The sequence below is a fragment of the Neobacillus novalis NBRC 102450 genome, from assembly GCF_001591805.1.
In the GTDB taxonomy this organism is placed as follows: Bacteria; Bacillota; Bacilli; order Bacillales; family Cytobacillaceae; genus Neobacillus; species Neobacillus novalis.
This window is the reverse complement of the sequence record NZ_BCVP01000004.1, coordinates 57,672-115,342: the sequence shown is the minus strand read 5'-3', so window position 1 is coordinate 115,342 and position 57,671 is coordinate 57,672. Positions and strand designations below refer to the sequence as shown.

The window sequence follows — 57,671 nt, the reverse complement described above, 5'->3', positions numbered from 1 at the left end:
GTTTCTTCACTAAGTGAATATTTACATGACCAGCCGGTTACACCTCCCAAGATTGAGGTTTATTTTGAAGATAAGAATGACTTAAAAGATGCAAAAAGTGCTCTAGGCAACATGTTTACTGAGATTGAAATCATCGAGCTTGATTCCTTACGTTTGGATATTGTCACTGCCGGTGTTTCAAAGTTAACTGGATTAACTTACCTCGGGAAGCAGCTTGGGATTCGTAGGAGTGAAATGGTTTATATTGGTGATGGTCTCGATGATATTCCCTTAATTGAAGCAGCAGGTCTTGGTGTTTCGATGTGGAACGCAAATTACGATGTGAAAAGAGCCTCGGATTGGGTAACCAGATCCAAAAATGAACATGGTGTCGCCTATATGGTAAAGGAACATTTCCGTAAACAACAGCCAATTGAGTTTTTAAGAAAGATGAATATCATAAAAAAATAAATTTTGAAGATATCAACGGCAGCTGCAGCCGTTGATATTTTAATGTAAAAATATACCATACCATTGACCTTGTTTTTACGATTCGGTACACTTAAGGAAGTTTACTATTGAAAGGTGATATCATTGCGAATTTCGATAATAGGGTTAGAGGATGAAAGATTTAATCGTCCGCTCCAGCTGATTGCTAATTTGTTTTTTGAAGAATCAAAGATTATAACCGGAAATGCGGAAGAAGCGGACATCCGGATAGAATTCCATTTACAAGTTCAGGAAAACATTTCTGTTTCAGCTGAATTAAAGGAAAACTTCGATAAAATATTTGCCGCTGAATATCAAAGGGAAATGCTCCCGACCGGTTCAGAAAAGGAAAGATTCAAACAAATAAAAAATGCTGTTGCCCACGTCTATTTAACCGTCCTGCAGGATTTGACAGGCATTACGCAAAAGTGGGGCATTCTTACTGGGGTCAGACCAACGAAATTGCTTCACCGGAAAGTCCAGGAAGGTATTCCAATAGATGCTGCCCATCAGCAATTAAAGGCTGATTATTTAATCACAGATGAAAAGATTGAGTTGATGCAGCAAATTGTCAACCGCCAGCTCAGCGTTATCCCTGATCTATATTCCCTGCAAAAAGAAGTCAGTATTTATATTGGGATACCCTTTTGTCCGACGAAATGTGCGTATTGTACTTTTCCTGCTTACGCAATTAACGGGCGCCAAGGCTCGGTGGATTCCTTCCTTGGAGGCCTTCATTATGAAATGAAGAAAATCGGTGCCTGGCTGAAGGAAAAAGGTGTCCGGATTACAACGGTCTATTATGGTGGTGGAACCCCGACCAGCATAACGGCTGAAGAGATGGATATGCTTTATGAAGAAATGTACATGTCTTTTCCTGATGTTGAAAACATCCGTGAAATTACCGTTGAAGCAGGGCGTCCTGATACGATAACCCCTGAGAAATTAGAAGTTTTGAAAAAGTGGAATATCGACCGGATCAGTATTAATCCACAATCGTATACGCAAGAAACGTTAAAAGCGATTGGCAGGCATCATACGGTTACCGAAACGATTGAAAAGTATCACTTGGCCCGCGCAAGCGGCATGAACAATATCAATATGGACTTAATTATTGGCTTGCCTGGTGAGGGTGTCCCTGAATTTACACATTCCTTAGCTGAAACGGAAAAGCTGATGCCTGAATCCTTGACGGTTCATACTTTATCGTTCAAGCGGGCATCGGAAATGACCAAGAACAAGGAAAAATACAAAGTGGCCGACCGGGATGAAGTTGAAAAAATGATGGAGCTTGCTGAGGTCTGGACGGCGGATCATGGCTATGTGCCATATTACCTTTACCGGCAAAAGAACATTCTTGGTAATCTTGAGAATGTCGGCTACTCGCTGCCGAATCAAGAAAGTATCTATAATATTATGATTATGGAAGAACAGCAGACAATTATCGGTCTCGGCTGCGGGGCAGCAAGCAAGTTTATTGATCCGGTTACCGGAAAAATTACTCACTTTGCTAATCCAAAGGACCCGAAAACCTATAATGACAGCTTTGAAGCTTATACCGAAGAAAAAATGCAAATATTAAACGAGTTATTCTCGGAAAAAAATTCTCCTGCCTGAATTATGGCAGGATTTTTTCATATAATTCGTTCTTAATAAAGGGCTTTTCCGGATGGGTGTCGAATTATTATATGGATTGTCTCATTTGGGGCAATAAATGCTTTCATTAATGGAGGGGAATATAGCTATGATGCAAACGCCTTTAACGATGACGCAAATGATTGAAAGAGCTGAAAAGTATTTTCCAAAGAAACAGGTAGTATCAAGAACGGCAAGCGGCATTCAGCGATTCACCTACAAACAAATTGCCGAAAGAACGAGAAGACTGGCGGACAGTCTGACAAAATTAGGGGTTACAAAAAGCGATAGGGTAGGAACATTAGCGTGGAATCATCACCGTCACTTAGAAGCCTATTTTGCTATCCCTTGTATGGGTGCCGTACTGCACACAGTTAACATCCGACTATCACCTCAGCATATTTCCTACATTATCAATCACGCAGAAGACAAGGTGCTCCTTGTTGACCCTGACATCGTGCCACTCCTTGAAAGCTGTGCAGCTGAATTAAAAACAGTTAAGGCATATATCATTATGACCGATGAAAAAGATCTCCCGGAAACAACACTCTCCCCAGTCTATCATTATGAAAAACTATTAGCTGAAGCAAATCCGGACTATCACTATCTGGAAAATCTGAATGAAAATGATCCGGCAGGTATGTGCTATACATCGGCAACCACTGGAAATCCAAAGGGCGTTGTTTATTCCCACCGCGGGATTGTTCTCCACAGTATGGCACTTGGCCTTGCGGATAGTGCCGCATTAAGCGAAAAAGATATTGCGCTTCCAGTTGTGCCGATGTTCCATGCCAATGCATGGGGAATGCCATTTTCCGCCGTCTGGTTTGGAACCTCTCTAGTCCTGCCGGGGCCCTATTTTACACCAAAGTTGCTTGCAGAGCTGATTGAGCAGGAAAGCGTTACCGTAACGGCTGGAGTCCCGACCATCTGGCTCGGCTTGTTAAAGGAACTTGATGAAGGCTCCTATGACCTGAGTAGCTTAAGAGGGGTATTATGCGGCGGCTCTGCAGCACCGAAAGGGATGATTAAGGCATTTGAACAACGTCATAACATTCCATTCATGCATGCGTATGGCATGACGGAGACCAGTCCGCTCGTAGTCATTTCCACTCTAAAAAGCTACCAAGAAGAATTGGATTACGAGGAAAGATTAGAATTAAGGGCAAAGCAAGGAACCCTTGTCCCGGGATTAGAAATCAAAATCCTCGGAAAAGACGGTGAGGTTGCCTGGGATGGCAAAGAAATGGGCGAATTGTGCATTCGCGGCCCGTGGATTGCCTCTGAATATTATAAAGATGAACGGACCCAAGACGCCTTCCACGATGGCTGGCTCCACACCGGCGATGTTGTCACGATTGACGATGAAGGGTTTGTGAAAATAGTTGACCGGACAAAAGATTTAATTAAGAGCGGCGGCGAATGGATTTCTTCGGTTGATTTAGAAAATGCATTAATGGCACATGAAGCCGTTTTTGAAGCGGCGGTTGTGGCTGTTCCTCATGAACAATGGCAGGAGCGTCCAGTTGCCTGTGTGGTATTAAAAGAAGCGTATAAAGGAAAAACAATGAAGGAAGAGCTAATAGAATTCTTAAAACCACAGTTCGCTAAATGGTGGATACCAGATGATATCTTGTTCCTGGATGAAATTCCGAAGACTTCCGTAGGGAAATTTCTGAAGATGAAATTAAGGGATCAAGTGCAAAAAGAAGCACTAAGAAAAGGTTAGGAAATGGGGGCAAAGGGCTTTAAGTCTTTGGCCCTATTTCAATGGGAGGTAAAATTCATTATATTTGGAAAAATGTTTTTATTCCATTCAATCCCATTATATAATGGAATTGAATGAAGAAAATGGGGGGAGATTGTCGTGTCAATCAATTTTGTAACCGATAAGGTGAATTTGAAAGTAGATGGCCGTGTTGCAACAGTAGAGATGAACAGGCCGGAAGCTTTAAACGCAATGGATACAGATGTGATAAGGGGTCTTGTCTGTAAGCTAAAAGAAATTGGTGATTCTGACGATTTTGATATTGTTGTGTTGACTGGTAAAGGAAATGCCTTTTCGGCAGGCGGGGATATTAAAACGATGCTTTCAAACATGAATGAGAGCGATTTCTTTCCAGTGATGGACTGTATTAGTGAATTGATTATTACACTTTACAGCATTCCGAAACTAACAATCAGCGCCATCTCAGGTGCCGCGGCAGGATTGGGATTCAGTTTAGCATTAGCAACAGACTATATCATTGCTGACAAAACAAGCAAACTGGCAATGAATTTTATCGGCATCGGTCTGATTCCTGATGGTGGAGCCCATTTCTTTTTGGAAAAAAGAGTTGGTGAAACAAAAGCAAAGCAAATTATCTGGGATGGAAAAATGATGGGTGCCGAAGAAGCACTAAAGCTGGGGCTTATTCAGGAAGTAGCTGAAGATGTTATTCAAGAGTCGTTAGATGCAAGATTAACGGATTGGTTAAGCCGCCCTGTGCAGGCAATGATTAAAACGAAAAAAATAATGGCAGAAAAAAACCGCCCACAATTGCTGAAAATATTAGAATTAGAAAAATACGGTCAGCAAAAAATGCGGGAAACCCTTGATCATCAAGAAGGCATCAAGGCATTCATCGAAAAAAGAAAACCGAAATTCATCGGAAAATAAAACAACGAAGCCAATCGGCTTCGCTGTTTTTATGAATGAAAAAGCAGCAGTTTCCCGCTTGGTGAGGTGCAGCGGTGTGTATGCTCAAATAAGTTTTTCTCTGATAATAGTTTTTCCCCTAGCTTCTTCGCGGAATCATCATTTTCAGCTTGGAAGCTTTCGTCTAAAATCTTTTCACCATTCGCTTCAAAGGCAGTTAATTTATATGTTTTCATTTCAATATCCCCTTTATCAAAAGCATATTACTGCTATTTTCACATAATTCGTCCAATTGCGCAAAAGAAATTGAAACCATTATACGTTATACTCGTATTAATGTAAGAGAGGAGTGTGTGAAATGGTTCTTAAACTTGAACATGTCACAAAACGGTTTGGGAAATTTACCGCCGTAGATGATTTATCGTTAGAGATTCCTGAAAAAGAAATGTTTGGCTTTTTAGGGGCAAATGGTGCCGGGAAAACAACAACATTTCGAATGATTTTAGGCTTGCTTGATTCGAGTGGAGGACAGATTACCTGGGACGGAAAGCCAATCAATTATTCCACCAGCCATTTGGTCGGCTATCTTCCCGAGGAAAGAGGCTTGTACCCGAAGCTAAAAGTTCGTGATCAAATCGTCTATTTAGCGAGATTAAGAGGGATGACGAAAAGCAAGGCACTGATTGAATTGAAATCTTGGCTTGAGCGCTTTAAGATCCCAGAGTATGAGAATAAAAAGGTGGAAGAGCTTTCAAAGGGAAACCAACAGAAAATCCAATTCATTGCCGCGGTTGTACATAAGCCCAAATTATTAATCCTTGATGAGCCATTTAGCGGGCTAGACCCGATAAACGTTGAAATGCTAAAGGAAGCCGTATTAGCTTTGAAAGAAGATGGAGCGACCATCGTGTTTTCGAGTCACCAAATGCACCATGTGGAAGAAATGTGTGAACATCTTTGCATCATGCATAAAGGAAGTCCGGTTGTGCACGGCGGATTAAAGGAAATCAAGCGCTCATTTGGTAAAAAGAATCTCGTCATCCATGCAGATTTTCCATTAGAATCATTGGAGAATTATCCTGGTGTAGTCAAGGCGAAAACGACAATGGAAGGAATTCAACTTCAGATTGAAGGAGAATATATTGCCGAAAAGATCCTGAAAGAGATTGTCGGTAAAGGATTTATCAGAAAATTCTCCCTTGAAGAGCCTTCTTTAAATGATATTTTTATCGAGAAAGTAGGTAATTCTTATGAATAGTTTCTGGATTATCTTGTTTCATACTTATTTAAATAAACTGAAAAGTAAATCGTTTATTATCACAACCATTATTACGGTGGTAATTGTATTAGCCCTGACAAACATTAATAATATAATCGATATGTTTGATAAAAATGGCGGGAAAGACAAGGTGGCCGTACTAGATGAATCAGGCCAGCTTTATGAGCCTTTTAAGAAGCAGGTTAACACCATTAACAAAGATATTAACCTTACACTTTACCAAGGCAGTGAAAAAGAGGCGGAAAAAGCAGTAGAAAAAGGCGATTTTAAAGGGGTCATTCAATTACGGTATAATAACGAGAAATTACCGGAGGCAACCTTTAAAGCCATGGGTATCGCAGATTCCGCCCTGTTTACAGACCTGCAAACAGGGTTGCAGCAATTGAAAACGATGCTGGCCGCTTCGCAAATCAATTTAGCGCCTGCACAGCTGCAAAAGCTTTATGAACCGGTTTCGTTTGAAAAATTTGCCCTTGAGAAAAATGCAAAGACGGAAGAAGAACTTAATCAAGCTAGAGGTCTTGTCTATGTCTTGCTGTTTATCATTTATTTTTCCGTCATAATGTACGCTACGATGATTGCAATGGAAGTGGCGACGGAAAAGTCTTCACGGGTAATGGAAATATTAATCTCGAGTGTCTCACCGATTAAGCAAATGTTTGCCAAAATAATTGGGATAGGACTTTTAAGTCTAACCCAATTAGCTGCGTTTCTAATCGTAGGTTACATCTCGTTAACAAACAATTTAGAGTCAGTAAAAGAAGGCTTTTTTGGCGTATATGGATTCAGCGATATTCCGATCGGAACAATTGTCTATGCGGTGATTTTCTTTATTCTAGGCTATTTTCTTTATGCAACGCTTGCTGCCTTTTTGGGCTCGCTTGTCAGTCGGATTGAAGATGTGCAGCAAATGATTACCCCGATGACGTTCCTTGTGGTTGGCGGATTTATGATTGCCATGTTTGGTCTTGGGAAACCAGATGCAGCCTTTATTACCATCACCTCGTATATTCCTTTCTTCACACCGATGATTATGTTTTTGCGTGTGGGCATGTTGACACTCCCTGCTTGGGAAGCAATTTTAGGGATTGCCATCCTTTTAGCAACGATTATAGCTTTAGCCATATTCGGTGCTCGTGTCTACCGAGGCGGTGTTTTAATGTACGGGAAGTCCAACTCCTTTAAAGATATTAAAAAAGCGTTGCAATTAACTAAGAACGAGTAATACTTTATTGGGCTTCACTATTTTTAGTGGGGCTCTTTATTATTTTAAAAAGAGAACGTGCATTCGTTTTTCGGAAGTGCTACAATGGAGAAAAGACGATGAAAGGAATTTTTTATGAAAAAAATTTCGTTTATACATGCAGCGGACCTGCATTTGGACAGTCCAATGGTCGGATTAAGTCATTTGCCATCAAGCATCTTTACAAGAGTGAAAGAAAGCACCTTTACCGCATTTAGAAAACTTACGGAGGAAGCAATTGACCAACAAGTTGACTTTGTTATTTTAGCAGGTGATTTATTTGATGGAGAGGACCGCAGCTTACGCGCGCAATCACGCTTTCGGACGGAAATGCTGAAGCTGGCAGAAAAGGAAATCCCCGTTTATATCATCTTTGGTAATCACGATCATTTAAACGGTTCATGGGTCCATCTTGAAATGCCCCCGAATGTTCATGTTTTTCAAAGTGAGGTAGAAGCAAAGGTTCTGCAGACGAAGAGCGGCGAAATCGTTCATCTTTACGGCTTCAGCTATCCGACTCGGCATGTATTTGCTAGAAAAATAGATGATTATATGAAGAATTCAGGGGCTGATTTTCATATTGGCATCCTTCACGGCAATGAAAGTTCGGGGACGGAGCATGATAACTATGCCCCCTTTTCTGTTAGCGATCTACAGGAAAAAGATTATGATTATTGGGCCTTAGGCCATATCCATAAACGAGTAGTCTTGTCTGAAACCCCTCCAATTATTTATCCAGGCAATATTCAAGGTCGAAATAAGAAGGAAACTGGCAGTAAAGGGTTTTATCATGTCACGTTAACTGAACTTGAAGCAAAAAAAGACTTTGTAGAAACGTCAGATATCGTTTGGGAAAAAGTTGATGTTGATGCCGCTTCAGCTAGTAGTTTTCACGATGTTCTTCAATTATGTCAATCTACCATTGCACATTTTAGAAGGGACAAAACAGGAACACTATTAACACTTTTATTGAAAAATATACAATTGGAAGATGACCAAGAAAAAAGAAGCTTGAATAGTGAGCTTTTAGATCTCTTGTTAGAAGAGGAAAAAGAGGAAGAGTCATTTGTATGGGTAGTGGATTTAACCATCACGGAAAGTCAGCAAATTGACAAAGAGAAATTGAAAATGGAGGCAAATTTTTATGCGGAGCTTTTTGAAACCATAGATCATTTTGATGATGTAGATAACAGCTTGGCTCCTTTGTATGAGCACCAACTTGGGAGAAAATATTTATCTCATTTACTTGTGACAGAGCAGGAAGAGCTAATTGAAAAAGCGGAGAAATTGCTAATTGAATTACTTTATCAATCTTAAAAGAAAGGAGCAGAGGCCAATTGAAAATTCTTGAGATGCACATATACGGCTACGGCCAATTAGAGAATATAAAAATTACGAACCTTGCCGATTTTCAAGTGTTCTTTGGCGAAAACGAGGCTGGCAAGTCCACAATTATGGCCTTTATCCATGGCATATTATTCGGTTTTCCAACTAGACTGCAATCTGAGCTCCGCTATGAGCCAAAACATGGCAGCAAATATGGCGGAAAAATCAGAATTCATCATGAAGAGCGCGGTTACGCTGTTATCGAGCGTGTTAAAGGGAAAGCGGCAGGCGATGTTAAGGTAGTTATGGACAATGGAATTATTGGCGGCGAGGAACTGCTTAAGGAATTAGTAGCGAACTTTGATAAAAGCTTATTCCAGGCGATTTTTTCCTTTAATTTAAATGGACTACAAAACATCCATCAAATGAAAGGCGAAGATATTGGTAAATTCCTGTTTTCTGCGGGAACATTAGGAACAGAACGGTTGTCAAAAACCGAAACGGTCCTCCAGAAAGAGCTGGATTCCCGCTTCAAGCCTTCAGGAAAGAAACCACTATTGAATGAAAAATTACAAGCCCTTCATGAACTAAATGGAGAATTGAAAAAAGCAGCAGCAAAAAATAATGAATATGAAAACCTGATTGAAAAAGGAGAAAGCCTCCAGCAGGAAATGATAGCGATAAACAGGCTGCTTGAAGAAATTGGGGAAAAGGTCGAAAAACTAAATGAATGGAAAAGAATAGAATCGTTCGTAAGAGAAGAAAAATGGACAAGGAAAGAGCTTGACGAGCTGGGAGATTTCGAGTTCCCTGCACGCGGGATTGAAAGACTCGAAAAAATAAATCAGCTCATTCATCCGTATAATGCCGAGATCATCAGCATCTCCACAAGGATTGAAAACTTGAAAAAAGAATTAGCTGCGCTTCAGCCGGAGGAAGATTTCCTTGAAAACGAGCCCGCAATCGTAACACTACTTGATCAAGTTCCACTTTATGAACAAATGAAGCTTGAGAAGCAGCAATGCGAAACAAAACTAGTAGAGTTTGAAGAAAAGCTGTCCGTTACAAAAGAGAAGCTTCATCTACCACTAAATGAAGAAGATATCTTTGAAATTAATACAAATATTTATATGAAAAGTCAGGTAGAAATGGCTGCTAGGAAAAGACAAAAACTAGTTGAAGTAAAGGAAGAGTTAGAGGAGCGTTATCTTGAAGAAAAAAACCTGTTAGAAGAAGTGGAAAAGGGGGTTCGGGCGGCAGAGAGCCGAATTCTTGCTAAGCAGGATCGGTTACTGCTTGAGGAAGAAGTAAGTTACGGAAATGATAAGAAGGGCTTAGAAGGGGAATTAAAGGCCTTACAAGACAAAATTGAATTCTATCAACGGGCAAATGAACGGGACAAAGCCTCAAGGGCAAGCATTAATAAGCAAAAGAAGGTTCAGTTTTTTCTCTTTGAGTTGATATTAGTTGGGCTGACATTGTACGGCATACTAACAAAGCATTGGGCTGTGTTATTTTTAGGAGCTTTGGGCTTTATCGTCATTGCCATTTTTATGACGAAAAGCACGAAGCAGCCGATAGAAGAGGAAATGAATCAAACGCTTGCTGATCTGAGGGAACAAGAAAAGCAGTTAATCCAAAAACTCCAAGCAGCTGAATATAAGGATATCACAAAGCTTGAGGAACAATTAAAGCTCGATAATTACCGGAGGGAAGAGCTGAAAATCTTAAAAATCAAGCTTAAACAGCAGCAATCCCAATATGAAAAGGTCATTGCAAAATTTGAAGAATGGGAATTGGAGTCGGTTCAAAATAAAGAAAAGCTGTTATCCATAAGCAGTGAATTAAAGATACCTGAATATTTCGCTACAACCTTTTTGCTAGAGGCATTTGAACTGATTGAACAATATAAATCCGCTTGCAGGGAGAAAAAGCAATTACTTTCAAGGCTGGCGCAAATTAACCAGCAGCAAAACAAATTAGTGGAAGATCTTAATCACTATGAGAATCGCTTTTTACCAGAAAGAGGCTTAGATTTACAAAATTCCGCTTATTTATTGCGAAACAAGCTTAAAGAAGAGCATGAAAAGCAAATAAAGTGTCAAGAGAGACGGACAAAGCTTACCGACCTCGAAGCAGATTTAAAGCAAAAGTCACAAGAGCTAGATCATCTACAGTCAGAATATAACAAGCTATTAAATTCTGCAAAGGTGGAAACTGAGCAGCAATTCTATGAACTTGGTGTAATAGCTGAAAAGCGAGGTAAGCTTCTCGAAAGACTTGAAAACATCGAAAGTCAGCTTGCGTATTCGATACTTACCAAACAGGTTAGGGAAACATTTTTGCCCATTCATAATAGCGATCAATTAATAACTGAATGCCATCACGAAGCCCAATATTTACAATCAAAATTAAAAAAGCTCCAGGAGGAACAAGCATCAATTAAGTATGAAATTCAACTACTTGAAGATGGCGGTATTTATTCAGATATCCTTCATCACTACAAGCAGAAAAAATTTGAATTAGAAAAAGCAGCGAAAGAGTGGTCTGTTTATTGCTTAGCTCAGGAGATCTTGTCGAGTACGATTGAAAAATATAAAAGTGTCCATTTACCTAGGATGCTTGCAAAAGCGGAAGAATACATGTCATTTCTTACAAATGGCAGCTATCAAAGAATTCACCTTCAAAAGACTGGCCCTGGTTTCTTGATTGAACGCGAGGACCATACCCTATTTGAAGCGAATGAGCTAAGCCAAGCAACGACAGAACAGTTATATGTATCAATCCGTCTGGCCTTGGCGGCCACGCTTTATGAAAACTATCAGTTTCCAATTATTATCGATGATAGCTTTGTCAATTTTGATGCGAAAAGAACGCAAAAAGTGATTGAACTACTTAAAAAGATGAAGCGGAATCAAATCTTATTTTTCACTTGTCATGCACACTTACTTCAGCTTTTCCAGAGGGAAAATATTTTTTCATTAGAAAAGGGTGAGGTTCAGATAATTTCATAGAGTGTTAGTAGGATATGTTATACTCTTACTATGGGAAGGAGCGTGAATAGGTTGGGCAAAGGAATTTTAACTTATGATATAGGAGCACAGGTTGAATTATTTCTTCTAATAAAAAGTTCAACAAAAGGGACTGCGAGTAACGGAAAGCCGTTTTTGACGTTAATTCTGCAAGATCAAAGTGGTGAAATTGAGGCAAAACTCTGGGATGCGGGTGAAGAAGACGAAAAGAATTATGCAGCCCAGAATATTGTCAAAATAGTTGGGGATGTGCAAAGTTATCGCGGGAAAAGTCAGTTGAAAATTCGCCAAATACGGAGAACTGGACCTGCCGATGGTGTGAAGCTCGACGATTTCCTTGAGACTGCACCAATAAGCCAGGAAGAAATGGTCAGTAAGCTAACCCAGTATATTTTTGAAATGAAGAATCCTAACATCCAAAGGATTACCCGCCATTTAATTAAGAAACATCAAAAGGCCTTTTTGGAATATCCGGCAGCAACTAAAAATCATCATGAATTTGTTTCTGGGCTTGCTTATCACGTTGTGAGCATGCTTGATTTGGCCAAGGCGATTGCTTCCTTATATCCTAGCCTTGATAAGGACTTGCTATATGCCGGAGTTATTTTGCATGATATGGGTAAGGTAACGGAGTTATCGGGACCGATTTCAACGGTATATACGATTGAAGGGAATTTGCTCGGACATATTACCATTATGATTAATGAAATCGGCAAAGCTGCTGAAGAACTTGGCATTTCTGGGGAAGAGGTACTTATTCTCCAGCATCTTGTCCTTAGTCACCATGGAAAGGCTGAATGGGGAAGTCCGAAACCGCCACTGATAAAAGAGGCAGAAATTCTTCATTATATCGATAATCTAGATGCGAAAATGAACATGCTCGACCGTGCATTAGAAAGAGTGAAACCTGGTGAGTTTTCCGAGCGGATTTTTGCATTGGATAACCGTTCATTTTATAAGCCTGTTTTTTAAAGAAAACTCGCCGTTAGGCGAAGACAGAGGCGTAGTTGCACTTATGCCTAATAGGAAAGTTATACTTTCCTATCGGCAATAAATAACCCTAAATGGGTTATTTTTTTTATCAGAAAAGAATATTTTTGTGATAGCCGAATAAGTTGTAATAAAAAGTGGACAACCACTGTTGAAGGGAGCAAGAGAAATTGACTATACCAATTTGGATTTATGCAGTTGTGGTTGGAATTGCTGTAAGTGCACTAATGGCAATCAAAACAGGCAGAGAAGAGCGGCAGTTAGAGCTTGAAAACATTGAACAAGAAGGGGAAATCTATATTAAACGCTTGGAGCAAGAAAAGGAAATGCGCCGGGAAGGAGAAGAATAAAAAAAGGAGGGACTCTTTAGCGCAGAGTCTCTCCTTTTACATTATTGTTGTGCTGATGGTTGTGGCTTAAGTGCGTCTTTTAAGTCTTTGTCGCTTACTTTTACGTTTGCGTCTTTAAGTTCACGCTGCATTGCTTTATTAATGTCTTCGTTTGTTAATTTCTTTGATTTAACTTCCTTTTCAAGGTCTTTCTTCATTTCTGCAAATGGCTTTTTCTCTTTCTTTTCTGTTACTTGGATAATATGATATCCATGTTCTGACTTAACTGGTGCACTAATTTCATTAACCTTAAGAGCATATGCTGCCTTCTCAAATTCAGGAACCATTGCTTTAGGGCCAAACCAGCCTAAGTCACCGCCATTTTGTGCGGAACCTGTATCTGTTGAATATTCCTTTGCTACTTCGTCAAATTTAGCGCCGCCATCTAGCTTTTTCTTTACTTCATTTGCTGTAGCTTCATCCTTAACAAGTATATGGCGAGCTTTTATATCAGGATATGTATCGTAATAATCCTGTAATTCTTTTTCAGTTACCTTAACGTCTTTGAGTGCCGCCTGTTCTTGCATCATGCCAAGCTTCATCGTTTTCTTTAAATCATCTTCGCTCTTATAGCCATATTGGGCAAGGGTAGCTTCAAAATTTGCACCTAGGTCAGCTTTTAATTGGTCAATTTTTTCATTTAATTCTTTATCCGTTACTTTGTATTTCTTGGAAAGAACTTTTTCAAATACAAGCTGTTGTAGGGCTTGGTCTCCGTACTTCTCCTTCATCGTCTTGTATAACTCATCTTGTGTAACATTTCCCGCCTTACTTTCTGCAACTGTAGTAGAACCGCTTTGACCACATGCACCTAATGTAAGAACGCCGCCAGCTAATGTGAGGGCTAATATCCATTTCTTCATGATGAATCTCTCCTAAATAGTTAATTTCTTGTGAGTTAATTTGTCCACAATGTTAACTATAACATAAATGGGAACCACTGCAAAAATATTAGCAGTGTTAGTTTATTAAATTTTCGCAACAGTTGTAATACAAACTAAAAGCGATGAGGTATACCTCATCGCTTTGGTTTTTTAATCATCGTATGCTAAAGGCACAAAACCAACTATTTAGTCTTACCTTAATAATTGGATTATGTATATAAAATTTCCAGGTAGGAAGAGATCAGTAAAATCGTGATTAGAACATTAATCGTACGAAACACTTTATGCTGGTTTTCTTCCGGAATTTCCTTTTGAATACAAAGGGAATTGGTCAATTTATTTACATAAAACAAGATAAAAATGGCAAAGACAATAAAAACGGAGATCATCGATGATTCCCTCCCTGTTGTTCATATTATTCTTTATACAATATCAAATATTACGAAAAAAAGATAGTTATAAAGAATGGAAGAATATAGAGATTATTTAAATGAAAATTTGGATATTCAAAAAAAGGTTTACCTAAGCCTTTAAAAGGTTAATAATGAACATAGCGTATTGTATCGGTTTGAAAAGAGGGCTATTGTATGAATGAACATGAATTGCTATTGGGAAGAATTAATCTTCTTGAATATCATCAGAAACTGTTAATAAAGCTGCTAAAAAACCCTGAGCTTAAATTTTATCAATTAATAATTGAAAACGGGATAACCAAGCAGGAAAAAGAAAAGTTTTATTATTTATGTGACGAATTGAGCATGAAATTTGAAGAACAAAAAGCGGAAGGGTATGTCTACTTTCAACCGCTTTTCGATGAATTATCAGCATCTTTACCAGCAAAATTATCTATGAAAGAAGTAATAAATGCCTGCCTCGTTCAGAATCTCTATGAGCCCCTGTTTCAGGAGTTAGGAAAATACTTATAAATATTTCTTATGCAAGTTCTTGTTCAGTTTTTACTGCTTTTTTAAGTTTCCCGTTTTCTTCAATCAACTCATTTTCAATATTATGGAAGGATCTCTCGAAAATCCCCATAAAGTCGTCACCATAAATGTTGCGGACAATCGCCATCATTTCAATAATATCCGGAAATTTACCATACAAATCCCGCAGCGGCAAAGCGCCGGAAAAGACTGCATTTCCATCCGGTTCATAGGTTTCCAATAGTTGCAGTAAAATTTCTTCCCCCTGGTCAGTGAGCTTAATGTACGTATTCCGTTTGTCATTCTCTTTCTTCGAAAATTTCAATAAGCCTCTTTCTTCCAACTTTTTTGAAAAATTAAAAGCTGTTGAGACATGCATAACGCCGAACTTGGCAACATCTGATATGGAAGCGCCATTTAAATGGTAGGCAATCCAAAGGATATGATGTTCATTAATATTTAAGTCAAAGGGTTTAATCCATTGCTGCCAGTCTTTCTCAATCGATTTCCATAAGGCTTTACTTAATTGCGCAATTCTTTGACTAAAGAGAAGCGCTTCCTTCATTGAATATTGTTTCTCCGTCATCCCTATTTTCACCTACTTTTATATTTCTCTATTATCATTATGCCAATAAAATAAAAATTAATAAAGATATAAATTCACAAAATCTTTAGAAATTGAGAAAAATTATGTTGAAATTTAAATTTTCGGAAACTTTATCTGTTAAATTGTCCAATTCTCCTTATTTTTAGGAGATACCTTGTTCATAGGAATGGACGGAGAAACATATAAATAGGTACAACAGTTGTTCGAAATTTCTAATCTAGTAGGGGGATAAAAAATGAAGAGTATCACTGTGATGTTTTTTATCTTAAGTGTTGTTCTGTTTTTGGGAACATGCAAATATATTTTGGACTTAAAAAGACCTGGTGTTTATCCACCTAAACAAGTCTTAAAGAAACGCGCAGCAGCATTAGCGGGTGGCGGCGGAATCTTCTTGCTGGCTGCTTTCATGCTGTCATATTTTTTATAGAGATTTGAATTTAAGAAAAGAACCCAAGGGGGTTCTTTTCTTAAAAAGGATTCGTTGCATTATTTTTGAATGACGGAAGCTGTAGTTAATTTCGATCTTTTAAAGATAGATTGTGCGATTGGATACAAAATAACCATTATTACGGTATTGAGTGCGATAGCTGGTAACACACCGGCTGCAAATAGTACGGCGAAAGTTTTTGGCAATTCTGCAATGAAATAGGCAGATGTTAAGAATACTGTACCTGAAACTAATGTTCCCAATGCTGATAAGACACCAACACTAACAATTGAGTTACGGTATTTTTTTAAAGCTAAAAACAACCCGAAAAATACTAACGCAGTAATGGGCTTATCAATGATATTAGGAATTTGTCCGCCAGGGAACCCGGTCGTTAAGGCAGATAATACTCCGGTCACAATGGACAGAAGCAGGACGCTTTTAATCTCTGGAACAAGAATAATCCCTAAAAACATCATCGCCAGCATCATGTCCGGCTTAATACCAAAAAAGTTTGGTGTCACAGTGTGCAAGACTACCCCAATCCCGGCTAAAAGTGCTAAAATAACAAGGTTTTTCGTATTCATTTCTCATCTCTCCTCTGCTCTTCTAAGCAATTTTGTTCTTCCCGCAGTGCGCTCATTGCCTGCGGCGAAAAACTTACCACTATTATAACATATTAATATTATATTAATAAAGATATAGTTTTCAGATAATTACTTTTCTCCCCGAGAATTATAGTTGCTTATTAATAGTTGCAGCCATTTCCTGTAACATTTGGGTTGAATAATCACTTTGGTTATTCTTCCAAACTGCCCCGAAACCATCTCCTTTTCCATAGCGCGGTATCAAATGCATATGGTAATGAAAGACGGATTGCCCCGCATGTTCTCCGTTATTATTGATGGTGTTTAAGCCAATCGGTTCGAATTCTCTTTTTAATGCGTTAGCAATGGCAGGGACCACTTCAAATACATTTCTCGCCATTTCAGGAGTTAATTCAAATAAATTCTCTTTATGTACCTTCGGAATGATAAGAGTATGTCCTTTTGTCACCTGACTAATATCTAAAAAAGCCAAGACATGCTCGTTCTCAAATACCTTTGCTGCCGGAATATCCCCGTTAACAATTTTACAAAAAATACAATCGCTCATTAATAACACAGCCTTTCTGTAGGGTTTGTATTATTTTACCATAGTGGTTGAAGATAAAAAAGAAAAAAGCAGGATCCGCATGGAATCCTGCCCTCTCGAAGGGGAATTGCTTCAAAAAGTACGTTCATTTAGGAGTGTTCTTTGATAAACACCTCATTTTTCATAGAGTGTTTTTTATAAAGAGACATCATTGTTCAAGCTGACCATCCCCTATTAAAGTTTTTATATGTTTTCCCAACTTATAAAAACGGGTAGCGATCTGCGGTAAACACCTCATTTTTTGTTTACTTTTTTAGCCGATAGGAAAGTAAACTTTCCAATCAGGCATAAGTGCAACTACGCCTCTGTCTGCGCCCTTACGGGCTTGCCAATCGGCGAGTTTACTTTAAGATAAACAGTTGGTGTTATTTGAACTCAAAATGGTTACCATGCACATTGTACAATACAACCATCCCCTTATCTGAAACGATTGGAAGCTCACTTGTTTGAAATGTTATTGTCTTTAACAGACACCTCATTTCAAGTTTTGATGAATTTCTTCATCTTCGTCAGTTGTTTCCCCTTCGAATATTATGATGTCCGATAGCAAAAGAAATATACAAAAAAATAACGAAAAAGTGAATTCCTATTTTTATTAGTTGTATTTTGGTAAAATAAACAATAATCATGCTACGGAAGGACGTTGCCAATGTCTTTATTATCAATCGAAAATCTTGTTGGTGGATATACAAGAAACCCTGTATTAAAGGATGTTTCCTTTGAAGTTCAGGAGGGGGAGCTGGTCGGACTTATAGGCTTGAATGGGGCCGGGAAAAGTACAACTATCAAACATATCATCGGCTTAATGGAGCCGCACCAAGGCGCAATAAAAATAAAGGGACAAACTTTTACGGAAGACAAGGAAGCCTATCGACGATTGTTTACCTTTGTTCCGGAAACACCAGTTTTATATGAAGAACTAACACTGGACGAGCATTTGCGGCTTACCGCCATGGCTTACGGTTTAGATGAGCCCGCTTATAAGGAACGCGTTCCTAAGCTGTTATCAGAATTTCGAATGGAAAAACGATTAAAATGGTTTCCGGCCCATTTCTCCAAAGGGATGAAACAAAAGGTGATGATCATGTGTGCCTTCCTCGTTCAGCCATCACTTTATATTGTTGATGAACCATTTGTCGGTCTCGATCCGCTTGGAATTCAATCACTGCTAGATTTGATGAAAAAAATGAAAGATAACGGAGCCGGTATCTTAATGTCGACGCATATTCTGGCAACAGCGGAAAAGTATTGTGATCGTTTTATCATCCTGCATGAAGGGAAGATTCGTGCCAAAGGGACTTTGGTAGAGCTAAGGGAGCAATTCGCCATGCCTTCAGCTTCTCTAGATGATTTGTATATTCAATTGACGAAGGAAGAAAATTATGTTTGATGATAAAAAGCTTTGGAAGGAGCGGGCTGGCGGCCGCGTTAAAGATTTAGGAAGATATTTACGATACATATTTAATGGCCATCTTGTGATTGTGTTGTTGTTTCTGATTGGAGCAGGAGCCTTTTATTATCAAAAATGGATTGTAACACTCCCAGCCGGATTCCCTGCCGAACTCATTATCGCTATTCTAATCGGGTTATTGTTGACCTACAGTCCTGTTTATAATTTTCTCCTTGAAGCGGATCAGGTATTTTTAATCCCGCTGGAAAATAAATTAAAGGGATACTTCCTGCGTTCCGGGGTAATAAGTCTGGCATTTCAAGGGTATATTCTCTTAATGGTTCTAGCAGTACTTATGCCGATGTATGCCCATATTAACAGCACAGGCTTTCGTTTATTTGTCCCATTCCTGGCTGCATTGTTAATTGTCAAAGCCTGGAATATGGCAGTTGATTGGAGAATCCACTATTTCGTCCAGCCTTCTGTAAAGAGATGGGACATGGTTGTCCGTTATTTTTTAAATGCAGCTTTTACGTATTTGTTATTAAAACAAGCAAACCTGCTATTCCTGTTGCTGATGGTTGTGGTAATGGCGTTTTATTACCGTTCATTTTTTGTTCGAACAAGAAATATGGGGCTCAAATGGGATATCTTAATTGACGGAGAAGAGAAGCGAATGGCTTCCTTTTACCGCCTCGCCAATATGTTTACCGATGTGCCGCAGTTAAAAGCTACTGTCAAAAGGCGAAAATGGCTCGACATTTTGATTAATCGAATTGCTTTTGCAGAGGACAAGACCTATCTTTATTTGTTTTCACGGGCATTTTTGCGCGCATCGGATTATTTGGGGCTTTTTATCCGCTTAACGGTCATTGGCGCACTTGGTATCTATTTTATATCCTTTGGCTTGGGGCAACTGCTGCTTAGCGTGTTATTTTTATATTTAACGGGGTTTCAACTGCTGCCCCTTTGGAATCATCATCAAAACAAGCTTTGGGTTGACTTATATCCAGTTGCCCCAAAAAGCAAACTCGCAGCTTTCCATAAGCTAATGATGGTCATTTTATTCGTTCAAACGGCAATTTTTGCTTTATTTATCCTAATTAAAGGTGAAATATTGATTGCACTGCTAGTATTATTGGCAGGTGCTGTGTTTAGTCTTTTATTCGTTTATCTATACAGTAAAAAGCGGTTAAAAGTATAGTGAGAAATCTCCTTTCGCATCGAAGGGAGATTTTTTTTGAAACTTTTGTGCTGATGCCGTCGTAATGAAGGTTAAGTTAGCGGAGAAGGGTGTGGAATAACATGAACGAATATGAATTAAAGGTTTACGAAGAAGTAGAAGAATGGAAACGGAAATTATCGAGACGCTCAGGAATGATGAATCGCTTATCGAAAAAAGCCCAAGGGAAAATAAATGGCTGGATTCCCGAGAAGGTTCATGAGGTAATGACGGAGAGCATAAAGGCAATGGTAAAAGCCACCTTATTTGGTTCGCAGGCAACGACAGTGAAAGATCAGGCACACGGCTTAACACTTGCTGAAAGAGACGAATTGGCACTCAGGAAAATTGCTGCCTACCAGAAGACAGCAGTGGTAGAGGGAGCGGGAACCGGCGCGGGAGGAATCCTACTTGGTCTCGCAGACTTTCCCTTATTACTTACAATAAAGATGAAATTTCTGTTTGAAGCAGCTTCCGTTTACGGTTTTAATACAAAGGATTATGAAGAACGGTTATGTATTCTCCATGTTTTTCAGCTTGCGTTTTCAAGTAATGAAATTCGCAGAAAGACATTATCCGATATTGAAAATTGGGAAAGCCGCAAGCATGACCTGGTTGAAATGGATTGGCGAAAGTTTCAGCAGGAATATCGGGATTATATTGACCTTGCGAAGTTATTCCAGCTTGTTCCGGGTATTGGTGCGATTGTTGGTGCTTATGCCAATAACAATCTTTTAAAGCAGTTAGGTGAAACCGCAATGAACGCCTATCGCCTGAGGTTACTGCAAAAATCCCCTGAACTATGAGTGTTCAGGGGATTTACTATTATCCAGCTCCGTGAATTTTAATTGCTGCTGTTCCCAATGTTTTTGCAGCAATTAACATCGCGTTTTCATCGATATCAAATTTGGGATGGTGATGTGGATACCCTCCGGCGTTACCAAGCGGTTTGGCACCAGTGAAAAAGAATGTTCCCGGAACTTTTTCTAAATAATAGGCAAAATCCTCGCCGCCCATTTGCGGCTCAGTTTCCTCGATTGTTTTCACCTCAGCAACATCTTCTGTGCAGGCGATTAAAAACTCAGTTTCCTTTGCATGATTAACAACTGCTGGGTATCCTCTCACAAAATCATAGCTATAGGTGCAGTTGGACGTATAACATGTACCATGAATCATACGTTCAATTTCCTCCTCAATGAATGTTCGAACCTCTTCATTAAAGGTCCGGACGGTTCCAACAAGCTTGGCCTTGTCGGCAATCACATTGAAGGCATTTTGCGCCGTAAAGGAGGCGACCGTAACGACGGCAGATTCTACGGGATTGACTCTGCGGCTAACAATTTGCTGGAGATTTACTACAAGCTGTGAGGCGGTTACAATCGCATCTTTCGTTTTATGAGGCTGGGCCCCATGTCCGCCTTGGCCTTGAATTTCAATTTCAAAGCGATCAGCCGCCGCCATAATTGGGCCTGTTCGATATTGGATTGTCCCAGTCGGTTCTCCGGCCCATAAATGGGTGCCGAAAATGACATTGACACCATCTAAACAGCCGTCCTCAATCATTGGTTTCGCCCCGCCTGGTGCATATTCTTCCGCGTGTTGATGTATAAAGACGTAAGTTCCTTCAAGCTCGTCTTTAAGTTCATTTAATGCTTTAGCGAGCAGAAGAAGGGTTGCAGTATGTCCGTCATGCCCACAGGCATGCATAACGCCGGGCACTAATGATTTGTAGGGAACATCCTTTTCATCTTGGATGGGCAATGCATCAAAGTCTGCCCGCAATGCAACTGTTTTACCCGGCTTGCAGCCATACACCCGTGCAACTACGCCATTGCCGCCCACGTTCCCTTTTACTTCTATATTTAGCTTTTCGTAAAAGGATTGGATATATTTCGCCGTTTCATCTTCTTGAAAGGATAATTCCGGATGCTGGTGCAGGTATCTGCGGATAGCGACCATATCTTCATAGGAAGCTTCTAATTTAGAAAACAACTTGTCTAGCATTAATAATCCCCCCAACTGTTTAATAGTATATTCAAACTATTTTAACATTTTTCTTCAATTAAGACATTAGAAAACTCGCCGATTGGCGAGCCGTTATGCGGTTCATGAGGCGTAGTTGCACTTATGCCTGATGGGAAAGTTATACGTTCCTATCGTCTAAAAAAGGCTGACAAAGTCAGCCGCATTAAAAATTAGATTAAAACCATCGCTGCTATTGTGGTTACAATGAGGCCAATCATAACTGGCACAAGGTTTCGTCTTGCGAGTTCGAATGGGTCGACGTTACAGATTGCGGCTGCTGGGATTAACGCCCACGGGACGAGTGTACCGCCGCCTACCCAAATAGCGGCTATTTGCCCAAGCGCTGTCAGAGTGGCAGCACCTTTGCCAATCGCGACTGCAAATAAACTGGCAACCGATCCGGCAAGGGAAATTCCCGAAAATCCGGAACCATCTAGTCCGGTAATAGCACCAACCGTTGTCAAAGTAACAGCTCCAACAGCTTTGCTTAAAGGAACAACGCCTGCAAGGGCAACACCTAAATCATTGACGATTCCTTGCGAAGCTTTTGGTAAATACTCGCCAATAATTTTTCCGAATCCGGAATCACCTAAATAGAAAAAAGCGGCGATTGGAATGACGGGACCAAATACCTTAAATCCGAAGGTGAACCCTTCAATTAAATACTGAGTTGTTTTTTCAAGTCCTTTGTTTTTGTGACTTGTTAATGTGATCAATAAAAGAATCAGAATCGAGGTGCCGCCGATTAATGCAGTTGCATCCCCGCCTGCTAAATCGAGGATTGACATGGCAGCCACATCAGCAGCAAATAATAAGGGAACGAGGATAGCGAAGAATCGTCTTTGGATGGTGGATAAAAGTTCCGGCAGGTTGGAAACCTCTGTCGGTGACTTCGATTCAACTGCCGCTGTCGTTTTTAGAACACCGCGCTTCATATCCCTTTTTAAAAAGTAAAAGGCAGCAACGGTTGTCACAAGGCCCATAATAAATACTAATGGGATGCTGGCATTAATAACGTCTTGGATAGGAAGTCCAGCCGCATCAGCCGTCAGTTTTGGTGCCGCTTGGATTACAAAGTCTCCCGATAAGGCAATCCCGTGTCCGAACAAGTTCATCGCCATCGCTACACCAAGTGCTGGAAGTCCTGCCCTAATCGCAACCGGAAGAAGGACAGCTCCCAGTAACGCTACTGCGGGTGAAGGCCAGAAGAACCAGGAAATGACCATCATCAGAATCCCAATTGTCCAATAAGCAAGTGTAGGGTTACGGATTAATTTTCGAAAAGGGGAAATCATGACATCATTGATCCCGGTTGTTGTCAACGTGTTGCTCATGGCGACAATGATGGAAATCACGAGAATAGTAGATAATAACTCAGTAATGGCGTAGCTGAAACTATTGAAGATACTGCTAATGGCATGACTTAAACTCCCGGTGGCCGTAATGGCAATTAAGAATATCCCAGCAATACAAACAATCGTTGTGTCGCGTCGCATAATCATAACCCCGATAATAAGCGCAATAAAGACTACATATATCCAATGAAGAGCAGTAAGCTCGACAATCATGCATTTTCCTCCTCTCTACTATCCAAGGAACATGGGCATTCGCCCTGTTTGGATGTAATACAGAATATGAAAATTACAACAAGTGGTGAGGAGGGAGAAAGAAATATTTTTAGAAAAATATTAAAAAAATGGAGTAATTTACTCCATTCAGTGATAACAAAGCCTATTCGGTTATCGTATATTTGCTTACGTATGAGCCGCTTTCGAAAATCTTTGGCTGCAGGTTATTCACGAAAGCTTTAGTTTGGTGGGCTCCAAAAAAGGACTCAGAGCTTTGCCACTTTTGAAGAAAAAGTTCATTTTCCCAGACCGAAATGATGATATATGTATTGGAAGATAACGGGCGGAGCACTCGAAAAGAAATAAACCCTAACTGATTCTCCACTTTTCCGGCACTATTTTTCATTTGATGTTCAAATACTGGGCGTCCTTCTTCTGTTACAGGAATATGGTTCATGACCGCAAAGCCCTCTTTTTTTAATTCACCGCTTGCTTCCAGCACTTCATAGCGGCGCGGTTCTTTAAATAAGGTTTTCCCGTTTGTTTCATGAAGTAATAAGGCTCCATTCTGATTGATCATTGTCACCATTACTTCTTCTGGATATTTGTTTTCCATCTTTTTTAAAAAATCGAACGTTCCTGCGGTCAAAAAGATGTTCATTTGCATGTTCCCCCCTCTAAATTGATATTTTTATATTATACTCCCCATTGTGTTAAAAGTTGAAACTCTTGAAAGTTTTTTGACAGTTATTATCGTTAGCTATACACAAATAGGATTAATCGATATAGTGGAGAGAGTTTGTAACTAGCGAAAGTTTTTAAATTTACGCTTTATATATTAAAATGGTAAACAGACATGTCTTTGAAAGGTGGATTTTATTCATGACTAGAACAATTAATGAAACATTTTTAAAAGCAGCCAGAGGAGAGAAAACAGACCATGTACCTGTCTGGTATATGCGCCAAGCTGGGCGGTCACAGCCGGAGTATCGGGAAATTAAAGAAAAGTATTCATTATTTGAAATTACACATCAGCCTGAGCTATGTGCGTACGTAACACGCTTACCTGTTGAGCAGTATAACGTGGATGCAGCGATTCTTTACAAAGATATCATGACTCCACTGCCAGCGATGGGGATGAATGTGGAAATAAAGGGTGGAATTGGACCGGTAATTGACAATCCAATTCAATCACTAGCCGATGTTGAAAAGTTAACAGAACTACATCCGGAAGAAGATGTTCTGTATGTATTAGACACAATCAAGTTATTGACGAAAGAGCAATTGAATGTACCATTAATCGGTTTTTCAGGGGCGCCGTTTACCCTTGCCAGCTATATGATTGAAGGCGGCCCTTCAAAAAACTACAATAAGACAAAAGCCTTCATGTACACAGAGCCGAAAGCATGGTTTGCCTTAATGGATAAACTAGGCGACATGGTTATTACATACGTGAAGTCGCAAATAAAGGCTGGCGCAAAAGCAATCCAGATTTTTGATTCATGGGTTGGTGCCTTAAATGTCGAGGATTACCGTTATTTCATTAAGCCTATTATGAATCGAATCTTTGCGTCATTAAAAGAAGAAAATGTTCCTTTAATAATGTTCGGCGTTGGCGCAAGCCACTTGGCATTAGAATGGAATGACCTTCCTATCGATGTCGTCGGGTTAGATTGGCGCCTGCCAATTCACCAGGCAAGAGCACTTGGCATTCATAAAACTGTTCAAGGCAACCTTGATCCTGCTATTCTCTTAGCTCCTTGGGAGGTCATTGAGGAAAGAACAAAAGCAATCTTAGACCAAGGCATGGCACAAGACGGTTATATCTTTAATTTAGGTCACGGGGTATTCCCATCTGTTAAACCAGAAACGTTGAAAAGATTAGCTTCATTCATTCATGAGTATTCTGCCTCCAAATTAAGCCGCTAGGTGCTCGTCTGCAAGTGTTAAAATTGGTAAGCGGTCCAGTTTTTTGGCACAATAGAATGAGCTGCTTTTGAAGGGTCATTAGCATGGATAAGGAAAATGGCCCTTTTTTACCTAAAAAAGCAAACGCGAAGAGACTTAAAAATGAGGTGCAAGATAGATGACAAAAAAGAAAATAGGCCTGCTGGTAATGGCTTACGGAACTCCATATAAATTAGAGGATTTAGAGAGATATTATACGCATATTCGTCATGGTCGGAAACCAACTCCAGAGATGATTGACGAGCTTCGCAGTCGTTACGAAGCAATCGGCGGGATTTCTCCTCTTGCAAAAATCACCCTGGACCAGGCGGAGAAGCTTGAAGAGCACTTAAATAAAATTCAAGATCAAATCGAATTTAAAATGTATTTAGGGTTAAAACACATCGAACCATTCATTGAAGATGCTGTTAAACAAATGCACGAGGACGGGATTGAAGAGGCTGTAAGTATCGTCCTTGCGCCGCATTTTTCAACCTTTAGTGTAAAATCGTACAACGGCAGAGCTTTGGAAGAAGCAGAAAAATTGGGCGGCAGCTTAAAAATAAGAACAATTGAAAGCTGGTATCAGGAACCAAAATTTATTAGCTATTGGGCAGAAAAAGTGAAACATATCTTTGAACAGATGCCGGTAGAAGAAAAGGATGAAGCATTCCTTATTGTATCTGCACACAGCCTGCCCGAAAAGATCTTACAATTCCAAGACCCTTACCCAAAACAGCTTCAGGAAACGGCTGATTTAATTGCTGAACAGGCGGGGATAAAGAATTACCAAATTGGCTGGCAAAGTGCCGGAAATACTCCTGAGCCTTGGATCGGCCCAGACGTTCAGGATTTAACAAGGGATTTATTTAGAGAGCATCATTATAAGGCATTCGTTTATGCGCCTGTCGGGTTTGTCTGTGACCACCTTGAAGTGCTCTATGATAATGATTTTGAATGTAAAAATGTGACGGACGAAATAGGAGCAAGCTACTACCGTCCAGAAATGCCGAATGCAAAGGAAGAATTTATTGATTGCTTGGCAGCTGTCGTTCTTAAAATGGCAGTGGAATGAACTTTGTAGGAAATACATGAAAGAAGGTGACGTCCGTGACGGAAGAAAAACAAAAGGTTGTCATTATTGGAGGAGGAATAACAGGGCTCGCGTCGGCTTTCTATCTTCAAAAAACAATCCGGGAACATAAATTACCGATCGAAATTCAACTCATAGAAGCATCACACCGTCTCGGAGGAAAGATGCAGACCGTCGTTCGCGACGGATACACGATAGAAAGAGGCCCGGATTCATTTTTGGCGCGAAAAACAAGTATCATACGACTAGCAAAGGAAGTTGGGATGGATGACCAATTAATTCCTAATTCCACGGGTAAATCGTATGTTCTTGTTAATGAGAAACTGCATTCTATGCCCGGTGGTTCGATTATGGGCATTCCAACGGAAATAGGGCCATTTATCACCACAGGTCTTTTTTCCGTTCCCGGTAAACTAAGAGCTGCGGCTGATTTTATTCTACCCCGGTCAGAAAGTGGAAAAGACCAATCATTAGGCGAATTCTTTAGAAGAAGATTGGGCGATGAGGTGGTTGAAAATTTAATTGAACCGTTATTATCAGGTATTTATGCCGGTGATATTGACCAATTGAGCCTAATGTCCACGTTCCCGCAATTTTACGAGGTGGAACAGAAATACCGAAGCCTGATCATGGGAATGAAAAGATCCACCCCAACACAACCTAAAAAGCCTGAGACTAAGGAAAAAACAAAAGGTGCTTTTTTAACCTTTAAAAGCGGTCTTCAATCGTTCGCGGAAGCGATAGAAGCAAAGCTGGATGCTAAATCGATTTTAAAAGGGCACCGTGTTGACAAGATTACCAAGGTACAGCAAAAATATGAAATTTACCTTAATAATGGGGAAACGGTAAAGGCAGATTGTATAATTGCCGCCACCCCTCACAAGGTAACGCAAATGATGTTCTCTGAATATAGCCTTTTTGATCCATTTAAATCCGTTCCATCAACATCCGTTGCTACAGTAGCTTTAGCCTTTCCGAAGGAGGCAATAAAGAAAGATATTGACGGCACAGGATTTGTTGTTTCAAGAAACAGCGATTATTCCATCACTGCCTGTACTTGGACACATAAAAAGTGGGTTCATTCCACTCCAGAAGGGAAAGTATTACTCCGCTGTTATGTGGGGAGAGCAGGTGATGAAACGATTGTCGACCTTTCAGATGATCAAATCATTAAAATTGTGCTCGATGACTTAAAGAAAACCATGGATATCACGATGAATCCTGAATTTTCGCTTGTTTCTCGTTGGAATAATTCGATGCCGCAATATACCGTTGGACATAAACAACGGCTGACATCCATTTTAGGGCAAGTAAAAGCAGAGTTACCAGGGGTTTTCTTAGCTGGTTCTTCTTATGGAGGCGTCGGCATTCCCGATTGTATTGATCAAGGAGAGGCAGCCGTCCAGAACATACTCGATTACTTAAAAGTGAAGAATATTTCAAAAGAAGCTGTTCACTGATTACAGCTTCTTTTTTTCTTGCCAACTTATAAAAATGGATGTATACTCTTAAAGTATTAACTGACTGAAATGTCCATATGGTCATTTAAGGATGTTTTATGTCAAGCTAACTGCGTATGTTTTAAGGATTATCACTCAAGATAATCCCTATTTTTAGGGGAAGAATGACCGATTGAACAAAATAGTCAATAATATATGAGGAGGTATTTAGGGATGAAAAACATTTTATTAAAGGAAGAGCTATTGACGATTTTCAAAAATAAAAAAGTGCTTATTCCCATTATTGCCGTAATGTTTGTCCCAGTTATGTATGCCGGGATGTTTTTATGGGCATTTTGGGATCCGTATGACAAACTTGACGAACTGCCAGTTGCGATTGTGAATCAAGACACAGGTGCAACACTTGATGGCAATCACCTTAAATTGGGGGATGACTTAGTTGCAAAGCTAAAGAAAAGCAAGGACTTTGGTTTTGAATTTGTTAATAAAGAAGAAGGCTATAATAAGCTAAAAGACCAAAAATATTATATGGTCATTGAAATTCCAAAGGATTTTTCCAAGAACGCCACCACCTTATTGGATGAAAAGCCGAAAAAACTAGAACTGATTTATACGCCAAACGAGAGCTATAACTTCCTTTCAGCGCAAATTGGCGGGACAGCAGCAGAAAAGATTAAAACAGCTGTTGCTGAAAAGGTAACCGAGACATATGCTGAAACGATGTTTGATAAAATTACCGAGCTTGCTGACGGCGTTGTAAAAGCAAGCGATGGTGCAGGTCAATTAAGTGACGGCTCAGTTGATTTAAATAGAGGCTCCAAGGATTTAAATGAAGGTCTTACGACGCTGGCTAAGAAATCGATTGAATTTAACAATGGGATGAAAACAGCGGATGCAGGTTCAACTAAACTTGCTGCAGGCTCTAAGGAACTGCAAAACGGGTTAGCAATAGCAGATGCTAATCTGCCAGTGCTTATTGCTGGTACGAAAGAGGCATACTCGGGTGCCGAACAATTAAAACGTGACCTTCCAGCAGGGATTGCCGCTGGAATTGAAAAAGAATTAACCGGAAGTGTTGGGGAACTAAACATTGGCATTGATCAGTTTAAGTCACAAATATCCGGGATGTTAGCTGCACAAATTGCAGAACAAACGATAACAGAAGAAACAGAAAAAATGCAGAAATTAGCTCAAACCTTAATTGATAACAAGGTTGACCCGGCACTAGTAAAAGGAATAATGGCTAATGAGCAAAAAAATGCACCAACGAAAGAACAGTTGCAGCAACAAATTTTATCAGAATTAAGCCCTAAACTTGATGCAGGCTTTAATCAATTCAAAACAGGGGTTGATGAAAAATTAGCTGAATCATCGAATGGCTTGAAAGATAAAATTACAGCACAAACAAACCCTTATTTTGATCAATTGATTGACGGTATTGGTAAAATCAATGGTGGTCAGCAGGAACTACAAAAAGGTATCCATGATCTATATATAGGGTCAACCAAATTAAATAACGGTGTGGGCGATCTTTCATCCGGGATGAACCAATTAACAGCAGGTGCCTCAGCTATTACATCTGGAGCAGGGCAATTGGCTGATGGTTCGGACCAATTAAAAGACGGAACGACAAAACTTTCAGATGGTGCCAAAGAGTTGGCTGATAAGCTATCAGATGGGGCAAAAGAGGCTTCAAAGGTTCATTCTGATGATAAAACCTATAATATGATGGCAGATCCTGTAAAACTTGCTAACGAAAAAATAAATCATGTGCCAAACTATGGTACCGGATTTGCACCATACTTCCTTTCACTTGGCTTGTTTGTTGGTGCACTGCTGTTATCGATTGTCTTTCCGCTTCGTGATACGGCGGTCTTGCCTTCAAATGGATTTAACTGGTTTATTAGCAAGTTTTCGATAATGGCCGGTGTTGGGATTATCCAAGCGATCGTTGCCGACATTATTCTTCTTGCAGGGTTAGGTCTTGAGGTTCAAAGTATACCGAACTTTATTTTGTTCTCAATCATTACAAGTTTAACTTTTGTCGCGTTAATTCAACTTCTTGTATCGGTATTTGCTGATGCTGGGCGTTTTCTTGCCATTGTTATTCTAATTTTTCAATTAACAACAAGTGCAGGAACATTCCCGCTTGAATTAATTCCAAACTTCTTACAGCATTTTAACGCATTCCTGCCAATGACCTATTCTGTTCAGGGCTTTAAGGCGGTAATTTCAAGCGGCGATTTTAGCTTCATGTGGCAAAATTTTATGATTCTATCGAGCTTCCTGGTTGCATTCGCCATTGTTACCATCACGTATTTTACAATTAGATATAGACATCAAAATAACCATTTAGTAAGTGAATAAGTTTCTGAACCAGCCGTCATGATTCGGCTGGTTTTTACTGTTTTTTGATTAACCATGAAATGTAAACCATTTTTGAGTATATTAAAGAGAGCGTCTTTTGAGATGGAGGAGTATACATGGAACTTACAATAATTGGTTTTTGGGGTGGATACCCGAAACAGAATGCAGCAAGCTCTGGCTATTTACTAGAACATGAGGGCTTTCAATTACTAATTGATTGCGGCAGCGGAGTTCTCTCTAAATTGCAAAATATAACTCGGCCAGAAGAACTGGATGCCGTCATCATTTCCCACTACCATCCTGATCACATCGCAGATATCGGTGTTCTGCAGCATGCTAGACTGATTCAAGGCTTTTTAGGCAAGGAACTCCCAACATTACCGCTATATGGCCATGAATTTGACCAACATGAATTTGCCAAATTAACTTATAAAAATATCACAAAAGGGGTTGCCTATGATCCCACTAGTACACTTGCGATAGGCCCATTCCAAGTTTCGTTTTTAAAAACAAATCATCCTGTCCCATGTTATGCGATGAGAATTGAAGCAGGCGGGAAAGCGATTGTGTACACGGCCGATAGTTCCTTTAAAGAGGAGTTTATTGAATTCTGCCGGAACTCCGATGTTTTACTTTGTGAATGCAATTTCTACGGTTATCAAAACGGCAAGTCAGCTGGACATATGAACAGTGTAGAGGCAGGTCAATTGGCAGAAACAGCAGCTGTTAAACAGGTAATTCTCACCCATCTTCCCCATTACGGGAATTTATCTGATTTAATTAGTGAGGCCTCGGGCGAATATACTGGTATAATTAAACTTGCAGAAGAGTTTCTATCAATTTCACTATAAGAAGGGGCAGAATACAATGTTATTTATCGATAATAAAGGCATCACCGACCCACGTATTAATCTGGCAATTGAAGAATATGCGTTGAAAAATCTTGATATCAATGAAACGTATTTATTATTTTACATAAATGAACCATCGATCATCATTGGAAAAAATCAAAACACAATTGAAGAAATTAATACTGAGTATGTAGAGAGTAATGGGATTCACGTTGTTCGCAGGTTATCTGGCGGTGGAGCGGTATACCATGATCTTGGCAATTTGAATTTTAGTTTTATTACGAAGGATGATGGGGAAAGCTTTCATAATTTCCGTAAATTTACGGAGCCGGTGATTGCAGCACTGAATAAATTAGGCGTAAATGCAGAGCTCAGCGGCAGAAATGATATTGAGGTTGAAGGAAGAAAGATTTCTGGAAATGCGCAATTTTCAACAAAGGGAAGAATGTTCAGTCATGGCACCCTAATGCTCAATTCAGAAATAGAGAATGTTGTATCAGCGTTAAAAGTGAAAAAAGATAAGATTGAATCGAAAGGAATTAAATCAGTTCGCAGCCGAGTGGCTAACATTTCCGAGTTCCTAACTGAAAAAATCGAAATAGAAGAGTTCCGCACGCTGCTGCTAACATACATTTTCGATGGGCAAGAGCAAATATCAGAATACGTGCTGTCGGAAGAGGATTGGGAACAGATTCATCAGCTCTCTAAAGAACGCTACCGCAACTGGGAATGGAATTATGGGAAATCACCCAATTTCAATCTCCAGCACTCCCATCGTTTCCCAGTAGGCTCCATCGATGTTCGTCTAGAAGTAAATAAAGGAATTTTAGAGAATTGTAAAATTTACGGCGACTTTTTTGGTGTCGGCGATGTCAGTGAAATTGAAAACCGGTTAAAGGACATTCGCTATGAAAAAAGCGAAATCGAAAAGGCACTGTCAGAAATTGATACAAGCCATTATTTTGGGAAAATCACTAAGGAAGAATTTATTAACTTAATTTACTAAGTGACAAAAACACGGTGCATACACCGTGTTTTTTGCTGTAAATTTATTTATCATACTTGAAAACTTAAGATTCTAGCAATATAATATATTTAGAAAATTTTTACGAATTTATGAATGAGTATTCATTCACTAGGGGAGGGAGACCATGAATCTATCATCACAGCTTCATGAAACAGCTAAGAAATTTGCTGATAAACCGGCGTATTATTTTATGGGTCAAGCGAGTACGTATGCAGAATTAGATGGGGCGATTACAAAATTCGCTTCAGGCCTTGAAAAACTAGGGGTCAAAAAAGGGGATCATATTGCCTTATTATTGGGGAACTCACCGCATTTTGTGATTAGCTTATATGGGGCGCTGCGGCTAGGGGTAACCGTCATTCCCGTAAATCCCATTTACACACCAGATGAAATTGGCTATATTCTAAATAACGGCGATGTGAAAACGGTAGTAGCACTCGACTTAGCGATTCCATTGGCGGAAAAAGTGCATACGCTCCTGCCTAAAGTAGAGCATTATGTATTTTGTGAAACAACGCCAACCAGTATGGTCCAATTAGAAATTGAAAATCTTACAGTCTATCCAAAAATGAAATCGTTTTCAGAGGTTATTGCAGCAGGGGAATTATCTTTCCAAGGCCCAGATCTAAAGGAAGATGATACCGCGATTATTCTTTATACCTCCGGAACAACCGGAAAACCAAAGGGTGCGATGTTAACCCATAAGAATTTATTTAGCAATGCCAAGGATGTCAGCGAATATTTAAAAATGAATAATGGAGATAGGGTTGTTACGGCGCTGCCGATGTTCCACGTCTTTTGCTTAACGGTATCCCTAAATGCACCGTTATTAAGCGGTGCAACGATGTTAATTGTGCCGAAATTTAGTCCTAAGGAAATTTTTACGCTTATCAAAGACTATGAAGCTACAGTCTTTGCCGGCGTCCCGACGATGTATAATTTCCTTTATCAATATCCTGAAGGCGATCCTGATGACCTAAAATCTCTGCGTTTGTGCATTTCAGGAGGGGCTTCGATGCCTGTCGCTTTATTAAAGAATTTTGAACAGAAATTTAATGTGTTGGTTTCTGAAGGGTATGGGCTATCCGAGGCATCTCCTGTCACAAGCTTTAACCCGCTTGACCGTCCGCGCAAGCCTGGCTCAATTGGCACATCGATACTAAGAGTGGAGAATAAAGTGGTCGATGAATTAGGGGAAGAGGTTCCTGTCGGCGCAGTTGGTGAACTAATTGTCCGCGGTCCAAATGTGATGAAGGGTTATTATAAAATGCCGGAGGAAACTGCCGCAGCTATTCGCAATGGCTGGCTTCATACCGGTGATATGGCAAGAATGGATGAAGAAGGATATTTCTATATTGTCGATCGTAAAAAGGATTTAATTCTTGTTGGCGGCTATAATGTTTATCCACGTGAAGTTGAAGAAGTCATCTACAATCATCCAGATGTGGTTGAAGTCGCTGTTGTTGGTGTTCCAGACCCTAACCAAGGTGAAGCAGTAAATGCCTATGTTGTCAGAAAAAATCCGGAACTTAACAAGGAGCAAGTCCTCGAATATTGTAAGGAGCACCTTGCTAAGTATAAAGTTCCCACCACGATTGAGTTTTTAGAGGAACTTCCTAAGAACACGACAGGGAAAATCTTAAGACGTGCCCTTAAAGCACAGGTTACCCAAGCTGTAGGAAAATAATTATAAAAATTTTTAAAGTAAAAGGCAGGCATTTAGCCTGCCTTTTTAGAATTTAGTTACTGAAGGGGTGAAAAAAGTTGGAGCAAATTTTACTTGAAGTAGAAAATCATGCAGCGGTAGTTACCATTAATCGGGCCGAAGCACTAAATGCCTTTAATTATGAGACATTACTTGAATTACAAAGCAAAGTGGAGCAAATTCGCATCAATCCAGAAATTCGCGTTGTTCTCTTTATTGGAGCAGGCGAAAAGGCCTTTAGCGTTGGTGCCGATTTAAAAGAACGGAAAAACCTTACAGATGAGCAAGTGAAGCGAAACTTGTTTAAAATCAATGAGGTTTTCAATGCCATTGATCAGCTTCCGCAGCCAACGATTGCGGCCATTAATGGCTTTGCCTTCGGAGGCGGAATGGAGCTGGCCTTGGCCTGCGATTTTCGCTTTGCGGCAAAAGAAGCATTAATGGGTCTAACCGAAACGAGCCTTGCCATTATTCCAGGTGCCGGGGGAACGCAGCGGCTTCCGAGGCTAGTCGGTCAGGCTAGGGCGCTAGAGCTCATCCTGACCGCACGACGGCTGACAGCGGATGAGGCTTTCAACTATGGGCTTCTTACGAAAGTTGTAGAGCGAATAAATTTAGTAAATGAGAGCCTATCGTTTGGCAGACAATTGCTTGCAAATGGACCAATTGCGCTCCAGCAAGCAAAGTTTGCGATAAAAAGTGGGATGAATGCCGACTTAAATACAGGGCTTCAGATTGAACGCAAGGCTTACGAGGTAACGCTCCCGACTGAAGACCGCGTCGAGGCCTTACAAGCTTTTTCCGAAAAAAGAAAACCAGTTTTTAAAGGGAAATAAAACATGGCGGCTGCCATGTTTTTTTAATCCAGCTCCAGCGCCCTAGCGGCTAGTGTCCTTCGCTCTCCGCCCTACGATAAGTCAACATCGAATCGCTCCGCTCTTCGTGTTTCCTTTATCTCAGTTGGAGCGCTCCAGGCCATACGCCGCTGAACAGGGCGCTTGCACTTTTTGTAAATGGCTTGTTCTAATTTATCGCTTTTGTACTAAACTAAGTATAGAGAGGCTGTACAACAAAGGGGGACAAATCATGGTAAGAAAAATGGGGGTCTATGCGGTTTTGGCCTTTGTCCTATATGGATTATTTTTTTATTGGTACTTATTTTATTTCGCCGATACGAAACTGCCATTTGAATATGAGGGATCAAAAGCCGACCCATCAACTTTTCTTAATGGAAGAGAGCTAAGCTTGAGCGAGGATTATTCGAAAATCAGAAACCTATTGTTTTTCTTATCGACTCCATTCGAATGGCTTTTCTATTTTCTTATATTATTATTTGGATTCTCAAAGGCATTTAAACGCTGGGCTGAAGACACTTCTAAGTATAGGCTGCTGCAAACAGCTGTCTATCTGGCCTGGCTATCCTTTTTTGCCTTTGTAGCGACATTTCCTTTAAACTACATCAGTTATTCTTTATCGAAAACGTATCATATTTCAACGCAAACCTTTGGCTCATGGATGAAGGACGAGTTGATTGACTTTTGGATTAACTATGGGACGTGGTTAATTATCGTCCCAGTTTTATACTGGCTGATGAAGAAAAGTCAAAAGCGCTGGTGGCTTTATGGCTGGATTCTATCGATTCCTTTTACCTTATTTATTATGTTTCTGCAGCCGGTTGTCATCGACCCGTTACACAATGATTTTTATCCTTTAACAAATAAAGAGCTGGAAACGAAAATTCTAACACTTGCGGACAAGGCGGAGATTCCTGCGAAGCATGTGTTTGAAGTAAATATGGCCAATAAAACAAACGCTTTAAATGCCTATGTAACGGGGATTGGCTCTAACGCTCGAATTGTCCTTTGGGATACGACACTAAATAGGCTGTCAGATAACCAAATATTATTTATCATGGCCCATGAAATGTGCCATTATGTTGAGAAACATATTTATTTCGGGATTGGCGGCTACCTGCTGCTTTCGCTGCTCGGGCTTTATTTAACCTACAGGTTAATGAATTGGGCAGCCCGGCGTTTTGGCAAGGAACTGAAAATCGCCGATGTAAGGGATATTCGCTCACTCCCATTATTTTTCATGATACTGTCCATGCTCTTATTTGCGGCAAGCCCGTTGATGAATCTGGCTTCCCGTTATGAGGAAACACGGGCCGACAGGTATGCGATTGAAATGACCAAAAATCCGGAGGCAGCGATCACCTCGTTTCAAGAATTAACCCGCTCCGGATTGAGCCAGGTGAACCCGCCGCTATTAGTAAAACTTTTCCGTTATACGCATCCTTCCATGCTTGACCGTATTTCCAAGCTGGAGGAATACGAGGTAGAACATCGAAATGAACAATAAAAACAGGGCTAAAGACAGTCACGATGTCTTTAGCCTTATTTTTTCCCATATGAAAAACCGTCATATCGACGGTTCAGAGGGAGTGCGTTACGTTCCAAATCGTTTATTAATTTCCTTCAGCTGCCCAGATAAACGGAGAAATAATTTTTTGTCCCGACGGTCAATGGCCAAGTCAATTTTCCGCAATAATTTTTCTTTTTCAACCGTTAGCTGAATCTCGGATAGGAGCATGTCGATGTATAAATCTAGGACGAAGTTCTCTTTCATTCGATTGCGTTTCATGGCACCAAGCTTCATTAATTCGGTGTATGATTTTTCATTCATGAAAATCACCTCTGATGCTTTTTATAATTATATGGATTCTTTGGTTTAATATCAACAAATAATTATAATTTTCCGAAAAATATTTTCTTGACATAAAATTGTGACTAAATTCGCAACACTTCAAAATAAGGAGTGGAATCGGAAACCAGTAGTGGTAAGATATGGTGGATTACATTAAAAGGAGTTGAATGTGTTGCAGGAAAAACTAATAGAAGATTATGAGATTAATCCTCGTACAATGTTTATTATTCCGGTGAAATACGGAAGTAAAACTTATTCCAAAATTTACGAAGTAGATGATGTGTTTTTGTCTCCGTTAAGCCCATTGGAGATTATCAAAAGGAGCTGCAATTATTTTGGAGTCGATTATGAAAGCAGGAGAAAGGGTTCCCGAAATATAATTGGTAATAAACGAAAGCTTCCGATTGTAGTTGAATTATTTAACCATCTCCTCTTTTTCCCTACACTATCACCGTGTAGCAAGGAGTGTATTTGGATTGCCTATGAACAGGTGAAGGATTATCAGCGTATCGGGCCACTAGAGTCATTAATCATTTTCTATAATAAACAATCCCACCGCTTCCCAGTTCCGTACTCAACAATTGAGGCACAAATGTTTAAAACCTCGTTATTAAAAACACGACTTATGCAGAGAATAGAAAATAATGAGAAAAGGCTAAGTTATATATCGAGCAGAACTAAAATGCCGCAGGCATTAGAAACCACTCTTCAATACGATAGTGAGTTTCATGTGAAAAAATCAAAATAAGTGCTCTTATTTCTTACGCTAACGGGATAGGTGTTTTTTTAATAAATACGCCTCCATTAATTCTTGAACCTTGTTGCGAATTCTTGGGTTAAAGTAATTATGGTTTTCTTCATAACCTTTATAGATAAACAGGAACATTGTAAAGGCATCGTCCCGTTTAGTTTCAATGACTTGAAGATTATTCTTTTTAAGATACTGTTTTACCTCAGAAAGTTCCTTCTGCACATCCTTCATCGCTTCTTCGATTAAATCCAAATAAGGCTTCTTTAATTTAAATGGCGCATTTTCCACCACAGATAAATCTCGGTTTAAGACGATTAATACCATCGGTAAATAAATAGCCTTCTCCATAATGTCACGATCATCCTCAGGAATTCTGGTCATTTTACCACCCGCACCTTTCTATGGTATCGAACTAATGTTCCTATTTAATTTTACAAAAAAGAATCGTTAAAAGCAATAGAACTTTTCCTCTAGAAGCTCGTCGATAATTGACGAGCTTTCTTTGTTGCAAAATTTGACCAATATATGAGAAAGTTTTTATTAATAGAAGGATATTTGATAGGGGAAAATGAATTATATGAAGAATCCACGAAAAGGAAAAAACAGTCATATATAGGCGGAGTTCATATCAAGAGCGAATGGGTGGTAAATAATGAGGGCAGATAAACATAAACATACTAAGAAAAAGAGAAGATGGACGTCCATTTTGCTTGTATGCCTATTACTAATCGGTGCAGTTGCTGGCTATGCTTATTTTCAGTTTAAACAAGGGGTTAACCAATCATTAAAAAAAATAAATAATGATAATAAACAAGCAAATGAGGCCTACACTTTTGAAGGGAAGAAAGATCAGTATGGGGATACGAATATCCTCTTGCTTGGCAGTGACGCCCGGGGAAAAGAAAAGGCCAGAGCAGATACAATTATGATTGCTCATTATAACGAAGACAAAGGGACATTTAAGCTGACTTCTATTATGAGAGACAGTTACGTGGCAATTCCGGGACATGGCAAGCATAAAATTAATTCCGCCTTTGCCCGCGGTGGTCCGGAATTGATGAGGAAGACGATTAAACAGAATTTTGATATCGACCTGCAATATTATGCAATTGTCGATTTTGATGGCTTTGTCCAGTTGATTGACGAAGCTTTCCCGAATGGCGTCGAAATAAATGTGGAGAAAAAGATGGAGAAAAATATTTATATGACGATAGAGCCCGGTCTGCAAAGATTGAATGGTACACAAATGCTTGGCTATGTTCGCTTCCGGCATGATGCCATCGGTGATTTTGGAAGGGTAGAACGTCAGCAAAAGGCTGTCAAAGCGATTAGAGAGCAATTGAGCGGATTTCAAACGATTACTAAACTCCCCAAATTAATTGGTGTCCTCAGCCCATACGTAAATACAAATATGGATACTGCGGATGCGTTATTTATGGGGAAGGACTTCCTTTCTAGTAATAGAGGCACCATGGCTACACTTAGGATTCCGGTCGAAAATAGCTTTACGGAACCGCGAATACAAGGGGAGGGAGCCGTTTTGGATATTGATGTTGAAAAAAACAAAGAGGCACTTCATCAATTTATTACCCAGTAACATCGTTCAAACAAACTAAAGAAAAATGTAAGGAGATTCGGATGTACATTGAATCATTAAAAGCCTGGTTTACACTTGAAAATATTATGAGTCTCATACAGGAATATCGAGCCTTAGGTCCAATACCAGGTATTGTGCTTATCGTCATTGAAGCATTTTTACCGTTTCTCCCGTTGTTTTTATTTGTAATGGCCAATGCAAATGCCTTTGGACTTTGGCTCGGATTTTTATATTCATGGCTAGGAGCGTGTTTAGGCGCATTTTTGGTTTTTATGCTTATTAGGAAATATGGGCAAAAAAGGATATTTACTTTTTTATCCAAGCACCCGAAGGTCCGAAAGCTGATGGACTGGGTGGAACGCAATGGATTCGGGCCGCTCTTTTTACTGCTATGTTTTCCATTTACACCATCAGCAATCGTAAACATCGTGGCTGGTCTTTCGAAAATTAGAACGGCCCAATATATGCTGGCCGTGTGCATCGGCAAAATGGTGATGATTTTTACGATGAGCTTTATTGGTTATGATATTCGTTCATTGATTTTTCAGCCCTACCGAACCGTTTTGGTATTCATTATTATTCTCATTCTTTGGTTTGTTGGCAAAAGAATTGAAGGAAGAATGAATAAGGCTATGGAAAATGACCATAATGAAGAAATAGATAGAAACAAAGATAAGGAGAAACGGAGGAAATTCAATGAAAATTGAATGGAAAAAGGAAGGTATGGAATGGGTTAAAGCATTCGCAATTGGAATTATTATTTTTGCGTTTATTCGGGCCTTTTTCTTTTCCAACTATGTAGTAGAAGGCGAATCAATGATGCCGACCTTGCAGGATGGGAATAAGCTGGTTGTCAATAAGCTTGGTTACCAAGTTGGCGAGTTGAATCGCTTTGATGTCATTGTGTTTCACGCCAATGCGAAAGAAGATTTTGTCAAACGGATTATTGGACTTCCCGGGGATAAGATTGAATATCGAAACGATGAGTTATACATTAATGGGCATAAGTATGATGAGCCATTCTTACGTGTTTATAAACAAAAGGCACATGGGATGAAGATAACGGGTGATTTCAGCTTGAAGGAACTTACCGGAGAAAATAAGGTGCCTGATGGAAAATTATTTGTGCTTGGCGATAATCGATTAGGCAGCTGGGACAGCCGCCAATTCGGCTTCATCGCTACTGCTCAGGTTGTTGGAAAAGTGGACTTGCGTTACTGGCCGCTAAATGAAATGAATATTCATTTTTAACATTTCACTAAAGAAGCACGATTATTTAAATCGTGTTTTTTGCTTGTTATTTTCCAATTTTGGAGTGAATCTCTAAACCACATTCCAAACATCTGTGCTTATTTTATGGTAGAATGAGAGATACATAGTTTATCAGGAAAGAGGAAAGCGGGGTTAGTTGATGTCATTAAGAATGGTAATTGGGCGGTCAGGGAGCGGTAAAACAGCGATGTTTCTTGATGAAATAAAAAAAAGGCTAATCGAAAACCCAGAAGGAACACCGCTTATTTATCTCGTGCCTGAACAAATGACGTTTCTATCAGAATATCGCTTAGCAACAGACCCAAGCGTTGGCGGGATGATTCGAGCGCAGGTGTTTAGTTTTTCCCGGTTAGCATGGAGAATTCTGCAGGAAACAGGCGGGATTAGCCGCTTACATTTAAGCAGTGTCGGGATGAGTATGTTAATACGTAAAATAATTGACGAAAAGAAAGAACAGTTAAAGCTATTTCAGCGGGCGGCAGATAAAAATGGCTTTGTCCAGCAAATAGAACAAATGATCACCGAATTTAAACGGTATTGCATCACACCCGAAGAGCTGACATTGGGGTCAGTAAATTCTAAAGCGTTACAAGATAAATTAACTGATTTAGAAATTATTTACCAACGATTTGAAGATGAGATTTTTGGTAAATATATTGATTCAGAAGATTATTTTCGACTCTTAGCCGAGAAAATTACAGATTCTGAGTCCTTAAAAGAGGCAGAAATCTATATTGACGGTTTTTATCATTTTTCACCGCAGGAATATCGTGTGATGGTGGAATTAATGAAACATTGTAAAAGTGTGTCCGTCGCCATGACGACAGACCGTCTGGCCTTCGAGTCGGCACCGGACGAACTTGATTTGTTCCGTGCCGCAAGCGAAACGTGTTACACCATTTATGACTTGGCAAAATCCTCGGACATTGAAATCGATCAACCGGTAATCCTACAAGAGCAAAAAAAATGGAATCAGCCTTCTTTACGTTATTTAGAGGAAAGATTTGATGCGCGGCCAGTAGCTTCCTTTCATGGGGAGACAGCGATTCATTTTGCTCAAGCTGTCAATCGAAGAGCTGAGATTGAAGGGATTGCCCGCGAAATTCGTCAAATAGTCCGGACAAAGGGTTACCGCTACAGAGATATCGCCTTGTTAATTAGAAATGGCGGCGATTATCATGAAATCGTTGAGCCGGTTTTTGCCGATTATCAGATTCCCTATTTTATCGATCAAAAGCGAACGATGCTGAATCATCCTCTTATCGAATTGATTCGCTCAAGTCTTGAAGTAATTAATTCTTACTGGCGCTATGAACCTGTTTTTCGAGCAATCAAAACAGACCTGCTATATCCTTTGCAGGAAAATCCTAATAAAATGCGTGAGAAGATGGACAAGCTGGAAAACTTTTGTCTAGCTTACGGAATCAACGGGAGTAAATGGACAAAAAAGGATCGTTGGAATTATCGGCGCGTACGAGGGCTAGAATTAGGGGCGAATGTCCAAACAGATGCAGAAAAAGCGATTGAACAAGAATTAAATGAATTAAAGCTAATGATTACTGCACCGATTTTGCGGCTGTCGAGACGCTTGAAAAAGGCAGACTCCGGCCAAAAGCTGTGCGAAGCTGTTTATTTATATTTAGAAGACTTAGATATTCCGGAGAAGCTTGAAAACTGGAAAGCAGCTGCCGAAGAAAAGGGCAATCTTGTTCGGATGCGTGAGCACGAACAGGTCTGGAATGCTGTCATTGATCTGCTTGACCAATATGTCGAAATACTTGGTGAAGAGCAAATTACGTTAAAATCGTTTGCTACTATCTTAGAGGCAGGATTTGAATCATTACATTTTTCCCTCATCCCTCCAGCACTTGACCAGGTTCTGATTGGCGATTTAGAAAAATCAAAGCTAAATGAAATGAAAATTGTTTTCGTCGCTGGGGTCAATGAAGGGATATTGCCTGCAAAGATTTCCGATGAAGGAATATTGGCAGATGAAGACAGAGAAATGCTTTTAGCTGCCGGGATTCATGTCGCACCAAGCAGCCGCACCCGCCTGCTTGATGAAAACTTTCTGGCTTACAAAGCCTTTACAGCACCATCTGATAGACTTTATGTGAGTTATCCACTTGCAAATGACGAAGGAAAGGCGTTAATTCCTTCTTCGTATATTAAACGGTTAAAAGACATGTTCCCCGACGCAAGCGAGCTTTTCTATGTGACAGATCCTGCTGAACTGCCTGAAAAAGGTCAGCTAAGCTTTATATCCAATTTTACGACCGCATTGTCCTACCTTAATGCCCAGCTTCAATTGAAAAAGCGAAACTATCCAATTTCTGATTTGTGGTGGGATGTGTATAACTATTATCTTGAGGGTATGTGGAAAAACAAGGCTCAAAAGGTATTTTCCAGCCTGTTTTATGCCAACAGGACCATCCCTCTTTCAGAAGAAATTGCGAATGACTTATATGGGGAGACCATCCAAGCAAGTGTTTCTAGAATGGAATTGTATAACTCCTGTGCCTTCTCGCATTTTGCCCAGCACGGCCTGAAGCTTCGGGACCGGCAAATTTTCCGCTTAGAGGCACCTGATATTGGCGAGCTATTTCATGCAGCCTTAAAGCAGATTGCAGATACTGTAAATGAAGAAAAGATGTCCTGGGCAGGATTAACAAGGAAACAATGTGAAGACCTATCCAAGGAAGCAGTAAAGAAATTAGCACCCAAGCTGCAGCATGAAATATTACTGAGCTCAGAACGCCATCATTATATTAAACGCAAATTAGAGCAAATCATTACCCGTGCCTCCTTCGTCTTGAGTGAGCATGCAAAGGTAAGTGGATTCTCGCCAATTGGTTTGGAACTTGGATTTGGACCTAATGGAAAGCTGCCGCCGTTATCCTTCACATTGAAGAATGGCAAGAGAATGGAATTGGCCGGGAGGATTGACAGAGTCGATCAAGCGAAAGCTGAAGACGACAGTGTTTATTTACGGGTCATCGATTATAAATCAAGTGAAAAGGATGTCAATTTAAGTGAAGTGTATTATGGGCTTGCATTGCAAATGTTAACCTATCTTGATATTGTCGTCACTCATTCCAACGAATTAGTGGAAATGAAAGCAAGCCCGGCAGGAGTTCTTTATTTCCACGTCCATAATCCATTTATCAACGCGTCCAAAATGCTGACAAATGATGAAATTGAAAACGAAATGATGAAAAAGTTTAAAATGAATGGGCTGATACTAAGCGATCAAAATGTCATTCAGCTCATGGATCAATCGCTGGAATCCGGAGATTCGCACATTATTGCTGCCGGAATAAAGAAAGATGGAAATTTATCGAAGAAGTCAAAAGTCGCAAGTATGGATGAATTTGCTGATCTAAGACACTATGTCCGTAATTTATATCAAAAAACAGGTAATGCGATTATCGAGGGTCAAGTTGGCATTACACCTTATAAGCTGAAGGACAAAACACCATGTAAGTTTTGTGCCTATAAATCAGTATGTCAATTTGACGAATCACTTGAAAATAATCAATTCAGGATTCTCACTCCGCAATCGAAGGAAGTTGTTTTGGAGCGAATTAGAAGTGAGGTAAGCGAAAATGAGTAATTTCGTCATTCCGCCCATGCCGGAAGGTGTCAATTGGACAGACGACCAATGGAAAGCGATTATGGCAAGGGATAAAGATATCCTTGTCGCTGCGGCTGCAGGTTCGGGAAAAACGGCTGTCCTTGTAGAGCGGATCATCCAAAAGATTCTTTCAGTTGAAGCCCCGATTGATGTTGATGAACTGTTAGTCGTGACATTTACGAACGCTTCAGCAGCAGAAATGCGCCACCGAATTGGTGAAGCATTAGAAAAGGCCATTGATCAAGATCCTGGATCCCGGCATTTAAGAAAACAGCTTAGCTTATTGAATAAAGCAGCAATTTCAACGCTTCACTCCTTTTGTATGGAGGTCATTCGTAAATATTATTACTTAATCGACGTTGATCCCGGATTCCGCATCGCCGATGAAACAGAGGCGCAGTTAATCAGAGATGAAGTAATCGACGAGTTATTTGAAGAGGAATATGGAAAAAAAGATAATGAGTCATTTTTCAACTTAGTAGATTCGTTTACCAGTGATCGAAGCGATGCTGCCGTGCAAGATATCGTTCGTTCAATCTACGATTTTGCTCGTTCGAGCCCGCTGCCAGACCAGTATTTACATGAAGTTGTATCGATGTATGATGTGGGGGAAATGACAAAAGTAGAGGAACTTCCCTTTATTCAGTCGCTTCTATTTGATGTAAAATTACAGCTTGAAGCCGCTAAGGAAATGATTACTAGAGGTTTAGAGGTAACGAAGCTTCCAAACGGACCGGCACCAAGAGCGGAAAATTTTTTGGATGACATAGAAGTCATTGATACATTAATAATGGCACAGCGGGACTCTTGGGCGACGCTTTATCAAGCGATGCAAACCTGGTCTTTTTCAAGGGCGAAACCGCTGAAGAAGGATCAGTATGATAAAGAATTATCTGAGAAAGCTCAAAAGCTCCGCGATAAAGCAAAGAAAAAAATCCAAGACATTAAGGATGAACTCTTTACCCGAAAACCTGAAAGCTTTTTACGGGATTTGGCAGAGATGCGCCCATTAGTCGAAACACTTGTCCATCTTGTCAAAGAATTTTCCGTCCGTTTTGAAAAGGTAAAAAGAGAAAAAGGGCTTGTTGACTACTCAGATTTAGAGCATTACTGTTTGGACATATTGGCAGAAGAAATTTCTGCTGAAGGAGAATTTCTGCCATCGGAAGCAGCACTTGCATATAAAAAGCACTTTAACGAGGTATATTGTGATGAGTATCAGGACGTAAATATGGTGCAGGAAACGATTTTACGGTTGGTAACAAAAGAAGAAGAGCAGAATGGAAACCTGTTCATGGTTGGAGATGTCAAGCAATCTATCTATCGTTTCCGTTTAGCTGAGCCCAATCTTTTTTTAGGAAAGTATGGCCGCTTTAGGGTGGATGGCGAGGCAGCGGGACTCCGAATCGATTTAGCCCGTAATTTCAGAAGCCGCAAAGAAGTTCTCGATGGCACAAATTATTTATTCAAACAAATCATGGGGATCAAGGTCGGGGAAATTGACTACGATGAGGCGGCCGAATTACGAAATGGTGCACCATATCCAGAGGATGAGCAGTTTCCAGTAGAGCTCATCCTGATTGATCAAAAGGCTGAAATAAAGGAGACACAATCAGACAGTGAAACAGATTCGGAAGCGGAGCCGCATGGCGAGTTTGATGCAGCTGATCTTGAACAGTCTCAATTAGAAGCAAGAGTAATGGCGGCGAAAATTAAAGAACTGGCTGCAAAGGGAGCACCAATTTATAATGCGAAAACGAAGACCAGCAGGCCGATGATGTATCGGGATGTGGTGATTCTGCTTCGTTCGATGACGTGGGCGCCGCAAATCATGGAAGAGTTCAAGCAGCAAGGAATTCCGATATATGCGAACCTATCAACTGGTTATTTTGAAGCTACGGAAGTGGCAGTAATGATGGCGTTGCTTCGGGTTATTGATAATCCCTTCCAGGACATTCCGTTAGCGTCTGTACTACGTTCACCTATCGTTGGTTTGAACGAGGAGGAACTGGCAAAAATTCGCATCCATCAAAAACGAGGCTCGTTTTGGGAGGCGGTTTCTGCCTTTTGCAGGAGTAAGGAGGCCGAAACTACACAGGTTTTTTATGAAAAGGTCCGCCAGTTTTATGACTTACTTAAAGAGTGGCGGGGCATTGCACGTCAAGGGGCGCTGTCTGAGCTTATTTGGCAGCTTTACCGGGATACACAATTCTATGATTTTGCCGGCGGACTGCCAGGCGGGAAGCAGCGCCAGGCCAACTTAAGAGCCTTGTATGACCGGGCGCGGCAATATGAACAAACCTCATTCCGCGGACTGTTTCGATTTTTACGCTTTATTGAGCGGATGACCGAAAGAGGAGATGACCTCGGGGCAGCAAGGGCACTTGGCGAGCAGGAGGATGTAGTCCGGATTATGACCATTCATAGTAGTAAAGGACTTGAATTTCCGATTGTGTTTATCGCGGGAATGGCGAGGAACTTTAATATGGCTGATATTCGTAAACCATATATGCTCGATAAAGAGTACGGATTTGCGGCAAAGTATGTAAATGCAGAAAAGCGAATTTCCTATCCATCGCTGCCGCAGCTTGCTTTTAAGCGAAAGAAGAAAATGGAAATGCTTGCCGAGGAAATGCGCGTTTTATATGTGGCCATGACAAGGGCTAAAGAAAAGCTTTACATGATAGCAACACTAAAGGATGCAGGGAAAAAAATCGACCAGTGGAATGATGTTTCATCTAATACAGAATGGCTGTTAAAGGATCATGAGCGAGCGTCGGCAATGAGTTATAGCGATTGGGTTGGAAGAGCGCTTATTCGTCATCACGATTGCGCCGATTTAAGGGTGACAGGAGAGACCAATATGTTTGTTCCGGAAGAAATCACTAGACATCCATCCTCCTGGAAAATTTCCTTAATGAATGCAGAAGAAATCCAAAAACAAGAAATGGCGTTAAAAGAGGAAGACGATCAATTCTTGGAGCGGGTCGAAAAAGGACAATCAGTCCCAGCGGCATCTGTTTTCGCCGCTGAAATAAAGGATCGGCTGACATGGGACTATGCCTTTTCAAGTGCTGCAGTCCACCGCTCCAAACAATCGGTTTCTGAAATTAAGCGCCAAAGGGAAATGGCTGACGAGCAAAGTGGTACCGAGCTAGTTCGCAGCTTTAAAAAGTCAATCAGCAAACGGCCCAAGTTTATGCAGGAGAAATCTTTAAGCCCTGCTGAGCGGGGAACAGCCATGCATATGGTGATGCAGCATGTTGATTTGACAAAGAGAGTTAGTGCAGAAACGATTAACGCACAGGTAATTTGGATGGTCCAAAATGAATTGTTAACCCCTGAGCAGGCTGAAGTCATTGACAGCAAATTGATTGTTCAATTTTTCAACTCCCATTTAGGGCAAAGATATTTTCAAGCTAAAGCCATCCATCGGGAGATTCCGTTTACCCTTTCGTTACCTGCCCATGAAGTTTACCCAGATTGGAAAGGGGAAGACGAATCGGTTTTTGTCCAAGGGATAATTGACTGCATTCTTGAGGATGAAAAGGGTCTAGTATTGATTGATTATAAATCAGATGGAATAACAGGCCGTTACAAAGGCGGTGTTGACCAAGCCAAACCAATCCTTGAAGATAGGTACAGGCTCCAGATTAATTTATATACAAAGGCCATCCAACAAATTTGGAACCGAAAAGTTACGGAAAGATATTTATTTTTCTTTGATGGGGCCCATATTTTAAAAGTGGAGTAAAAATTAAAAAAATGACATAGACCAGTTAGGTTTATGTCATTTTTTAATTGTTCCCTGCAATTGGCTGGTCAATTAAATTCGTATCAAGCGTATTTGTACCACTTAACCCATTATTCGTGACAATTAAGCCGCCGGTATTAAATCCTCCAGAGCCGGCAAAGGTTTTTGTGCTGCTCTTTGGAGAGATATAAACGGTATCCCCGAATTGAATAATTCCTCCGCCCACATTAACAATTTGAACTGGACCAATTATCGCTGGCATGAAAAACATCCTTTACAATTTTGAACTACCTAGTAAATTAATTTACAGTAACATATGAGATTATCTCATGTCCTGTTCATGACCTTCTGGCAAAAGCTGGCGTATATGCTTTACTCTTACCTCCATCGATACTGTTTGACTGTTGCCAACATGTAAAATCGATGAAGAAGAAACGGCAATGACATTAATCTTATTAACTTTTATAATCGGATTTAGATTATGTCGTACGATAGAAATTTTTTCAGTGATTGGCGGCAATGGCAGTGGCTTTTTAAATACTGGATAGGAAGGAAAGTTTCCTTCGTCCCCGAAGAATATTTCTGCTTCCCTTTGCACTGCAAGTGCTCTCGAGAATCCATTAAGGATACATGAATCTCCTAACTGAATAACGGAGCAGAATGCTACCTGCTTTACTTGCAGGCTGTCGACACTAGATGTTCGGGTTAGCATAACCAGGGGTCACATCCCGTTCTAACGGGACAAATGGCCCAATTATTAATGACTCTGGCGGTGTGTCAAACGCAGATGTCAGTTGAATGGTTTCCGTATCTCCAATCATAAATACTGAGGAGCTCGCCACAGCTGTGATTTTAATATGATCGACATGGAGAACGCGGTTATAAACTTCAAAGTTCATTCCATCTTCATTCCTTTCACATTCTCAGGTAAATTATTTAAAAAGGCTAGGACACCATTTTGAATTTCCTGTTTTATTGCTTCAATGACTCTTTTCTCAATGGGTATGGTCTGATTAGCGGAATGTGCATTGGCTGTATTCGCTGTTAGATGATAGTTAATCCTGTTTGGAAGTTGTTTGATGATATCTTCCTTAATAAAGGATAAATAGGATTCATTTGGCGGTATGGCCAAGTTCCTTTGCGTATCAGCAATGATTAGTGGTAAGTCAGTTTCTAAATATTCATGAATGGTCTCTTCAATTTCCATTGATAATCGCATTTGATCTTTAGGGGAAAATGGGGTTTTTAATGATTGATTTTGGACGGAAAAGTCCTCTATTCCGGACATGTCGTTAGGATTTAAGCCAATATTTAGAGTACCTTCAAGGGTCTCGACCTTCAATTGATCAAATTTATATTCAATTGTATCTACATGAATGGTTGGCTTTTCCCTTACTTGTTTCAACTCACTCTGTAACTTTTGAATAGTTTGTTCTAAAACCGCAATCCTCTTTTCTTGTGCTTGAATACACATCTGCAGCCATTGAAGGTATTGGTAAACATCCTGATACACGTAAATCACCTCGTCTGCGAATCGCCTTTTCTGCTTGTGTTCTAACTATATGCAGCAACCCATTTTGATTTGCTGATTTTCCACAAGTTCATAAGACGGACAAGGTTTTCTAATTGTCTGGGAGAGGGGCTGACCAAGGCGCTTACGCTTTTTGTTCTTATCTGACTGGGGCTTGCAATGGTACTGAAGGTGCTAATAATTGCTCCTGAATTTCACCCACGATTTGTCCTCCTGGTTTTATTCCTGCTGGCGCCGGTTTTGTGAAGCCCCCCGTATTGTATAGATGGGCACTAGGCTTTATGATTCCAGCACTCCCGATTTGCAGGACAGAGGAATTGGTAATCCCGCCAATTTTTATGGAATGTATCTGAATGGACTGCTGGATATAAAAATTCATGAAAGACCACCCGTTCATTACATATTAAGGAAATTATTTTGATCAATAACATCCGGATCTGAAGTATTCGTTGAACTTAATCTATTGTTAACATCTACTTGATCACCTGTGTTAAAGGAACCAGCTCCTGAGAATGTTTTAGCCGTAGCAAATGGCATTATTTTATAGACATCGCCAATGTGAAAAACAGAACTATTCCCAAGAGTAATGACCTGTGCAACTCCAACAATCGCTGGCATGAACAACACCCTTTATGATTATTTCTCTTTACATTCTATGTATGGGCGATTGTAATGTGATAGGAAAGCCTAATTTAGTTGGAAATTCCCAGAAAAAATTACCATTACTATCTGGGAAAATACTTATATTCGCACCCATCACGAAATTTGTTAGGGTATGAATATAAAATAGACCTAATTACCTATTACTTTCGACGTAAAATGAGAAATTAGTAGGATATTCGATACGGTTAAAACGTACTATTATGTGAGTAAGAGATCAGTCGGAAAAATAAACACTGAATCTCGATAAAGGCAAAGCTGATGAAAATCAGTGACGCAAAGCTACAGGGGCTAAGGTGCGAAAGCACTACGCCAGCCAGTTACCGAAAGATCAGGGTGTTTCATATTAGATATTCTGTTGTCTGCATGGGTGTATGCCTATGTGTTCATTGATGTTCTATGTTTATTAACCCCCCTTTCGGTAAAGGCGGGGTTATTTCTATTTTCCGGGGGTGAAAATCAGTGAAAGTCGTGAATCTGTCAAACGGAGCGGAACTGGCCAGCCAGGTTACAGCAGCGGACACCTATTTTAAACGATTAAAAGGGCTGATGTTTTCGAAAAGCTTACCAGCAGGACACGGCTTGTTAATCCAACCCTGCCAATCCATTCATACCTACTTCATGAACTATTCCATCGATGTTATTTACTTAAGCAAAGAGTTTGAAATTGTCGGCTTGGACGAAACGGTAAAGCCTGCAAAAGTTGGGAAGTTTCACAGAAAAGCAAAGTCCGTATTGGAACTGCCTGCAGGAACGATACGCGAAACAGGAACGAAAATCGGAAATTATCTAACTACTAAATGAAAAGGGGTTTTTACAAATGATGAAAAAAATGAAAGCTTTATTAACGGAAGAACAAGGACAAGGGATGACTGAGTATGGGTTAGTGTTAGGTGTTATTGCCGTTGGGGTTGTAACAATACTTATTGCAATGCGTGGACAAATCACAGGATTGTTCACTAAAGCTCAGGAAGCATTAACTGAAGCAACAAAATAGAGGATATTTATTATCTATTCATGCTTCATAGCCTTGCGTTTTAGTGCAAACGTGAGGCTTTTTTCTTGCAAATAGTGCCGATTAAGCCATGAGAGCTTTTCTGGAAAGGAGAGAAATAGTTTGTGGAGTAATTACTTATTAATCCTGCTTTTAATTATCTGCGTTATTACGGATCTTAAAGAACGGAAAATCTATAATGCAGTATTATTTCCCTTTTTATTAGCGGCATGGATTCTTCACGCTGTTACCGGGGGGCTGCACGGAATGACAGGGGCATTGCTTGGTACAGCGGTTGGTTTAGGCGTTCTATTAATCCCCTATCTTCTTGGTGGCATGGGTGCTGGTGATGTAAAGCTTCTTGCGGTTATTGGCGGCATAAAAGGGATTGGCTTTGTATTAATGGCCTCCATTTATATGGCGTTAGCAGGTGGGATTATCGCTATTTTTGTCCTCCTATTTCGAAAAGGCTTCATGACACGAATCCTGTACTTTTTTCAAGGTCTCAGACATGGAGTTCGGCTTTCTCTTTTTGAAGATAAAACAACCTTTCCATACGGTGTGGCGATTGCAGCAGGTGCAGTATTACAAATCTTTTTTCCTGGGGTGCTTTCAGTATGAGACGGGATGAGCGCGGCCAATCGATGGTAGAAACAGCTCTGTTACTGCCAATTTTTTTATTGATTTTGATTGGTATTCTTGATTTTGGCAGGGTGACTTACTCCTATGCACATCTTCATATGGCTGCAGAGGAATCAGTCCGGCTTGGCGGGCTGGGTGAAAAGGATCCAGCGATTTCAACCTTTGCACGCAAATATGTTCACCTTGGCGACCCGGCAAAATTGCAGGTGGAAATCACGCCAAAGGATACATTACGGCACTCGGGCGACTATGTCACCGTGAAACTAAGCTATCCATTTCAATTTTATACACCTTTTATTTCTAAGTTATTTCCCTCCAAGTTTGCAATTGCTTCCGATTCCACGATTCGCGTCGAATAAGGGGTGAAGGAACATGCTTTATTTTTTCAAAAAATTATTCAATGAAGAGCGGGGAAATACGCTTATTCTAGGAGCTATCTCGCTGATGGTCATCCTAGTCATGGCTGGTCTCGCGATAGATGGAAGTCTGCTTTATATGAAAAAAAGCCAGCTGCAAAAGGAAGCAAATGCCGCAGTTCTTTCCGGGGCACAGGAGCTTACAACTACGGAGCAAAAGGTTAAAGACACAGTTCAATACATCTTAACCGCCCATAAAGATACTACATCAAACGCAAATATCGATATTAATATGGGGAATAAAGTGGCAGTTACATTAACAAAATCGGTCAACCTTACGTTCGCAAAAATATTTGGCTATGAGAAAGTGGATGTGAAGGCCCGTGCGGCAGCAGGTTTGGCCGCGATTGGAAGGGCAGTTGGTGCAGCACCATTAGGAATTGATGAAAGTGTTCCACTTGAATACTTAAGAACTTACCAATTGAAGGTGGATTCTTCAGACTCACAAACTGGTAATTTTGGAATCTTAGCGCTTGGGGGCCCGGGAGCAAAAACATATGAAGAAAATTTGCGTAACGGCTATCAAGCAGAGATAAAAGTCGGCGATGTAATCAATACTGAATCAGGAAATATCGCAGGGAAAACAAGAGATGCGATTCAAGACCGAGTGAATGGCTGTTCTCAGCCGCCTGGAGACTACAGCATGCGGGAATGTTCAAGAATTATCCTCGTGCTAGTCTATAAGCCATATGACTACAGCGGCGGTAAAATGAAACAAGTACAGGTGACGGGTTTTGCCTATTTTTATATTACCGACCCGATGAGTTCGAAAGATACTTCGATTAATGGAGTTTTTATAAAGAGAACAGGAACGGGTTCATATGTTGAGGGAAGTAAGGATAGAGGCGCTTACAGCATACGTTTAACGAAGTAGGTGGAGGAAATGAAGTCGAAAATGGTATTAATGCTATCACTGGTTATGGGGATGGTTACCACCATTTTGTTTTTTCAATATATGAAGCAAACGAATACCGAGAAGGCTGCTACTGTTGAAACGGTCAGCGTTGTCGTCGCAAAAGAAAAGATTGAAAAGAATGAAAAGATAAGTTCGGAAAAACTGGGAATTGTGCAAATGCCGAAAGAAAATGTCTTGCAGAATATGGTAACGGTGCAGGCAGAAGCGGAAGGTAAATTGGCGACAGCAATGATTGAAAAGGATGAACCGATTCTCAGCCACCGGCTTGGCTCTGAGAAGGAAGAAGGAGTTTACGTCTCAAGGAAGGTACGCGAAGGATATAGTGCCGTATCAATCGGTGTAAATATAAACCAATCCGTTTCAAATCTGATAGAACCAGAAGACGAAGTGGACGTCATTTTTACGAAAATAATTAAGGACGCGGCAAATCAGGACGTGGCCCAATCGGTGATGTTATTGAAAAAAGCTAGGGTACTGGCTGTTGGCAGAAAAATGCAAACGCCTGAAAACACAAAGGAGCCCTATACAGAATACAGCTCAGTGACGATAGAAATTAAACCCGATGAGGCCGTAAAGCTTGTGAATGCTTCTGAAGAAGGCAAGATTCACTTTATCCTTAATAAACGGCCCGTAATGAACGAGGAAAATAAATCAAAGCAAAACGATTAAGTAATGGAAGGTGACGATTCATGACAAGCCATGAAAATATGCAAACTGCAGAGGTTAATCTTCATCAGAAGCGCGGGAAATTAATAGCTGTTTGCAGTGCAAAGGGCGGGATTGGTCGTACCACACTAACGGTTAATTTAGCGGTGGCATTAATAAAGAAAAATTTCTCAGTAGCGATTTTGGACGGAGATTTTCAGTTTGGTGACGTAAATCTTGCAATGGATCTTAAAACCTCGCTGACAATTAAGGAAGTTGTAGAGGGGATGGGATCAATTGATGAACACAGCCTTGCCAATTATTTAGCTGTCCATGAAAGTGGAGTCAGAGTCTTGTCAGCACCGGAGAGGCCGGAATTTGCTGACTTAGTAACGAATGAGGCAGTGACCAAAATAGTAGATGTCATGGTCGCAGGCCATGATTATGTAGTCGTTGACACTCCGGTTGGCTTGAACGAGCAAGCGATTCAGTTCATCGAACGGGCCGACCAGATTTTAGTTGTGACGAATTTAGAAATGGCTTCCCTAAAAAATACAAAGCTCTTGCTTGAAACGTTGGACATTCTGGGGCTGCGGTCAAGAGCCAGAACTATCATCAACAGGGCGAATATGGAAAGCGTAATAAAAGCCACAGATGCAGCAAAAATTTTAGCGGTGGAAAATCCAATCTATATCGCAAATGATTTTCAGATTTGTTCGCAATCAATTAACCTTGGAGTTCCATTCGTGATAAAACATGGAAAATCCGAGGCGGCTAAAAGTGTTTTTAAAATGGCCGAATTAATTTCCAGTGAATCTGGGGCAATTACTGCGAAGAAAACAAAGAAAAGTCATTCCCCTTTTGGAAAATGGTTTTCAAAGAAATAATGATAAGGTGGGTTGAATGAATGAGTTTACTCGCGCGAATTCAAGAAAAAAACAATCAAATCGTTGGCGAACCGCAAAAACATAATTCTTCTCTTGAAAATCCAACTCCCTCACCCATGCTCGACATTGTGACGCCGTTTCGAGAACAGCGGCCAAAAGAAAAAAAGAAAGAACAGGTCAAGGAACGCAAAGTTGACAAAAACCAGGAACTAAAGAATGTTCTTCATAAAAAAATTCTATTCGAGCTTAAAGAACAAGAGATTGATCAGATTATTCCTAAACTCGATGGTATGGCCATTGAAATCATTAAAGAGGAAGAAGAGTTCCGCGGGCAAATTGATCGAAAAAAAGTGGTCGATGAACTCATTAATGATTTAACGGGCTTTGGACCAATTAATCCACTTCTGTTAGATGAGGATGTTTCCGAGGTCATGGTTAATGGTCCAGACCAAGTTTATTGTGAGCGGAAAGGGAAATTATTGTTAACGCCCATCCAATTTCGTGATAATGAGCATGTTATGAGTGTCATCGAAAAAATCGTCTCACCGCTTGGCCGAAGAATTGATGAAAGTTCACCAATGGTTGATGCCAGGCTCCCGGATGGCTCACGTGTAAATGCAATTATTCCACCGCTTGCCCTAAATGGTCCGACGATTACAATCAGGAAATTTGCTAAGGACCCTTTTCAGATTAACGATTTAATCAATTTTGGAACGGTCACAGAGGAAATGGCGATTTTCCTTGATGCCTGTGTCAAGGCAAGGTTAAATATGTTTGTAAGTGGCGGTACAGGTTCCGGGAAAACAACCACACTCAATGTCTTGTCCAATTTTATCCCAGATGATGAAAGAATTGTGACCATTGAGGATGCGGCAGAAATCCAACTGGGGCAGGAGCATGTTGTTTCATTAGAATCACGCCCGCCAAATATTGAAGGAAAAGGGGCAATTTCAATACGCGACCTTGTTAGAAATTCTCTAAGGATGAGACCTGACCGGGTGATCATTGGGGAAGTCCGCGGCGGAGAAGCCCTCGATATGCTTCAGGCAATGAACACGGGACATGATGGATCCTTAGCGACAGGGCATTCAAACAGTCCAAGGGATATGATTTCCCGGCTTGAAACAATGGTTCTGTTAGCCGGTGTCGATTTACCGGTAAAAGCAATCCGGGAACAAATTGCCGGTGCTATTGATGTGATTATTCAGCAGTCACGCCTAAAGGACGGGACAAGAAAAATTGTCAGCATTACCGAGGTACAGGGCATGGAAGGGGAAATAATCGTGTTACAAGATATCTTTACTTTTAAACAAGAAGGGCTTAATTCAGAAGGAAAAATAATTGGCCGTCTGGTTCCAACCGGTGTAAGGCCGAAGTTTTATGAGCGCCTCGAAGCCTCAGGAATTCATATTCCGGCATCGGTGTTTATTGAAAATTAGGAGTGGATCCAATGAAGTTCCTACTATTATTCTCCTTTTTCTTAACAGTTCTTTTTTTGTTCCTATCTCTATTTAAATTGATATTTCGGACAGAAAATAAACTGCAAAATCGGATGGAGCATTATTTATCGATGTCAGAGGAGCAGGCGGAAGGAAACAAACTGGCAGGACCGCGGTTTTCTTTTATTCAAAAGATGAAACAAAGAATCCAGAAAAAAGTATTAACGAAAGAAAAGAACACCAGACTTGAGATAAAGCTGGCACAAGCGGGACTGCCATTAATGCCGGAAGAATACATCCTCTTTCAGTGGATAGCGACAGCATTGTCAGGCGGGCTGAGCTTTTTATTAACGGGAAAATGGTTCTTTATTCTTGTTGGCGCCATTTTCGGATTTATCCTGCCAAAGTGGTATCTCCGTAAGAAACAACGGGAAAGGGTTACCAAGTTTAATGAAGGGCTTGCTGACATGATTACCACTATTGTTGGAAGCTTAAGGGCAGGCTTTAGCTTTCCACAAGCATTAAAATCAGTTGCTGAAGAAGCGACGTCACCCATAAAGGATGAAATGGAATCTGTATTGAAAGAAATGCAATACGGGAAAAGTATTGAAGAGGCGCTTCATGATTTATCAGAACGAATGCCAAGCGAGGATTTAGATTTAATGATCCAAGCCATTTTGATTCAACGGCAGGTAGGCGGAAATCTTGCTACAGTTCTTGATAAAATCGTTGAAACTATCCGTGATCGAACAAAAATCCATCGGCAAATTTCTACGCTGACTGCGCAGGGACGTTTATCCGGCTATGTTATTGCACTGCTGCCAGTATTTCTTGGATTATTCCTTTATCTTATCCAGCCAGATTATATTGGTACTCTTTTTCATAATCCAATTGGTTTAGCAATGCTTGCTGCTGGACTCATTTCAGGAATAATTGGCTTTATCCTAATCAAAAAAATTACCAATATCGAGGTGTAGCCCGTGGTATATCTATCATTATTTTTGACTGTCACCTTAGCTATTTATGGGATTTTGTCGATGATGTCTAAGAAAAAAAATCTAGTTCAGGATCGCTTAGATTTCTTCTTATTGAATGAACAAGGTAATAAGGACGAAATAGTTGAGGAAAAACAGCCATCATTTTTTAATAGATTTATCCAGCCATTGTTTGTAGATTTTAGAAAAAGCTTTAAAAAAAGGATGCCAGGGGAAAAGGAAGCTAAAATTGATTTGAAGCTCCAAATGGCGGGAAATCCATTTGGGATGACGGCAGTTGACTTTCGTTTAGTTCAGACTGTCGCAATTTTTATCCTTCCGCTGATTTTTTTCGGATATGGGGCCCTGTTAAATGCAGGTTCAGGTGTGGTTGTCGTCTTTGTATTGTTTGGCATCCTGATGGGTTTTTTTGTCCCACACTTTTATTTAAAGCAGAAGACGAAGGCGAGGAGCCGTCTTGCATTAAGAGAGTTTCCCGATATATTGGATCTGTTAACTGTAAGTCTTGAAGCAGGGCTAGGATTTGACGGTGCTGTAACGAAAGTTGTTGCCAAAAAGGATGGAGTTCTTTCTAGGGAATTCCACCGCTGCCTAGAAGAAATCCGGCTTGGAAAAACGCGCAGGGAGGCACTTTCGGGAATCAGGGAAAGACTTGAGGTAGATGAAATTAGGGCATTTATTAGCAGTGTTTTACAAGCAGAGAAACTCGGAATTGGCCTGGTTCAAGTGCTCCGGGTCCTTTCTAATGAAGTAAGAGAGCAAAGAAAACAGCGGGCAGAAGAAACGGCGATGAAAGCACCCATCAAAATGCTGTTTCCGTTAGTACTTTTCATCTTCCCAAGTTTATTTATTGTTTTGTTAGGGCCGGCGGTGATTCAATTTATTGAGACTTTTAAAAATGGTTAAACCCTTTGCACTATGTGTATAGGGCTTTATCGTGTTACTATATTTATTGATTGTTCTGTTTGTTTCCTCAATAAGTCGTAGTCAATAAAAACAGGGGTGAGTAACAATGAGATTTGTAACAGTCCAACATAATAATGAATCGTTTGTCGGTGTAGTCGATTCGAATGAATCAAAAATACTTTTACTTAATCCTGCGGAAGAAGCAAGAACAGGACAAAAAAGCTTCCCAGCTTCTT

Annotated in this window: 58 protein-coding genes and 1 riboswitch (2 of these 59 cut by a window edge); of the genes, 41 read left to right on the top strand and 17 right to left on the bottom strand. The window is 40.3% G+C overall.

Annotated features, from left to right (window positions below):
* The 4 genes from BANVL01_RS02820 to BANVL01_RS02805 form a co-directional block, all read left to right on the top strand.
* Positions 1 to 450, top strand: the 3' portion of a protein-coding gene (locus BANVL01_RS02820; RefSeq protein ID WP_066084111.1) for a Cof-type HAD-IIB family hydrolase. 420 nt of this gene lie to the left of the window's left edge; only the last 450 of its 870 coding nucleotides appear in the window; its start codon lies off the left edge, out of view; it ends in the stop codon at positions 448 to 450.
* A 123-nt stretch (positions 451 to 573) separates the two neighbouring features.
* Positions 574 to 2,085, top strand: coding sequence for a coproporphyrinogen III oxidase (locus tag BANVL01_RS02815; protein WP_066084112.1), 1,512 nt, complete (start codon positions 574 to 576; stop codon positions 2,083 to 2,085).
* A 127-nt stretch (positions 2,086 to 2,212) separates the two neighbouring features.
* Complete coding sequence (locus BANVL01_RS02810; protein ID WP_066084113.1) at positions 2,213 to 3,832, top strand: long-chain fatty acid--CoA ligase; 1,620 nt, start codon at positions 2,213 to 2,215, stop codon at positions 3,830 to 3,832.
* Positions 3,833 to 3,970: 138 nt separating this feature from the next.
* The gene (locus BANVL01_RS02805; protein ID WP_066084116.1) at positions 3,971 to 4,762 is read left to right on the top strand and encodes an enoyl-CoA hydratase; all 792 of its coding nucleotides are present in this window, start codon (positions 3,971 to 3,973) and stop codon (positions 4,760 to 4,762) included.
* Positions 4,763 to 4,791: 29 nt separating this feature from the next.
* On the opposite strand, the gene BANVL01_RS02800 is transcribed toward BANVL01_RS02805, so the two are convergent.
* Positions 4,792 to 4,977 (bottom strand): YhzD family protein, encoded by a 186-nt coding sequence (locus tag BANVL01_RS02800; RefSeq protein ID WP_066084117.1) that lies wholly within the window; start codon positions 4,975 to 4,977, stop codon positions 4,792 to 4,794.
* 122 nt (positions 4,978 to 5,099) lie between these two features.
* On the opposite strand from BANVL01_RS02800, the gene BANVL01_RS02795 reads away from it, so the two are divergent.
* The 6 genes from BANVL01_RS02795 (at position 5,100) to BANVL01_RS02770 (ending at position 12,961) form a co-directional block, all read left to right on the top strand.
* Positions 5,100 to 5,999 carry an ABC transporter ATP-binding protein gene (locus BANVL01_RS02795; protein ID WP_066084120.1) on the top strand — a complete coding sequence of 300 codons (900 nt, stop codon included), beginning with the start codon at positions 5,100 to 5,102 and terminating at the stop codon, positions 5,997 to 5,999.
* A complete protein-coding gene (locus BANVL01_RS02790) occupies positions 5,992 to 7,245 on the top strand; it encodes an ABC transporter permease (RefSeq protein WP_066084123.1) in 1,254 nt (417 codons plus the stop codon). Before BANVL01_RS02795 ends, BANVL01_RS02790 begins: the two co-directional genes overlap by 8 nt.
* 114 nt (positions 7,246 to 7,359) lie before the next feature.
* Complete coding sequence (locus tag BANVL01_RS02785; protein WP_066084128.1) at positions 7,360 to 8,580, top strand: metallophosphoesterase family protein; 1,221 nt, start codon at positions 7,360 to 7,362, stop codon at positions 8,578 to 8,580.
* 20 nt (positions 8,581 to 8,600) lie between these two features.
* Positions 8,601 to 11,603, top strand: a complete 3,003-nt coding sequence (locus BANVL01_RS02780) for an AAA family ATPase (protein WP_066084131.1) — start codon at positions 8,601 to 8,603, stop codon at positions 11,601 to 11,603.
* Positions 11,604 to 11,654: 51 nt separating this feature from the next.
* The gene (gene yhaM, locus BANVL01_RS02775) at positions 11,655 to 12,593 is read left to right on the top strand and encodes a 3'-5' exoribonuclease YhaM (RefSeq protein ID WP_066084134.1); all 939 of its coding nucleotides are present in this window, start codon (positions 11,655 to 11,657) and stop codon (positions 12,591 to 12,593) included.
* A 188-nt stretch (positions 12,594 to 12,781) separates the two neighbouring features.
* Positions 12,782 to 12,961, top strand: a complete 180-nt coding sequence (locus tag BANVL01_RS02770; RefSeq protein WP_066084139.1) for a sporulation YhaL family protein — start codon at positions 12,782 to 12,784, stop codon at positions 12,959 to 12,961.
* Between the two features lie 41 nt (positions 12,962 to 13,002).
* Here the strand turns inward: BANVL01_RS02770 and BANVL01_RS02765 are convergent, their stop codons facing one another.
* Both BANVL01_RS02765 and BANVL01_RS02760 read right to left on the bottom strand, forming a co-directional pair.
* On the bottom strand, positions 13,003 to 13,863 hold the full coding sequence (locus BANVL01_RS02765; protein WP_066084142.1) for a peptidylprolyl isomerase: 861 nt from the start codon (positions 13,861 to 13,863) through the stop codon (positions 13,003 to 13,005).
* Between the two features lie 230 nt (positions 13,864 to 14,093).
* A complete protein-coding gene (locus BANVL01_RS02760) occupies positions 14,094 to 14,273 on the bottom strand; it encodes a hypothetical protein (RefSeq protein WP_066084143.1) in 180 nt (59 codons plus the stop codon).
* A 198-nt stretch (positions 14,274 to 14,471) separates the two neighbouring features.
* Between BANVL01_RS02760 and BANVL01_RS02755 the strand changes: the two genes are divergently transcribed.
* A complete protein-coding gene (locus BANVL01_RS02755) occupies positions 14,472 to 14,810 on the top strand; it encodes a DUF1878 family protein (protein WP_066084144.1) in 339 nt (112 codons plus the stop codon).
* Positions 14,811 to 14,817: 7 nt separating this feature from the next.
* Here the strand turns inward: BANVL01_RS02755 and BANVL01_RS02750 are convergent, their stop codons facing one another.
* Positions 14,818 to 15,393, bottom strand: a complete 576-nt coding sequence (locus BANVL01_RS02750; protein ID WP_066084148.1) for an HTH-type transcriptional regulator Hpr — start codon at positions 15,391 to 15,393, stop codon at positions 14,818 to 14,820.
* 256 nt (positions 15,394 to 15,649) lie between these two features.
* Between BANVL01_RS02750 and yhzF the strand changes: the two genes are divergently transcribed.
* Positions 15,650 to 15,841 (top strand): membrane protein YhzF, encoded by a 192-nt coding sequence (gene yhzF, locus BANVL01_RS02745; protein ID WP_066084150.1) that lies wholly within the window; start codon positions 15,650 to 15,652, stop codon positions 15,839 to 15,841.
* Positions 15,842 to 15,900: 59 nt separating this feature from the next.
* Here yhzF and BANVL01_RS02740 read toward each other — a convergent pair whose 3' ends face one another.
* Positions 15,901 to 16,428, bottom strand: coding sequence for a tryptophan transporter (locus tag BANVL01_RS02740; RefSeq protein WP_066084153.1), 528 nt, complete (start codon positions 16,426 to 16,428; stop codon positions 15,901 to 15,903).
* Positions 16,429 to 16,576: 148 nt separating this feature from the next.
* Positions 16,577 to 16,996 (bottom strand): HIT family protein, encoded by a 420-nt coding sequence (locus tag BANVL01_RS02735; protein WP_066084157.1) that lies wholly within the window; start codon positions 16,994 to 16,996, stop codon positions 16,577 to 16,579.
* Positions 16,997 to 17,684: 688 nt separating this feature from the next.
* Here BANVL01_RS02735 and BANVL01_RS02730 point away from each other — a divergent pair.
* From BANVL01_RS02730 to BANVL01_RS02720, 3 genes are all read left to right on the top strand, one after another.
* Entirely contained in the window at positions 17,685 to 18,425 is a 741-nt protein-coding gene (locus tag BANVL01_RS02730) for an ABC transporter ATP-binding protein (protein ID WP_066084158.1), read from the top strand.
* On the top strand, positions 18,418 to 19,629 hold the full coding sequence (locus BANVL01_RS02725; RefSeq protein WP_066084164.1) for an ABC transporter permease: 1,212 nt from the start codon (positions 18,418 to 18,420) through the stop codon (positions 19,627 to 19,629). Before BANVL01_RS02730 ends, BANVL01_RS02725 begins: the two co-directional genes overlap by 8 nt.
* Before the next feature lie 101 nt (positions 19,630 to 19,730).
* The gene (locus BANVL01_RS02720; RefSeq protein WP_066084165.1) at positions 19,731 to 20,453 is read left to right on the top strand and encodes an EcsC family protein; all 723 of its coding nucleotides are present in this window, start codon (positions 19,731 to 19,733) and stop codon (positions 20,451 to 20,453) included.
* 19 nt (positions 20,454 to 20,472) lie between these two features.
* Here the strand turns inward: BANVL01_RS02720 and BANVL01_RS02715 are convergent, their stop codons facing one another.
* The 3 genes from BANVL01_RS02715 to BANVL01_RS02705 form a co-directional block, all read right to left on the bottom strand.
* On the bottom strand, positions 20,473 to 21,651 hold the full coding sequence (locus BANVL01_RS02715; RefSeq protein ID WP_066084168.1) for an amidohydrolase: 1,179 nt from the start codon (positions 21,649 to 21,651) through the stop codon (positions 20,473 to 20,475).
* Positions 21,652 to 21,842: 191 nt separating this feature from the next.
* On the bottom strand, positions 21,843 to 23,240 hold the full coding sequence (locus BANVL01_RS02710; RefSeq protein ID WP_066084172.1) for a hypothetical protein: 1,398 nt from the start codon (positions 23,238 to 23,240) through the stop codon (positions 21,843 to 21,845).
* Positions 23,241 to 23,403: 163 nt separating this feature from the next.
* Entirely contained in the window at positions 23,404 to 23,901 is a 498-nt protein-coding gene (locus tag BANVL01_RS02705) for an antibiotic biosynthesis monooxygenase family protein (RefSeq protein ID WP_066084177.1), read from the bottom strand.
* Between the two features lie 221 nt (positions 23,902 to 24,122).
* Between BANVL01_RS02705 and hemE the strand changes: the two genes are divergently transcribed.
* The 9 genes from hemE (at position 24,123) to BANVL01_RS02660 (ending at position 36,051) form a co-directional block, all read left to right on the top strand.
* Positions 24,123 to 25,169: a uroporphyrinogen decarboxylase gene (gene hemE, locus BANVL01_RS02700; protein WP_066084180.1), complete on the top strand. Its 1,047-nt coding sequence runs from the start codon at positions 24,123 to 24,125 to the stop codon at positions 25,167 to 25,169.
* A gap of 157 nt (positions 25,170 to 25,326) precedes the next feature.
* Positions 25,327 to 26,262, top strand: coding sequence for a ferrochelatase (gene hemH / locus BANVL01_RS02695; protein WP_066084181.1), 936 nt, complete (start codon positions 25,327 to 25,329; stop codon positions 26,260 to 26,262).
* 35 nt (positions 26,263 to 26,297) lie between these two features.
* Entirely contained in the window at positions 26,298 to 27,740 is a 1,443-nt protein-coding gene (gene hemY / locus BANVL01_RS02690; RefSeq protein WP_066084184.1) for a protoporphyrinogen oxidase, read from the top strand.
* Between the two features lie 213 nt (positions 27,741 to 27,953).
* Entirely contained in the window at positions 27,954 to 30,107 is a 2,154-nt protein-coding gene (locus BANVL01_RS02685) for a YhgE/Pip domain-containing protein (RefSeq protein ID WP_066084188.1), read from the top strand.
* 116 nt (positions 30,108 to 30,223) lie between these two features.
* A complete protein-coding gene (locus BANVL01_RS02680; protein WP_066084190.1) occupies positions 30,224 to 30,958 on the top strand; it encodes an MBL fold metallo-hydrolase in 735 nt (244 codons plus the stop codon).
* A gap of 16 nt (positions 30,959 to 30,974) precedes the next feature.
* Positions 30,975 to 31,964, top strand: coding sequence for a lipoate--protein ligase (gene lplA, locus BANVL01_RS02675; RefSeq protein ID WP_066084191.1), 990 nt, complete (start codon positions 30,975 to 30,977; stop codon positions 31,962 to 31,964).
* A gap of 145 nt (positions 31,965 to 32,109) precedes the next feature.
* A complete protein-coding gene (locus tag BANVL01_RS02670) occupies positions 32,110 to 33,672 on the top strand; it encodes a fatty acid--CoA ligase family protein (RefSeq protein ID WP_066084192.1) in 1,563 nt (520 codons plus the stop codon).
* 77 nt (positions 33,673 to 33,749) lie between these two features.
* Entirely contained in the window at positions 33,750 to 34,526 is a 777-nt protein-coding gene (locus tag BANVL01_RS02665) for an enoyl-CoA hydratase-related protein (protein WP_066084195.1), read from the top strand.
* A 250-nt stretch (positions 34,527 to 34,776) separates the two neighbouring features.
* Positions 34,777 to 36,051: a M48 family metallopeptidase gene (locus BANVL01_RS02660; RefSeq protein WP_066084198.1), complete on the top strand. Its 1,275-nt coding sequence runs from the start codon at positions 34,777 to 34,779 to the stop codon at positions 36,049 to 36,051.
* An 87-nt stretch (positions 36,052 to 36,138) separates the two neighbouring features.
* On the opposite strand, the gene BANVL01_RS02655 is transcribed toward BANVL01_RS02660, so the two are convergent.
* Entirely contained in the window at positions 36,139 to 36,375 is a 237-nt protein-coding gene (locus tag BANVL01_RS02655) for an IDEAL domain-containing protein (RefSeq protein WP_066084201.1), read from the bottom strand.
* A gap of 193 nt (positions 36,376 to 36,568) precedes the next feature.
* Here BANVL01_RS02655 and BANVL01_RS02650 point away from each other — a divergent pair, with 193 nt between their 5' ends.
* Positions 36,569 to 37,144 (top strand): competence protein ComK, encoded by a 576-nt coding sequence (locus BANVL01_RS02650; protein ID WP_066147691.1) that lies wholly within the window; start codon positions 36,569 to 36,571, stop codon positions 37,142 to 37,144.
* A gap of 18 nt (positions 37,145 to 37,162) precedes the next feature.
* On the opposite strand, the gene BANVL01_RS02645 is transcribed toward BANVL01_RS02650, so the two are convergent.
* On the bottom strand, positions 37,163 to 37,528 hold the full coding sequence (locus BANVL01_RS02645; protein WP_066084208.1) for a YhjD family protein: 366 nt from the start codon (positions 37,526 to 37,528) through the stop codon (positions 37,163 to 37,165).
* Positions 37,529 to 37,799: 271 nt separating this feature from the next.
* On the opposite strand from BANVL01_RS02645, the gene BANVL01_RS02640 reads away from it, so the two are divergent.
* The 5 genes from BANVL01_RS02640 to addA all read left to right on the top strand — a co-directional run bounded on the left by BANVL01_RS02640 (position 37,800) and on the right by addA (position 47,404).
* Positions 37,800 to 38,744, top strand: a complete 945-nt coding sequence (locus BANVL01_RS02640) for an LCP family protein (protein ID WP_066084211.1) — start codon at positions 37,800 to 37,802, stop codon at positions 38,742 to 38,744.
* Between the two features lie 41 nt (positions 38,745 to 38,785).
* Complete coding sequence (locus BANVL01_RS02635; RefSeq protein ID WP_066084213.1) at positions 38,786 to 39,451, top strand: TVP38/TMEM64 family protein; 666 nt, start codon at positions 38,786 to 38,788, stop codon at positions 39,449 to 39,451.
* Positions 39,441 to 39,995 (top strand): signal peptidase I, encoded by a 555-nt coding sequence (gene lepB / locus BANVL01_RS02630; RefSeq protein ID WP_066084216.1) that lies wholly within the window; start codon positions 39,441 to 39,443, stop codon positions 39,993 to 39,995. Before BANVL01_RS02635 ends, lepB begins: the two co-directional genes overlap by 11 nt.
* Before the next feature lie 160 nt (positions 39,996 to 40,155).
* Positions 40,156 to 43,629 (top strand): helicase-exonuclease AddAB subunit AddB, encoded by a 3,474-nt coding sequence (gene addB / locus BANVL01_RS02625; protein ID WP_066084219.1) that lies wholly within the window; start codon positions 40,156 to 40,158, stop codon positions 43,627 to 43,629.
* The gene (gene addA, locus BANVL01_RS02620; RefSeq protein ID WP_066084223.1) at positions 43,622 to 47,404 is read left to right on the top strand and encodes a helicase-exonuclease AddAB subunit AddA; all 3,783 of its coding nucleotides are present in this window, start codon (positions 43,622 to 43,624) and stop codon (positions 47,402 to 47,404) included. Before addB ends, addA begins: the two co-directional genes overlap by 8 nt.
* Positions 47,405 to 47,447: 43 nt before the next feature.
* On the opposite strand, the gene BANVL01_RS02615 is transcribed toward addA, so the two are convergent.
* The 6 genes from BANVL01_RS02615 to BANVL01_RS02590 all read right to left on the bottom strand — a co-directional run bounded on the left by BANVL01_RS02615 (position 47,448) and on the right by BANVL01_RS02590 (position 49,553).
* Complete coding sequence (locus BANVL01_RS02615; protein ID WP_066084226.1) at positions 47,448 to 47,666, bottom strand: spore germination protein; 219 nt, start codon at positions 47,664 to 47,666, stop codon at positions 47,448 to 47,450.
* Positions 47,667 to 47,726: 60 nt separating this feature from the next.
* Complete coding sequence (locus BANVL01_RS02610; RefSeq protein ID WP_066084229.1) at positions 47,727 to 48,116, bottom strand: spore germination protein GerPE; 390 nt, start codon at positions 48,114 to 48,116, stop codon at positions 47,727 to 47,729.
* Positions 48,097 to 48,303: a spore germination protein GerPD gene (locus tag BANVL01_RS02605; RefSeq protein ID WP_066084232.1), complete on the bottom strand. Its 207-nt coding sequence runs from the start codon at positions 48,301 to 48,303 to the stop codon at positions 48,097 to 48,099. Before BANVL01_RS02605 ends, BANVL01_RS02610 begins: the two co-directional genes overlap by 20 nt.
* Positions 48,300 to 48,917, bottom strand: coding sequence for a spore germination protein GerPC (gerPC, locus tag BANVL01_RS02600; RefSeq protein WP_066084234.1), 618 nt, complete (start codon positions 48,915 to 48,917; stop codon positions 48,300 to 48,302). The genes BANVL01_RS02605 and gerPC overlap by 4 nt, the downstream gene beginning before the upstream one ends.
* Before the next feature lie 157 nt (positions 48,918 to 49,074).
* Positions 49,075 to 49,314, bottom strand: a complete 240-nt coding sequence (locus BANVL01_RS02595; RefSeq protein WP_066084239.1) for a spore germination protein GerPB — start codon at positions 49,312 to 49,314, stop codon at positions 49,075 to 49,077.
* A gap of 17 nt (positions 49,315 to 49,331) precedes the next feature.
* Positions 49,332 to 49,553 carry a spore germination protein gene (locus BANVL01_RS02590; protein WP_066084246.1) on the bottom strand — a complete coding sequence of 74 codons (222 nt, stop codon included), beginning with the start codon at positions 49,551 to 49,553 and terminating at the stop codon, positions 49,332 to 49,334.
* A gap of 283 nt (positions 49,554 to 49,836) precedes the next feature.
* Positions 49,837 to 49,923, top strand: a riboswitch (cyclic di-GMP riboswitch).
* Between the two features lie 134 nt (positions 49,924 to 50,057).
* Between BANVL01_RS02590 and BANVL01_RS02585 the strand changes: the two genes are divergently transcribed.
* The 11 genes from BANVL01_RS02585 to BANVL01_RS02535 form a co-directional block, all read left to right on the top strand.
* Complete coding sequence (locus tag BANVL01_RS02585) at positions 50,058 to 50,399, top strand: DUF192 domain-containing protein (protein WP_066084248.1); 342 nt, start codon at positions 50,058 to 50,060, stop codon at positions 50,397 to 50,399.
* Positions 50,400 to 50,415: 16 nt separating this feature from the next.
* On the top strand, positions 50,416 to 50,592 hold the full coding sequence (locus BANVL01_RS02580) for a Flp family type IVb pilin (RefSeq protein ID WP_066084251.1): 177 nt from the start codon (positions 50,416 to 50,418) through the stop codon (positions 50,590 to 50,592).
* A 120-nt stretch (positions 50,593 to 50,712) separates the two neighbouring features.
* Positions 50,713 to 51,210 carry an A24 family peptidase gene (locus BANVL01_RS02575; RefSeq protein ID WP_066084254.1) on the top strand — a complete coding sequence of 166 codons (498 nt, stop codon included), beginning with the start codon at positions 50,713 to 50,715 and terminating at the stop codon, positions 51,208 to 51,210.
* Positions 51,207 to 51,590, top strand: coding sequence for a TadE/TadG family type IV pilus assembly protein (locus BANVL01_RS02570; RefSeq protein ID WP_066084255.1), 384 nt, complete (start codon positions 51,207 to 51,209; stop codon positions 51,588 to 51,590). The genes BANVL01_RS02575 and BANVL01_RS02570 overlap by 4 nt, the downstream gene beginning before the upstream one ends.
* Before the next feature lie 13 nt (positions 51,591 to 51,603).
* The gene (locus BANVL01_RS02565; protein ID WP_066084258.1) at positions 51,604 to 52,521 is read left to right on the top strand and encodes a pilus assembly protein TadG-related protein; all 918 of its coding nucleotides are present in this window, start codon (positions 51,604 to 51,606) and stop codon (positions 52,519 to 52,521) included.
* 9 nt (positions 52,522 to 52,530) lie between these two features.
* A complete protein-coding gene (cpaB, locus tag BANVL01_RS02560; protein WP_066084262.1) occupies positions 52,531 to 53,232 on the top strand; it encodes a Flp pilus assembly protein CpaB in 702 nt (233 codons plus the stop codon).
* A 20-nt stretch (positions 53,233 to 53,252) separates the two neighbouring features.
* Positions 53,253 to 54,095, top strand: a complete 843-nt coding sequence (locus BANVL01_RS02555; RefSeq protein WP_235845470.1) for a CpaE/TadZ family protein — start codon at positions 53,253 to 53,255, stop codon at positions 54,093 to 54,095.
* A gap of 116 nt (positions 54,096 to 54,211) precedes the next feature.
* Complete coding sequence (locus BANVL01_RS02550; protein WP_156482176.1) at positions 54,212 to 55,534, top strand: TadA family conjugal transfer-associated ATPase; 1,323 nt, start codon at positions 54,212 to 54,214, stop codon at positions 55,532 to 55,534.
* 11 nt (positions 55,535 to 55,545) lie between these two features.
* The gene (locus BANVL01_RS02545; RefSeq protein ID WP_066084268.1) at positions 55,546 to 56,511 is read left to right on the top strand and encodes a type II secretion system F family protein; all 966 of its coding nucleotides are present in this window, start codon (positions 55,546 to 55,548) and stop codon (positions 56,509 to 56,511) included.
* Between the two features lie 63 nt (positions 56,512 to 56,574).
* Positions 56,575 to 57,435: a type II secretion system F family protein gene (locus BANVL01_RS02540; RefSeq protein ID WP_235845469.1), complete on the top strand. Its 861-nt coding sequence runs from the start codon at positions 56,575 to 56,577 to the stop codon at positions 57,433 to 57,435.
* Between the two features lie 106 nt (positions 57,436 to 57,541).
* Positions 57,542 to 57,671 carry the 5' end (the start) of a fumarylacetoacetate hydrolase family protein gene (locus BANVL01_RS02535; protein WP_066084272.1) on the top strand. The gene runs 791 nt beyond the window's last position, so only the first 130 of its 921 coding nucleotides appear in the window; its start codon is at positions 57,542 to 57,544; the stop codon falls past the right edge of the window.

What these genes read in the sequence shown, in the direction of transcription:
- BANVL01_RS02810 (WP_066084113.1), top strand. Translation starts at nt 2,213, where the DNA reads ATGATGCAAACGCCTTTAACGATGACGCAAATGATTGAAAGAGCTGAA.
- BANVL01_RS02800 (WP_066084117.1), bottom strand. Translation starts at nt 4,977, where the DNA reads ATGAAAACATATAAATTAACTGCCTTTGAAGCGAATGGTGAAAAGATT.
- BANVL01_RS02795 (WP_066084120.1), top strand. Translation starts at nt 5,100, where the DNA reads ATGGTTCTTAAACTTGAACATGTCACAAAACGGTTTGGGAAATTTACC.
- BANVL01_RS02790 (WP_066084123.1), top strand. Translation starts at nt 5,992, where the DNA reads ATGAATAGTTTCTGGATTATCTTGTTTCATACTTATTTAAATAAACTG.
- BANVL01_RS02785 (WP_066084128.1), top strand. Translation starts at nt 7,360, where the DNA reads ATGAAAAAAATTTCGTTTATACATGCAGCGGACCTGCATTTGGACAGT.
- BANVL01_RS02765 (WP_066084142.1), bottom strand. Translation starts at nt 13,863, where the DNA reads ATGAAGAAATGGATATTAGCCCTCACATTAGCTGGCGGCGTTCTTACA.
- BANVL01_RS02760 (WP_066084143.1), bottom strand. Translation starts at nt 14,273, where the DNA reads ATGATCTCCGTTTTTATTGTCTTTGCCATTTTTATCTTGTTTTATGTA.
- BANVL01_RS02755 (WP_066084144.1), top strand. Translation starts at nt 14,472, where the DNA reads ATGAATGAACATGAATTGCTATTGGGAAGAATTAATCTTCTTGAATAT.
- BANVL01_RS02750 (WP_066084148.1), bottom strand. Translation starts at nt 15,393, where the DNA reads ATGACGGAGAAACAATATTCAATGAAGGAAGCGCTTCTCTTTAGTCAA.
- yhzF (WP_066084150.1), top strand. Translation starts at nt 15,650, where the DNA reads ATGAAGAGTATCACTGTGATGTTTTTTATCTTAAGTGTTGTTCTGTTT.
- BANVL01_RS02740 (WP_066084153.1), bottom strand. Translation starts at nt 16,428, where the DNA reads ATGAATACGAAAAACCTTGTTATTTTAGCACTTTTAGCCGGGATTGGG.
- BANVL01_RS02735 (WP_066084157.1), bottom strand. Translation starts at nt 16,996, where the DNA reads ATGAGCGATTGTATTTTTTGTAAAATTGTTAACGGGGATATTCCGGCA.
- BANVL01_RS02730 (WP_066084158.1), top strand. Translation starts at nt 17,685, where the DNA reads ATGTCTTTATTATCAATCGAAAATCTTGTTGGTGGATATACAAGAAAC.
- BANVL01_RS02725 (WP_066084164.1), top strand. Translation starts at nt 18,418, where the DNA reads ATGTTTGATGATAAAAAGCTTTGGAAGGAGCGGGCTGGCGGCCGCGTT.
- BANVL01_RS02720 (WP_066084165.1), top strand. Translation starts at nt 19,731, where the DNA reads ATGAACGAATATGAATTAAAGGTTTACGAAGAAGTAGAAGAATGGAAA.
- BANVL01_RS02715 (WP_066084168.1), bottom strand. Translation starts at nt 21,651, where the DNA reads ATGCTAGACAAGTTGTTTTCTAAATTAGAAGCTTCCTATGAAGATATG.
- BANVL01_RS02710 (WP_066084172.1), bottom strand. Translation starts at nt 23,240, where the DNA reads ATGATTGTCGAGCTTACTGCTCTTCATTGGATATATGTAGTCTTTATT.
- BANVL01_RS02705 (WP_066084177.1), bottom strand. Translation starts at nt 23,901, where the DNA reads ATGAACATCTTTTTGACCGCAGGAACGTTCGATTTTTTAAAAAAGATG.
- hemE (WP_066084180.1), top strand. Translation starts at nt 24,123, where the DNA reads ATGACTAGAACAATTAATGAAACATTTTTAAAAGCAGCCAGAGGAGAG.
- hemH (WP_066084181.1), top strand. Translation starts at nt 25,327, where the DNA reads ATGACAAAAAAGAAAATAGGCCTGCTGGTAATGGCTTACGGAACTCCA.
- BANVL01_RS02685 (WP_066084188.1), top strand. Translation starts at nt 27,954, where the DNA reads ATGAAAAACATTTTATTAAAGGAAGAGCTATTGACGATTTTCAAAAAT.
- BANVL01_RS02680 (WP_066084190.1), top strand. Translation starts at nt 30,224, where the DNA reads ATGGAACTTACAATAATTGGTTTTTGGGGTGGATACCCGAAACAGAAT.
- lplA (WP_066084191.1), top strand. Translation starts at nt 30,975, where the DNA reads ATGTTATTTATCGATAATAAAGGCATCACCGACCCACGTATTAATCTG.
- BANVL01_RS02670 (WP_066084192.1), top strand. Translation starts at nt 32,110, where the DNA reads ATGAATCTATCATCACAGCTTCATGAAACAGCTAAGAAATTTGCTGAT.
- BANVL01_RS02660 (WP_066084198.1), top strand. Translation starts at nt 34,777, where the DNA reads ATGGTAAGAAAAATGGGGGTCTATGCGGTTTTGGCCTTTGTCCTATAT.
- BANVL01_RS02655 (WP_066084201.1), bottom strand. Translation starts at nt 36,375, where the DNA reads ATGAATGAAAAATCATACACCGAATTAATGAAGCTTGGTGCCATGAAA.
- BANVL01_RS02645 (WP_066084208.1), bottom strand. Translation starts at nt 37,528, where the DNA reads ATGACCAGAATTCCTGAGGATGATCGTGACATTATGGAGAAGGCTATT.
- BANVL01_RS02640 (WP_066084211.1), top strand. Translation starts at nt 37,800, where the DNA reads ATGAGGGCAGATAAACATAAACATACTAAGAAAAAGAGAAGATGGACG.
- BANVL01_RS02635 (WP_066084213.1), top strand. Translation starts at nt 38,786, where the DNA reads ATGTACATTGAATCATTAAAAGCCTGGTTTACACTTGAAAATATTATG.
- lepB (WP_066084216.1), top strand. Translation starts at nt 39,441, where the DNA reads ATGAAAATTGAATGGAAAAAGGAAGGTATGGAATGGGTTAAAGCATTC.
- addB (WP_066084219.1), top strand. Translation starts at nt 40,156, where the DNA reads ATGTCATTAAGAATGGTAATTGGGCGGTCAGGGAGCGGTAAAACAGCG.
- addA (WP_066084223.1), top strand. Translation starts at nt 43,622, where the DNA reads ATGAGTAATTTCGTCATTCCGCCCATGCCGGAAGGTGTCAATTGGACA.
- BANVL01_RS02615 (WP_066084226.1), bottom strand. Translation starts at nt 47,666, where the DNA reads ATGCCAGCGATAATTGGTCCAGTTCAAATTGTTAATGTGGGCGGAGGA.
- BANVL01_RS02610 (WP_066084229.1), bottom strand. Translation starts at nt 48,116, where the DNA reads ATGCTAACCCGAACATCTAGTGTCGACAGCCTGCAAGTAAAGCAGGTA.
- BANVL01_RS02605 (WP_066084232.1), bottom strand. Translation starts at nt 48,303, where the DNA reads ATGAACTTTGAAGTTTATAACCGCGTTCTCCATGTCGATCATATTAAA.
- BANVL01_RS02595 (WP_066084239.1), bottom strand. Translation starts at nt 49,314, where the DNA reads ATGAATTTTTATATCCAGCAGTCCATTCAGATACATTCCATAAAAATT.
- BANVL01_RS02590 (WP_066084246.1), bottom strand. Translation starts at nt 49,553, where the DNA reads ATGCCAGCGATTGTTGGAGTTGCACAGGTCATTACTCTTGGGAATAGT.
- BANVL01_RS02580 (WP_066084251.1), top strand. Translation starts at nt 50,416, where the DNA reads ATGATGAAAAAAATGAAAGCTTTATTAACGGAAGAACAAGGACAAGGG.
- BANVL01_RS02570 (WP_066084255.1), top strand. Translation starts at nt 51,207, where the DNA reads ATGAGACGGGATGAGCGCGGCCAATCGATGGTAGAAACAGCTCTGTTA.
- BANVL01_RS02565 (WP_066084258.1), top strand. Translation starts at nt 51,604, where the DNA reads ATGCTTTATTTTTTCAAAAAATTATTCAATGAAGAGCGGGGAAATACG.
- cpaB (WP_066084262.1), top strand. Translation starts at nt 52,531, where the DNA reads ATGAAGTCGAAAATGGTATTAATGCTATCACTGGTTATGGGGATGGTT.
- BANVL01_RS02555 (WP_235845470.1), top strand. Translation starts at nt 53,253, where the DNA reads ATGACAAGCCATGAAAATATGCAAACTGCAGAGGTTAATCTTCATCAG.
- BANVL01_RS02550 (WP_156482176.1), top strand. Translation starts at nt 54,212, where the DNA reads ATGCTCGACATTGTGACGCCGTTTCGAGAACAGCGGCCAAAAGAAAAA.
- BANVL01_RS02545 (WP_066084268.1), top strand. Translation starts at nt 55,546, where the DNA reads ATGAAGTTCCTACTATTATTCTCCTTTTTCTTAACAGTTCTTTTTTTG.
- BANVL01_RS02540 (WP_235845469.1), top strand. Translation starts at nt 56,575, where the DNA reads ATGTCTAAGAAAAAAAATCTAGTTCAGGATCGCTTAGATTTCTTCTTA.